Below are 57,671 nucleotides of genomic sequence, written 5' to 3'. Positions count from 1 at the left end.
ACGTAGAATATACAAGAAACATGGTTACAGGAGCTTCGACTTCTCAGGTTTCGATTATTTTAATTGATGCTAGAAAAGGCGTTATCGAGCAGACATACCGTCACTTTTTCATCAACAATTTATTGAGAGTAAAAGAGGTAATTGTTGCTATTAATAAAATGGATTTAGTGGATTACTCAGAAGAAATTTTCAATAAAATCAAAGCTGATTTTCAGGCATTAAATGCAAAAAGTACTTTTAAGGAACAAAACGTAAGTTATATACCGTTAAGTGCAATTAATGGCGGAAACGTAGTTGACAAATCAGAAAATATGCCTTGGTACGATGGACAAACCGTTTTAGAACATTTAGAAGGATTGCATGCTTCAGATGTTTTTGAAGCTGGAAAAGCACGTTTCCCGGTTCAAACTGTTATTCGTCCAAAAACAGAAGAATACCATGATTTTAGAGGTTACGCAGGAAAATTATACGGAAACTCAATTAAAGTTGGAGATGCCGTAACGGTTCTTCCTTCATTAACAGAATCAAAAGTATCTAAAATTCACTTTTTCGATAAAACATTTGATGAAGCCGTTGCAGGATCTTCGATTACAATCGAATTAGAAAATGATATCAATGTAACGAGAGGAGATATGATTGTAAAATCAGATGAACTTCCAAAAATTGAAAAAGATATTATTACGACAGTTTGCTGGATGGATAGTAAAAAACTGGTTCCAGGAACAAAGTATTTAATACAGCATAATACGAATAGAGTGTTGGCAAAAGTAGAAAGTATTAAAAATACAATTGCAACTGATTATTCAGGAACGACTGAAGCTTCGCAATTAGCCATTAATGAAATTGGAGAAGTAAGCATTAAATTAAGCAAACCGTTATATTTTGATTCTTATAATGAAAACAAATCAAACGGAGCTTTTATCTTAATTGATACTGCAACGAACACAACAGCAGGAGTAGGATTCATTCGATAGTGATAGTTGATGGTTTTTGGTTGATAGTTATTCTTCCAGCAAACCAACAACCAACAACTGACAACCAACAACTAAAGAGAAATGGAAAGTTTTAGAACAGAAATAGAAAATCCGATAGTTCAAAGAGAGATTATCGAATTAGAAAAAAAGATTCATTTATTCCGTGGAGGAAAAATTGATGATGAGCGTTTTCGCAGTCTTCGTTTAGCGCGCGGAATCTACGGACAGCGTCAGGAAGGCGTTCAGATGATTCGTATCAAATTGCCTTATGGTAAAGTTACCAGTGAGCAATTAGTGCGTATTACACAAGTTTCTGATGAATATTCTACTGGACGTTTACACATTACAACGCGTCAGGATATTCAGATTCACTACGTAAGTCTAGACAGAACACCAGAGCTTTGGGCAGATTTGGCTAAAGACGATATCACACTTCGTGAAGCTTGTGGAAACACGGTTAGAAATATTACAGGAAGTGAGTTAGCAGGTGTAGATGTAAACGAACCATTTGATGTTTCGCCTTATGCACACGGACTTTTTCAATATCTGTTAAGAAACCCAATCTGTCAGGAAATGGGACGTAAATTCAAAATTTCGTTCTCTTCTTCAGACGAAGATACCGCTTTGAGTTATTTACACGATTTAGGATTTATTCCGAAAATTAAAGATGGGCAAAAAGGTTTTAAAATCATGTTTGGAGGAGGTTTAGGATCTCAGCCAGCACATGCAGAATTGCTTTCGGAATTTGTTCCGGTAAACGAAATCATTCCAACAGCAGAAGGAATCATTCGTATTTTCGACAGATACGGAGAACGTGCTAAAAGAATGAAAGCACGTATGAAATTCTTAATCAAAGAAATAGGAAAAGATGTTTTTCTTGATTTGGTTGAAAAAGAGAAAAAAGCCATCGCTTTTGAAACTTATGAAATTGATACAACCGCTTTTGAAGGTCCAATTCCAGAACCATTATTAGAAGCTCCACAGATTACGATTGAAGATACTGCAGCTTATGAAGCCTGGAAAAAATCGAACGTAATTAAGCAGAAACAAGAAGGTTATTACGCGATTGGTATCAAAGTTTTATTAGGAGATTTTTATACGGATAAAGCCAGATTATTAGCGGCATTAATTAAAAATTACGCAGCAAATGAATTACGTTTTTCATTGCGTCAAAATATTGTAATACGTCACGTAAAAGAAGAGAATCTTCCTTTCTTTTATCAGGAATTAGCCAAATTGAACTTTGTTCATTTAGGGTATAATTCTACAGCAGATATTACAGCATGTCCGGGAACTGATACTTGCAATTTGGGGATTGCAAGCAGTACCGGAATTGCAGAAGAATTAGAAAAAGTTTTAAATGCCGAATATCCTCAGTATTTAAACAACCGCGAAATCGAAATCAAAATTTCTGGCTGTATGAATGCCTGCGGACAGCACAATATGTCTGCAATTGGGTTCCAAGGAATGTCAATCAATTCAGGAAAATTAGTTGCTCCGGCTTTACAGGTTTTATTAGGCGGAGGAAGATTAGGAAACGGATCAGGACGTTTTGCTGATAAAGTAATTAAAATTCCAAGCCGTAGAGGACCAGATGCATTACGTACCATCTTAAATGATTATGATGCCAATGCAAACGGAGAAAAATTCTTGAATTATTATGATGCAAAAGGAGAGAAATATTTCTATGAAATTCTAAAGCCTTTCGCAGATGTTACCAATTTAACAGAAGCTGATTTTGTAGACTGGGGTAACGCAGACAATTACGTAAAAGCAGTTGGAGTTGGAGAATGTGCCGGAGTAGTGATCGATTTAGTAGCAACTTTATTGTTTGAAGCTAAAGAGAAATTGATTTTGGCTCAAGAATCTTTCGACGAGAAAAAATGGCCAGATGCTATTTATCATGCTTATGCAGGATTTGTAAATGGAGCAAAAGCTTTGTTATTGTCTGAAAACGAAAAAACAAATAATCACGCAGGAATTGTAGACTTGTTTGATACCATTTTTATTGAAAAAAATAAAATAGAATTAAACTCAACTTTTAAAGATTTGGTTTACCAAATCAATAAAAATGAACCATCTGAAGCTTTCGCTAAAGATTACATTGCTCAGGCAGTAGTTTTCTTTGATAAAATTGAAACTTTCAGAGCTCAAGAATTAGCAAATGCTTAATATAAAACCCAAAATAACTTTAGTCGGTGCAGGTCCGGGCGATCCTGATCTACTTACGCTCAAATCTGTAAAAGCATTGGCTGAAGCCAACGTGGTTTTATATGACGCTTTGGCCAATGAAGAAATTCTGGATTACGCACCTAAAAATGCAATTAGAATTTTTGTTGGAAAAAGAATCGGAAATCATGCCTATACGCAAGATCAAATTAATCAACTAATTGTTGATAATGCTTTGACATACGGAAATGTAGTCCGACTAAAAGGCGGAGATCCATTTATTTTTGGAAGAGGAAGCGAAGAAGTTGATTTTGCGGAAAGTTTCGGAATCGAAACAATTGTTGTACCCGGAATTTCATCTGTAGTTGCAGTTCCTGCAAGTCAGGGAATTTCGATTACAAAACGCGGCGTTTCAGAAAGCTTTTGGGCCATTACCGGAACAACTTCCGACAGGAAATTATCTGCAGATGTGGCTTTGGCAGCTCAATCTTCTGCAACTGTTGTGATCTTGATGGGAATGCACAAATTACCTCAAATTATCGATTTGTTTCAAAAAGAAAATAAAGGAAATTTACCCGTTGCAATCATCCAAAAAGGAACAACAGCAGATGAAAAAGTTGGCGTTGGAACAGTAGATTCGATTTTAGAAGTTGTAAAACAAAAAGAATTAGGTTCACCAGCAATTATTGTTTTAGGAGAAGTTGTTCGCGAAAGCAACAAATTAAAAGGGTTTTACGAGGAATTTCTATCGAAAGAAATCGGAAGATAAGAAAAGCGTAGCCTGAGGCTTCAACTTCAGGAGCGTATGAATATTTAATTCAATATTCATCGAAAAATCATCTAATTTTGATTGGATGAAAATAAATTAAAATGGAACAAAACGAATTATATCCAATATTTCTAAAACTTCACAATCTAAACGTATTAATTGTGGGGGGAGGAAATGTAGGTCTGGAAAAGCTTTCTTTTTTGTTAAAATCAAGTCCAAATGCAAATGTTGAGGTTGTAGCACCCGATTTTCATTTAGAAATTAAAATTTTAGCAGAAAAGCATCCATCAATTAAATTGACGGAAGCGAAGTTCAAAAAGAAGATGCTCAAAAAACGTCACATGGTAATAGCCTGTACAGACGATTTAAAAGTAAATAAAAGAGTTTACGATTTATCGAGAAAGCGTTATTTGATTTGCAATATTGCCGATACGCCAGATTTATGTGATTATTATTTAGGCGGAATCGTAACGAAAGGAAACGTAAAAATCGCCATTTCGACAAACGGAAAATCACCAACAACCGCCAAAAGATTGCGGGAGTTTTTTGAAGAAGTAATTCCGGAGGACATCAATAAAATGGTTGAAAACCTCAATGAATACAGAAGAACCTTGAAAGGCGATTTTGAAGAAAAAGTAAAAAGAATGAACGAGATAACCGATTCATTAAAACATAAAGAGTAAAAAGTTAAGCAGAGAAATCAATGATAAAAATCATTGAAAATAGAATAAATTATTCGTTTCTTTGTATTATTAAGAATGATTATAAACAACAACCATAATGATTAAAACAGATATACTTATAATTGGAGCAGGCCCAACAGGTTTATTTGCCGTTTTCGAGGCAGGATTATTAAAATTAAAATGCCATATTTTAGATGCATTGCCACAAGCAGGAGGACAGCTTTCAGAATTGTATCCAAAAAAACCAATTTATGATATTCCTGGTTTCCCAGAAGTTTTAGCAGGAGATTTAATTGATAACTTACAAGAACAAATTAAGCAGTTTGAGCCAGGTTATACATTAGGAGAGCGCGCTGAAACCATCGAAAAACAAGAAGACGGAAGTTTCATTGTAACATCAAATAAAGGAACTAAATTTCACGCGCCTGTTATCGCAATCGCAGGAGGTTTAGGAAGTTTTGAGCCACGCAAGCCACTGATTGAAGATATCGAGTTTTATGAAGATAAAGGAGTTAAATACTTCATTAAAAATCCGGAGAAATTCAGAGATAAAAGAGTTGTAATTGCCGGAGGAGGAGATTCAGCTTTAGACTGGAGTATTTTCTTGGCAAATGTAGCGTCAGAAGTTACTTTAATTCACCGTAGAAATGAATTTAGAGGAGCGCTAGATTCTGTAGAAAAAGTACAGGAATTAAAAACAGCCGGAAAAATCAAATTGATTACTCCAGCAGAAGTTATCGGAATCAATGGTGCAGAGCACGTTGAATCTTTAGATATAGAAGAAAACGGCGCACACCGTAAAATCGAAACTGATTTCTTTATTCCGCTTTTCGGATTAACACCAAAATTAGGACCAATCGCAGACTGGGGATTAGAAATCGAAAAAAATGCCATTAAAGTAAACAATGCATTAGATTACCAGACAAACATTCCGGGAATCTTTGCCATTGGAGACGTAAACACATACCCAGGAAAATTAAAGTTAATCCTTTGTGGATTCCACGAAGCAACTTTAATGTGTCAGGCGGCATACCAAATCATCAATCCAGGTAAAAAATACGTATTGAAATATACAACAGTTTCTGGTGTAGACGGTTTTGACGGAACTCGTAAAGAAGCTCCAAAAGCAGTTGTCAAGGCGATAGTTTAATCTGAGATGCTGAGAAACTAAGGTTCTAAGTGACTAAGATTTTTTATATAGAAAGCTCAAACTTTTTAAAGTTTGGGCTTTATTTTTTAGAAACAAATTAAACATAGCCAGTGGTTTCAACCACTGGAACACAACGCATGAACACAACGCATGAATATAATATATTAACAAGGAACAATGAATTATCACAATATGTTCCCCGCGGTTGAAACCGCGGGCTATATTTGAAAATCAAAGTCAAGCTTTAACAGAACCTTAGCGACTTAGAACCTCAGAACCTTAGAAAAAAAACATTTGCAAATCGAAAGCCTATTTCATACCTTTGCACTGTTCTTAAAATTATTGTCAGTTATCACGAAAGGCGGAGGGATAGACCCAATGAAACCTTAGCAACCCTTTATCATAAAGAAGGTGCTAAATTCTACTTTATACAACATTTTCCAGTATTAAAGATAGATAACACAAATACATTACTTGTATTTCTCAAACTTTTCCAGACAACTTACAATATTTACTGAAGCAATTCAGTATCATGAGCGAATCATTGGCGCATTTTTGCTGTCAATAGTTCCCGCTTTCGCCTATATCTCTCCGTTTCACTGCGAGGATACCGGCTCAATCGGGGCTAATGAGCAGGCAATTGTGCACTTTTGGAATTAATTTGAAAAAAAATATCGAAGGTTAAATCCGACAGGCTTTTCAATCCCGAGGCTTCGGGACTGTTGGGTTTAAATAGAGCCTTCAAAATCATAATTAAAAAAGCTTGGCGCCTTAGCGTCTTTGCGGCAAATATAAGATGGCAATAACAATTCAGGAAGCAATAAAAAAAAATATCCTAATCCTTGACGGAGCAATGGGAACCATGTTGCAGCGCTATAACTTTTCGGAAGAAGATTTTCGTGGAGAGCGTTTCAAAGATTTTCCGCATCCATTAAAAGGAAACAACGATTTACTATCCATAACACAACCACAAGCAATTCGCGATGTTCACGCTGCTTATTACGAAGCCGGTGCAGATATCGTAGAAACCAATACTTTTTCAGGAACTACAATCGGTATGGCCGATTATTTCTTGGAAGATTTGGTTTACGAATTAAACTACGAATCGGCAAAACTCGCCAGAGAAGTAGCCGATGAGTTTACTGCAAAAAATCCAGACAAACCACGTTTTGTAGCCGGCTCAATCGGCCCAACAAACCGTACGGCAAGTATGTCGCCAGACGTAAACGACCCGGGTTATAGAGCCGTAACGTTTGACGATTTAAGAATCGCTTACAAACAACAAGTTGAAGCTTTAATGGATGGTGGCTGTGATTTATTATTGGTAGAAACTATTTTCGATACTTTAAATGCCAAAGCAGCACTTTTTGCAATTGAAGAAGTAAAAGACGAACGCAATATCGATATTCCAATCATGGTTTCAGGAACCATTACAGATGCTTCTGGAAGAACACTTTCTGGACAAACAGTTGAAGCATTTTTGATTTCAGTTTCTCATATTCCATTATTAAGCGTAGGATTCAATTGCGCTTTAGGAGCCGATTTGTTGAAACCGTATTTAAAAACATTGGCACAACACACGCAGTTTAATGTTTCGGCACATCCAAATGCAGGACTGCCAAATGCATTCGGGCAATATGATGAAACACCAGAACAGACTCAGGCTTTTATCAGAGAATATTTAGACGATAATTTAATCAACATAATCGGGGGTTGTTGCGGAACAACTCCGGATCATATTAGGTTGATTGCTGAGGTTGCGAAAGGTTATAAGCCGAGAGTAGCGCCGGTTATTGCCTAAAGTTTCGCTCCTGCAAGGTTTTCAAAACCTTGTAGGTATGAATATACTTGATAAATATAAATATTATTAAATGGATGGAGATCATATTGTTTATTCAGAAGATGGGGAAGTATTTAAAACTTTTTTAAATTCAAATTGGTATGATACGATGAATCCATATTTATATTGTGTATCTGAATTAAAAAGTATTAAAAGTAAGATTGATAATAACGAAAAATTCAAAATAGAAAGTAATGGTAAAATATATCATATTACGACAAATTTAGAATTTAGGGTATGGATCGAAAAGGTGTTTAATGGAGGATTTGAGAAACATATTTTTAGTGATTAAAAGTCAATAACAAACCTACAAGGTTTTAAAAACCTTGCAGGTTGAATGAGAATAAAATGTTCCGTAGGAAATCATCGGTAGAAAAAAAGGACAATTGAAATCGTGGAAAATAGATTATTTGTTTCAACCGAGTTTGCGTGAGGGATAGAAGTGAAAAGCCCACAGTCTGACGAAGGAAGAGCGAGGACTTGTAACGGATAGCCCGGCCGAAGGACACGCCCAAATTAAAATATTGAAAACGAATATACCTACAAGGTTTTAAAAACCTCGCAGGAAAGAAAATAGAATAAAAAACTTAGAACCTTAGTCCCGAGGCTTCGGGATCAGGATCTTAGTAACTTTAAAAAAAATGACAGAAAAAAGAAGAGACCTTGTATTAGCTGGATTAGAACCGTTAATCATTACGCCTGAAAGTGTTTTTGTAAACATTGGCGAGCGTACGAATGTAACAGGTTCGAGAAAATTCCTTCGCTTAATCAAGGAAGAGAAATATGACGAGGCGCTTGATATTGCAAGACAGCAGGTAGAAGGTGGAGCACAGATCATCGATATTAATATGGATGAAGGAATGCTTGATGGTGTTCAGGCAATGACTAAATTTTTGAATTTAATTGCATCTGAACCGGATATTTCGAGAGTGCCGATTATGATCGACAGTTCGAAATGGGAAATCATCGAAGCAGGTCTAAAAGTAGTACAAGGAAAAAGCGTTGTAAACTCAATTTCTTTAAAAGAAGGTGAAGAAGCTTTTATTCACCATGCCAAATTAATCAAACGTTACGGAGCGGCAGCGATTATCATGGCTTTTGACGAAGTAGGTCAGGCCGATAATTTTGACCGAAGAGTTGAAATTTGTCAGCGTTCGTATGATATTTTGGTTAATAAAGTTGGTTTTCCTCCACAGGATATTATTTTCGATTTGAACATTTTCCCCGTTGCAACCGGAATGGAAGAACATCGCTTAAATGCTTTGGACTTTTTTAGAGGTACAAAATGGGTTCGTGATAACTTGCCACATGCGCACATTAGCGGCGGGGTGAGTAACGTTTCGTTCTCTTTTAGAGGAAATGATACGGTTCGTGAAGCGATGCACTCGGTGTTTTTATACCACGCGATCAAGAACGGAATGACGATGGGAATTGTAAATCCGGAAATGCTTTCGATTTATGATGATATTCCGAAAGACTTATTAGAACATGTTGAAGACGTAATTTTAGATAGACGTGATGACGCAACTGAACGACTTTTAGATTTTGCGGAGAATGTAAAAGGCGAAGTAAAATCAGATGAAAAAGCGATTCAGGAATGGCGTTTAGGAACGGTTCAGGAACGTATAACGCATTCATTAGTAAAAGGAGTTGATGCTTTTATTGAAGAAGATGTTGAAGAAGCGCGTTTAGCAGCAACAAAACCAATTGAAGTTATCGAAATCAATTTGATGACGGGAATGAACGTGGTTGGAGATTTATTCGGAAGCGGAAAAATGTTCTTGCCACAAGTAGTAAAATCGGCACGTGTAATGAAAAAAGCCGTTGCCTATTTATTGCCTTATATTGAAGCAAGCAAACAAGCCGGAGACAAGCAAGGAAACGGAAAAATCCTAATGGCAACGGTAAAAGGCGACGTTCACGATATTGGTAAAAACATCGTTTCTGTAGTTTTGGCTTGTAACAACTACGAGATTGTAGATCTTGGTGTTATGGTGCCTCCGGAAAAAATTATTGCAGCTGCAATTGAGCATAATGTTGATATTATTGGCTTAAGCGGACTGATTACGCCTTCGCTTGACGAAATGGTGTATTTAGCCAAAGAATTAGACAAACAAGGAATTAAAATCCCGATTATGATTGGCGGAGCAACGACTTCGCGCGCGCATACCGCCGTGAAAATTGCGCCTCAATACAGAGAAACTGTAATTCACGTAAATGATGCTTCTAGAGCTGTTACGGTAGCAGGAAATCTTTTAGATCATAACCGTAAAATATATGCAAGCGATATTCGTGCAGAATACGATGCGTTTAGAGAAACGTTTTTAAATCGTTCAAGAGATAAAAATTTCCTGACGATTGAGCAAGCGCGTAAAAATAAATTACAATTGGATTGGGATGAATACGTTCCGACGAAGCCAAAATTTATTGGTAATCAAATCATCGAAGTTGAATTGGATGTTTTAGTCCCGTATATCGACTGGACGCCGTTTTTTAGAACTTGGGAATTGTTCGGCAAATATCCCGCAATTTTAACGGATGAGGTTGTAGGAACTGAAGCAACTTCTGTTTTTGCAGATGCTCAGGAAATGCTGAAAGTAATTTTAGCCGAGAAAAAATTGACTGCGAAGGGAATCTACGGAATCTTCCCTGCAAACCAAATTGATGATGATGATATCGAATTGCGTGATGAAAACGGAAAAGTGTTGGAGAAATTCTTAACGCTTCGTCAGCAATCGCAAAAAACGAAAGGTGCTCCAAACATCGCTTTGTCTGATTTTATCTTGCCAAAAGACTCAGGAATTACAGATTATATGGGTGCATTTTGTGTTACAACAGGTTTTGGTGTTGACGAATGGGCTGCCGAATTCGAAAAAGATTTAGACGACTATAATTCGATTATGGTTAAAGCTTTAGCCGATCGTTTTGCTGAGGCTTTCGCCGAATATCTGCACGAAAAAGTACGTCAGGATTTCTGGGGTTACGATCCTCAAGAATCACTGTCGACTGAGGATTTGATCGAAGAAAATTATAAGGGAATTCGTCCGGCACCTGGATATCCAGCTTGTCCGGATCACTTGGAAAAACCAACAATCTGGAAGCTTTTAAATGTAGCCGAAGAAATTGGAGTAACTCTAACAGAAAGTATGGCAATGTGGCCGGCTTCATCTGTTTCCGGATATTACTTCGGGAATCCGAAAAGTAAATACTTCGGACTTGGAAAAATAAAAGAAGACCAAGTTGTAGATTATGCCAAACGACGCAACGTTCCAACAGATTATGCAATGAAATGGTTGAATCCTAATATAGCAGATTAACGAAAAGTTATTTTTGTTTCAGGTTTCAGGTTTCAAGTTGCTTAGGATAACTTGAAACCTGAAACCTGAAACTTGAAACAAATAAAAAGATTGATTTAAGTTTTTGATTTCAGATTTTTTACACGAACACACTCAAAACACTTAACTCATAACCCATAACTTAAGAAATGAAAGTAACAGAACATATAGAAAACGCAAAAGGAAAAACATTATTCTCATTTGAACTTATTCCGCCTCAAAAAGGGAAAAGCATTCAGGAATTATACGATAATATTGATCCGTTAATGGAGTTTAAACCGCCGTTTATTGATGTGACAACTTCTCGCGAAGAATATATTTATATTGATAAAGGAAACGGGCTTTTAGATAAAAAGTTAACTCGTATGCGTCCGGGAACACTTGGAATTTGCGCTTCTATAAAACATAAATATAATGTTGATACTGTACCGCATTTGCTTTGTGGCGGGTTTACGCAGGAAGAAACAGAATATATGCTGGTTGATTGTCAGTATCTGGGAATCAATAACGTAATGGCACTTCGTGGCGATGCTATGAAAGACGAGCAATCTTTTGTTCCTAAAGCTGGAGGAAACAGATTTGCTATTGATTTGGTTCGACAAATCAATGATTTAAACTGCGGGAAATACCTCCATGAAGTTATGGATGCCGACAACAAAGCCGATTTTTGTATTGGTGTTGCAGGTTATCCGGAGAAACATTTAGAATCTCCTTCGTTGCAGTCAGATTTAAAAAGACTAAAAGAAAAAGTAGATGCTGGCGCTGATTATGTGGTAACACAAATGTTTTTCGACAATGCTAAATATTTTACTTTTGTTGAAAAAGCAAGAGAAATGGGTATCACTATTCCGATTATTCCTGGAATTAAACCAATTGCTGTCCAAAGACATTTACAAATCCTGCCGCAAATTTTCAGAATTGATTTGCCGGAAGATTTAATTGATGCAGTTGACAAATGCAAAAATAACGCTGAAATCAAACAAGTCGGAATCGAATGGGCAATTCAGCAATCTCTTGAATTAAAAGCAGCTGGAGTTCCTGTTTTGCATTATTATTCAATGGGAAAATCGGAGAATATTCGCCAGATTGCGAGTGAGGTTTTTTAAGAGTTTAAATTTAAAGTTTGTCATTTCGACTGAATGGAGAAATCACACTCGTAATTCGACAAAGATTGGTGACATTCTATACGGAGTTTCTCGTGTGATTTCTCCCTTCGGTCGAAATGACAAAATCATAAGATAATTGGAATTTCAATCCGAGCGATAAAGAATTGACTAAGTAATTTAAATTTGGAATTTAAACCTTACCCTTATGAAAAATGAAGAATTACAAGCAATTGCCTCACAGCTAAAACATCCAACGGGAGAAAAAGGAATTGAAATGGCGAACATGATGCATGAAACCAACATCAACATGACGCGCAATTCCATCCAAAATTTAAATATAAAAGAGGGAGATTCTATTTTAGAATTAGGTCATGGAAATGCAGGACATTTAGAATTTCTATTCGAACAAGCACAAAAACTGAAATATTATGGACTCGAAATGTCTGAATTAATGTTTCATGAAGCACGCCAAATTAATAGAAATTTTGTCTCTCAAAAACAGGCTTTCTTTTCACTTTATGACGGAAATATAATTCCGTTTGAAGAAGCCTTTTTCAATAAAATATTTACGGTAAATACTATTTATTTCTGGGAAGAGCCTGAAAAACTGCTTTTAGAAATATATAGTGTTTTAAAACCTAGCGGTATTTTCTGTATCACTTTTGCAGAAGAAAGTTTTATGAAACAGCTTCCTTTTACTAAATTCGAATTTGAACTTTACAACACGGAAAAAGTGGAGAAACTGGTTCAAAAAACACCTTTCAAAATTATTAAAATAGCCACTTTAACAGAAAAAGTAAAAACCAAAACGGGCGAATTAGTGGATAGAGATTTTACAACTTTAGTTTTAGAAAAATAACAAAAATCTCAAATGTTAATTTTTGGATTCTTTTTTTGACTACTTTAATTGCTTTTTATTCAAGTTCTATTTCTGAATCGTAACACTTTAAATTTATGGAGGTTAAAAAAATCAATTTTCTCAAAAGTTACAGCAGTATTCTTTTGCTTCTAGGCGGAATTATTTTGGGAAGTATTCTAGGATTAGTGTTTGGAAAAGATGTTGAGGTTATAAAACCGCTCGGAGATATATTTTTGAATTTGCTTTTTACCGCTATTATTCCGCTTATTTTCTTTACTATTGCTTCTTCTGTTGCCAATTTAGAACAAACAGAAAAATTAGGAAGATTGTTCATTATTATGATTGCTGTTTTTTTAGGAACTATTCTGATATCAGCATTAGTAATGATTACCGCAGTATATCTTTTTCCGATTCACCAAAGTATTGTAATTTCTAAAGTACCGCTTGAAACTATTGAATCTGGCAGTATTGGCGATCAAATAGCGAAATTGGTTACGGCAAATGATTTCTTCGAATTATTATCGCGAAAAAGCATGCTGGCGCTTATTATTTTCTCTTTTTTAGTTGGCTTTTCTAGTTTACAGTCTGGAGAAAAAGGAAGTGCTTTTAGAAGTTTTCTGGATTCAGGTAATGAAGTGATGAAACAGCTTTTGGGAATCATTATGAAATTAGCGCCAGTTGGTTTAGGAGCTTATTTTGCTTATCAGGTTGGCGTTTTCGGACCACAATTATTTGGTGCTTATGCAAAGCCATTAGGCGTTTATTATGGAGCCTGTATTTTTTACTTCTTTGTGTTTTTTAGTATATATGCTTTTATTGCAGGAGGAAAACGGGCATTTGTAGTGTTTTGGAGTAACAATATAACGCCGTCTTTAACCGCAGTAGGAACGTGCAGCAGTATTGCCACTATTCCAGCAAATCTAGATGCAGCAGAAAAAATGGGAATCCCAAAACATGTTAGAAATTTGGCAATTCCACTCGGCGGCCCATTGCATAAAGATGGTTCGAGTATGTCTTCTATTCTAAAAATTACGGTGCTGTTTGCAATGTTTGGGAAAGATTTTACGGATCCTTTAACGATACTTTTGGCGCTGGGAATTACCGTTATAGTTTCGATTGTTGAAGGCGGAATTCCGAATGGAGGTTATATTGGAGAAATTTTGGCGATTACCGTTTATGGTTTGCCAATGGAACAAGCGTTGCCAGTAGCGATGATTTTAGGAACTTTGGTTGATCCAATTGCTACGTTATTAAATGCAAATGGAGATGTAATTTGTTCGATGATGATTTCCCGGTTTTCTGAAAAAACAAAATGGTAATTAATTAAATCTAGAATAAATCACTGGTAGATAATGCTTTACGATATATCAACACTTTACTCGGATTAGTTTAAAAGTGTAATGATTCATCATAGTATAGATATTAGGCGGACTTGTATTATTTGATCGTAAAAGTTTTATAACCCAAGCCTCAAATATTACCAGATTTTTCTGTAAATCGAATGTCAATTATTGATTAAATTTGAAGGAAAAATTAATCTACGAAAGATGAATTCTGTACTACAGCACGATTTAAACAATATTGAAAATATTCTTAATCAAACCAAACAACAAGGAATTGATTTTCTAAACAATCTCGAAAACATTCCAACTTCTAACAAAGCAACAATTGATACAAACCGCGATTTAAACGAATTTGGTTTAGGAGCATTAGGTGCTTTAGCTGAATTTAATGAAAGAATGGCTCCAATAATGGTAGCTTCCTCTGGTCCGAGATATTTAGGTTTTGTAACAGGCGGTTCTACACCAGCATCTATTATAGGCGACTGGCTAACTTCAGTTTACGATCAAAATACGCAGGCTGTAAAAGCTCAGGGAGGCGCTTCGGCATTAATTGAATTTGAAACCATCAATTTATTATTACAATTGTTAGATCTTCCAAAATCATTTTTAGGCGGATTTGTAACGGGTGCAACTATGTCTAATTTTACCTGTTTAGGAGTTGCAAGACAATGGTTTGGAACTCAGTTTGGAAAAGATTTTGCCAAAAACGGAATATCTGAAACTATAAATATCTTAACAGCAACACCGCATTCATCTTCTATAAAAACATTGGCAATGTTAGGTGTTGGAAGTCAAAATTATACTTCAGTAAAAACAATAGAAGGAAATCGAGAAGCAATTGATATTGTTGATTTAGAAAAAAATATTCAGCATTTAAACGGACGGCCTTTTATCTTGATTTCAAGTGCTGGAACTGTAAATACAGCTGATTTTGATGATTTTCAGGCAATATCAAAGTTAAAAGAAAAGTATAATTTCTGGTGGCATATTGATGCGGCGTTTGGAGGTTTTGCGGCAGTTTCTGAGAAGTTTAAACATCTTGTAGAAGGATGGGAAGGAGCAGACAGTATCACGATTGATTGTCACAAATGGCTAAATGTGCCATATGAAAGTGCTTTCTACCTGATAAAAAAAGAACATGTGAATTTGCAGATCGAAACTTTTCAAAATTCAAATGCGCCTTATCTAGGTAATCCGCTGGAGAATTTTAATTACTTAAATGTACTGCCTGAAAATTCACGCCGATTAAGAGCTTTGCCGGCCTGGTTTTCTTTGTTGGCTTACGGAAAAGAGGGTTTTAAAGATATTGTAGAAAATAGTATTCATCTGGCTTTGCATTTTGGAAATGAACTTATCGAAGATGACAGTTTTGAATTGCTGGCTCCAATTCGCCTGAATAATGTTTGTTTTACCTTAAAAGGCGATCATAATCAAGAAAAAGTAAATCAGTTCTTGACTATTCTGAATGACAAAGGAAAAGTATTTATGACGCCAACAGTTTACCAAAACCGAAAAGGAATTAGAGCTTCATTTGTAAATTGGCGTACCACCGAAGACGATATTAAAATTATCATTGAAGAAATGAAAACTTCTATTTTAGATCTGGAAATTTAATCTAAGAATAAAAAAAAGCTCGTTTATTTTTTTAAACGAGCTTTTTCTATAAAAGTAAGGCTGAGATTAAACTTATTTAGTAATTTCTCTAAAAACAGCTTCCAGGTTTTTATTTTTTTGATTCAATTGCAGTGTTTTCAAACCATTTTCGTTGGCAAAGTCAAAAATAGCCGGGCGCATATCTTTTTCTGCAACAAAAGTCAGCTCCCAGGTCATATCGTGAATATTTCGGTATGCAGTAATGTTTTCAAGCTTAGCTAAAAGCTGTTCTTCAATTTGATAATCAAATTCAACTTCTATAACCTGTTCTTTGTTTTCAGAAACTAGATGATCTAATTTTTTATCAGCAACGATTTGTCCTTTGTCAATAATAATGACACGATCGCAAATAGCTTCTACTTCCTGCATAATGTGCGTTGAAAGAAAAACCGTTTTATCCTTGCCAACATTCTTGATTACATTTCTGATTTCCATTAACTGATTCGGATCCAGACCAGTAGTTGGTTCATCTAAAATCAAAACATCCGGATTGTGTAGTAACGCATTTGCAAGTCCAACACGCTGGCGGTAACCTTTAGATAATTGTCCTATTTTTTTATGACTTTCAGCTGACAGTCCTGTCAGTTGTATTACTTCTTCAATTCTTGATTTTTCAACCTTGTAAACATCGGCATTAAAAGCCAAATACTCACGAACATACAAATCCAAATACAGCGGATTATGCTCTGGCAAATAACCAATAGATCGCTGTACCGCTTTTGCATCCGTCATGACATCATGACCATTTACTAGGGCTGCACCGCCATCCGCCAATAAATACGTAGTCAATATTTTCATCAAGGTCGATTTTCCTGCTCCATTTGGACCAAGAAATCCAACAATTTCTCCTTTTTGAATAGAGAATGAAATTTCGTTCAGCGCTTTTTGAGTTCCGTAACTTTTTGATATGTTGTTTACTTCTATCGACATGACTTTTTATTTACTGCAAAAGTAAACAGAAATAGTTTTGATTTGTACATTTTGCCTTTTAAAGAATTTGTTAAAAAGATTTATTACATAAAAATTATGGCATCTTTATTGTTAAAGCTGTATTAAATTTTAACAAATATCACTTATGAAAAAAATGTTACTTGTTCTTGCATTAGCCATGGTTAGCTTTGCAAATGCTCAAAAAAAAGGTTCAATTTTAGTTATGGGAAGTATTAATTACCAATCTCAAAACACCTCAAATTCTGGTTCAGAATACAAAACTTCTTATTTTGGTTTTACACCTAAAGTTGGATATCAATTTCACCAAGATTGGACTGCAGGTATCGAAGCAGGAGTAGGGACTTCAAAACAAGATAATGGCAATAACAGCGAATACAAATCAAATAACTTTTCTTTAGGAGGTTTTTTGCGTTATGCTAAACCATTAAATCAAACTTTTTCTGCATATGCTGATTTAGGAGTTGGTTACCAAAGTAATAAAATTACAAATACTACAGGACCAATCGACACAATAAACGAAGGAGATGGGTTTTATATTGGAATTACACCAGCAATCTTAGTTAATGTTGGTAAAGGTTTTGGTTTAAACTTTAACGTTGGAGGTTTAGGATACAACACTTTAAATTATGATGGAAACAACGGAAACGGAGATAATGTAAAAACATTCAATTTCTCTTTCGGACAACAGTTTTCTGTTGGAATTTCAAAGAATTTCTAATCTAGAATATATTTCAATTTCTTAAAAAGCACTCCAATTGGAGTGCTTTTTTTGTTTAAGAGTATCTTTACGAATAAATGCCAGCATAAGTAAAGTCGAAACAAATCATAACTACAAGATTTTCGACTTCACCCGCTGACATAAAAAACAAAAATATATCTAAACAAAAAATATTAACTAACTGGGTTTTCAACTGTTGCTCTCATTTCCTGAGCCGCCGCAACCATTTCGATTAAAGCTTTTTTGGTTTCGCCCCAATGGCGTGTTTTTAAACCACAATCAGGATTTACCCAAAGCTGATCTATTGGAATTACAGCAGAAGCTTTCTCTAGTAATTTCACCATTTCTGTACTCGAAGGCACACGCGGAGAGTGAATATCGTAAACTCCAGGTCCAATTTCGTTTGGATATTTAAAGTTAGCAAAAGCATCTAGAAGTTCCATTTGCGAACGTGAACATTCGATTGTAATAACATCGGCATCCATATCGGCGATGTTTTGAATAATGTCATTGAACTCACTATAGCACATGTGAGTGTGAATTTGCGTATCGTCGTTAACTCCAGATGCAGAAATTCTAAATGCTTTTACAGCCCAGTCTAAGTAGTTTGCCCATTCTTCTTTTCTCAACGGCAAACCTTCGCGAATGGCTGGCTCATCAATTTGAATGATTTTAATTCCGGCTTTTTCTAAGTCTACAACTTCATCACGAATGGCCAAAGCAATTTGCGTACAAGTTTCAGAACGTGGCTGATCGTTACGAACAAACGACCATTGTAAAATTGTTACAGGTCCTGTAAGCATTCCTTTTACCCATTTTGGAGTTAAAGATTGCGCATATTTTGACCATTTTACCGTCATTGGGTTTGGTCTGGAAACGTCGCCGTAAATAACCGGAGGTTTCACGCAACGACTTCCGTAGCTTTGAACCCAGCCATTTTTGGTAAACGTAAATCCGTCCAATTGTTCTCCGAAATATTCCACCATATCGTTACGCTCGAATTCTCCGTGAACCAAAACATCGATTCCGGTTTCTTCCTGAAAACGAATGGTAGCTTCGGTTTCTTTTTCGATTAAATCGTTGTATTGTTCCGTTGTTAATTCTCCTTTTTTAAATTTCGCTCTCCAGCTTCTCACTTCAGCTGTTTGAGGAAAAGATCCAATTGTGGTTGTTGGGAATAACGGTAAATTTAAAGCTTCGATTTGGCTTTTTCTTCTTGTTGCAAAACTGCTTTTACGTTTGTCGTCTGAAGTTGTAATTCCTGCAACACGTGCTTTAACTTCATTATTGTGAATTAATTTTGAAGTTTTACGATTGTCATTTGCAATTACATTTCGCTCATAATCAACAGAATTTTTAACGTCAACTTCGTTTGAAGCGAATTGTTTTAAAAGTACAATTTCGTTGATTTTTTGCTTCGCGAAAGCTAACCATTGTTTGATTTCAGGAGTTAAAGTCTGATCGTTTGTTTCTAAATCCAAATCGCACGGACTGTGAATTAAAGAACAAGACGGAGCAACAAGAATTCTGTTTTCGCCCAAAGCATCAGTCGCTTTTTTAATTAATTCTAATGATTTTTTGAAATCGTTTTTCCAGATATTTCTTCCGTCGACAACTCCCAAAGAAAGATTTACGTTTGAAGCCAATTTCCCAGATTCTAAAATATCATCCAATTGAAGCGGACAACGAACTAAATCTAAATGAAAAGTATCAACCGGAAGCGCTAAAGCTGTTTCCAGATTTTCGCCGAAGCAGTCAAAATAATTCGCTAAAATGATTTTAATATTCGGGAAACGTTTGTGGATTTCGTTGTACACTTTTGTGAAAGTATTTCTTTCTTTATCTGTTAAATTCAAAGCTAAGAAAGGTTCGTCAAACTGAATATACTCTACATTTTCTGCTTGTAATTTTTCAAATATTTCGAAATAAACCGGAAGTAAAGCATCGATAAGATCAATTCGGTGAAAACCGTCTTCTTTTTCTTTTCCTAAAAGCAAATACGAAATTGGTCCAATTAAAACGGGTTTTGTCGCAATTCCTAAGTCTTTTGCTTCTTTAAATTCATTGATTATTTTTTCTGAAAACAATTCAAATTTTTGGTTTTTTGTGAATTCAGGAACAATGTAATGATAGTTGGTATCGAACCATTTTGTCATTTCCATTGCTACAACATCTTGTCCGTCTTTTTGCGCGCCTCTTGCCATGGCAAAATACAAGTCAAGTGACGAATTTGTTTTAGCCAGTTCGTGATAACGCTGTGGAATTGCGCCAACTGTCAAAGTCAAATCCAAAACCTGATCGTAAAAAGAAAAATCGTTAGACGGAATTAAATCTACTCCGGCTTCTGATTGTAAATACCAGTTTCTAATTTGAATTTCTTTTCCCGCATCAATAAGTTCCTCTGCAGAAATTTTTCCAGCCCAGTATAATTCACTGGCTTTTTTTAACTCTCTGTTGCTCCCGATTCTTGGATAACCTAAATTATTTGTTTTCATTTTTTTGATTCAGTATTTTTTACTGTACAAATGTATTTCATTGGGTTTTAATACTTAAATTTGAGCTTATTTTAAGTAAAATGTATTTTTTAATTTATATTTTGAAGATTATTTTACTGTGAAATTGTCTTTAATGAATCTTTAGCCGTAAAAAAAACTATGGAAAACCTTGATAAAACCGATTTACTGATACTCAAACACCTTCAGGAAAACTCAAATATCAACACAAAAGATCTTGCGAGTAAACTATTCTTGACGGTTACTCCAGTTTACGAACGAATAAAAAGACTGGAAAGAGACGGATATATTACTAAATATGTAGCGCTTTTAGACAAGAAAAAAATGAATCGCGGTATGACCGTTTTTTGTAATGTACGCTTAAAAGAACATGCCAAAAATGTGGGAAGTAATTTTGTAAAAGATATTGTGGCACTTCCAGAAATTATAGAATGCTATAACATTGCTGGCGATTACGATTTTATGCTTAAAATTTTGGTACAAGATATGGCTAGTTATCAGGATTTTGTGATGAATAAATTATCGACTATTGAAAACATCGGGAACACGAATAGTATTTTTGTAATGGGAGAAATTAAACATAGTACGGCTTTAGAGTTCTAAAGACTTTAAAATCTTAAAATAAAACGTATTTTTGAACTTTTAGATCATCAATCTAAAATCAATCCCGAGGCTTTGGGACTAAATTCTAAAATTAAAAAATGAACTGGGAACAACTTTTATCTCTAAAAAAGCAAGGCGACACAGGCAAAAGATTACGTATTGAACAAGATGATACACGATTGGGTTTTGAGGTCGATTATGACCGAATTATCTTCTCGGCTGCATTTAGATCTTTGCAGGATAAAACACAGGTAATCCCCCTTTCTAAAACAGATTTCGTTCATACGCGTTTGACACACAGTTTAGAAGTTTCGGTTGTGGGAAGATCGTTAGGACGTTTGGTTGGGAAAAAAATCATCGAAAAATATCCTTATTTAAAAGAAGTTCACGGCTATCATATGAATGATTTCGGAGCAATTGTAGCAGCAGCGTCATTGGCACACGATATCGGAAATCCACCTTTTGGACATTCGGGTGAAAAAGCTATTGGGGAATATTTTTCTATCGGAAACGGGTTAAAATACAAAGATAAACTTACCGCAAAACAATGGCAGGATTTAATTGATTTTGAAGGAAATGCTAATGGTTTTTCGGTTCTAACGGCGAGTCGTCCGGGAATTGAAGGTGGGCTTAGAATTTCATACGCCACTTTGGGTGCTTTTATGAAATATCCTAAAGAAAGTCTTCCGAAAAAACCAACGAGCAATATTGCCGATAAAAAATACGGTTTCTTCCAGACTGATAAATTGTTTTTTGAAGAAGTAGCCCAGGATATGGGAATGATTGCCAACAAAGAAGATGGCGATATTGGTTTTGAAAGACATCCGTTGGCGTATTTAGTAGAAGCGGCAGATGACATTTGCTACACCATTATAGATTTTGAAGACGGAATAAATCTTGGTTTGGTATCTGAAGATTATGCTTTAGAATATTTAATCAAATTGGTAAAAGATAACATTGGAGTTGCCAAATATAAATTGCTGGAAACCAAAGAAGACCGAATCAGTTATTTGCGTGCTTTGGCAATTGGCGCTTTAATTAGCGATGCTGTTGATGTTTTTATTGAAAATGAAGAAGCAATCTTGGCGGGTAATTTTCCGTATGCTTTAACCGATAAAAGCAAATACAAAGCGCAGATGAATGATATTATTCAACTAAGTGTCGAAAAAATCTACCAAAGCCGTGAAGTCATCGAGAAAGAAATTGTAGGTTATCAAATCATTCAGACTTTGCTGGATAAATTTATTACAGCATTCAATAATAAATACGAAGGAACTGCATCAAACTACGATAAACTAATCTTGAAAATGCTGCCAGAAAAGCATCATCTCGACAAAGGCAATTTATACGAGCGTCTGCTTCATATCTGCCATTATGTTTCGCTTTTGACAGATGGGAATGCATTAGAATTATATGAAATGATTCAAGGGCATAAAAAGAACTAAAATTAATTTATCATAAAAAAGAACCCCATAAAGCGTAAGTTTTATGGGGTTCTTTGTATAAATATAAGATTTATTATTTAAAAGCGTAAACTAAGCCAACACCTAAAACCTGACGGAGTTGTGCTCTTGGTCCGTCGTTAACCTGACTTGTTGTTCCCGTTGTAGGATCAACGACATCTTTTTTGGTTTTAATGTCGTCATCATAAACTAAATGCACGCCAATATTTGCTTTAACGTAAGCATTAACAACAAGATCTAAACGCGTATCATAATCCACATCGACATTTCCAAATTTGTTCAAATAATCGGTATATAAACTTAGGCGGTTTTCATAGAAAATGTTTTTGTAAATCTCGCTTTTCATATATCCTGTAAACAAAATACCAAACTCAGCTTTTACTTTTTGTCCTTCTTCCACTAAAATTTGTGCAGTAGGATCAAGAGGATCTGTTATATAAACTGCTTTTTTAACACCAAAAGAACCTTGATTAGCAAGATATTGATCTAATACCAAAGTTGTCTTTAAAGTAATCGGAGAGAAGTAAAAAGTTCTGTTTTTCTTTTTGTCTGAGTTCTCAGCTCCAGCTCCTAAAAAGATGTAAGCTGGTGCAAAAGGTTTAGAGATCGCAATGTCTCGGTTAGGATAGTTGTAACCGTTTGTAAATTGCGTATTGAAATTAAACTTAGCAGAATAATACCAGTTTGATAAAGAATCTTTTCTGAAACCATAAGTAGAGTTCATCAAAATTGCGTCATCTGTTTTTCTAAGTTCTGTTCCGTCTTGTTTATTTAAACCATATTTTACTATAAGTTCGTTCACCCATTTATGATTTCCTTTAACGAAAGTTCTTCCAAATTCACCTTTAAACAACCCAGAAATAGAACTTGTTCCCCCGGCGCTCCAATTCACAAAAGCAATTTCCGAAATGTCAAAACCTAATTGATTTTTTTTAGTCCAATTGGAAGGTAGTTTTGGTAGTTGATTTGGATCTAAAGTCGTTTGTATAAGTTGGGCAAAGTTTTTTGAAGTACTTAAAAGCAACAGAAGTAAAAGGGTAGAACGCAATAATTTCATTAGGTTGATTTTATTTTTTTTTGGTGCTGCAAAATAATTATTTTAGACCGTTTGAAAAAGATTTATTAAACTTTTAACGTCAATTTTACACAATTGTTGCAGTTGCGCTACCGTTCCGTGCTCAATAAATTCGTCTGGAACACCCAAATTTTGAATATTATTTTTGAAATTATTTGTTGCTGCAAACTCTAAAACAGCACTTCCAAAACCTCCAATTTTAGCCCCGTCTTCTATTGTAATTATGTTTTCAAAATCTAAAAAAATATGCTGTAATAATTTGATATCTAATGGTTTAATGAATGGGAAGTCGTAATGTGCAATGCGTTCAGAATTTGAACATTGGCTTAGTGCTTCGATAACATTATTTCCAATAGTTCCAGTAGATAAAACTGCCATTTTTGTTCCCTTTTTTAAGCAGTTTGCTTGGCCAAATTTAATTTTCTCATAATGTCCGAAATTTTCTACTTCCCAATTCGGAAGAACCCCTCGGCCGCGTGGATATCGGATTGCAATAGGATTATTCAGACCTAATTGAGCTGTATATAAAATGTTTTGAAGCGCAATTTCATTAATAGGCGCATAAATTATCATATTAGGAATCGTGCGCAAATAAGCAATATCAAAAACGCCATGATGTGTTGCTCCGTCTTCGCCAACCAAACCGGCTCGATCTAAACAAAAAATCACAGGTAAATTTTGTAAAGCTACATCATGAATGACTTGATCGTAAGCACGTTGTAAAAAAGTTGAATAAATATTACAATATACAATCATGCCTTGTGTGGCCATTCCGGCAGCAAGAGTTACAGCGTGCTGTTCTGCAATTCCAACATCAAAAGCACGTTCTGGAATTTCATCCATCATAAACTTTAAAGAGCTTCCTGATGGCATTGCAGGCGTAATTCCGATGATTTTTTGGTTCTTTTTAGCTAAATCTAAAATGGTCAAACCAAAAACATCTTGATATTTTGGAGGCAAATTGTCTTCATGTTTTAAGTGAATTTCTCCAGTCGAAGCGTCAAATTTTCCGGGTGCATGATATTTTACCTGATTTTCTTCAGCTTGCTGCAGGCCTTTTCCTTTTGTGGTTACAATATGAAGAAATTTTGGACCTTTTATCTTTTTTAACCGATTTAGTTCTTGTATTAAAGTTGGAAGATCATGCCCGTCAATTGGACCCGAATAATCAAAATTCAAAGATTTGATCATGTTATTTTTCTTCGGATTTTTTCCTTCTTTTACCGCAGTAAGATACTTTTTGAGTGCACCAACGCTAGGATCAATTCCGATAGCATTGTCATTCAAAATAACCAATAAGTTAGCATCGGTCACTCCGGCGTGATTTAAGCCTTCAAATGCCATTCCGCTTGCAATAGAAGCATCACCAATTACGGCAATGTGCTGTTTCTCAAAATCGCCTTTTAAGTTTGACGCAATCGCCATTCCCAACGCAGCAGAAATAGAAGTAGAAGAATGGCCTACGCCAAAAGTATCATAAACACTTTCGCTTCTTTTTGGGAAACCCGAAATACCATGAAGTTGTCTGTTGGTGTCGAAATTTTCTCTTCTTTCGGTTAAAATTTTGTGTCCGTAAGCCTGATGGCCAACATCCCAAACTAATAAATCGTCGGGCGTATTAAATACATAATGCAAAGCAATTGTCAATTCAATGACGCCTAAACTTGCTCCCAAATGGCCTTCTTTTACAGAAACAACATCAATTATAAATTGGCGTAATTCCTGAGCAACTTCTGGCAGCTGCGCTTCAGAAAGTAAGCGTAAATCGGCGGGATTGTATATGTTTGAAAGTAAATTGCTTTTCATTGTTAGGTAAAAAGCAAATTTACGGTTTTAAATTTAATTCTGTTTGTTCATTGCTTTCTCCTGTTTTGAAAATTTGCATTGAGGTAATTTTTGAAGATTTTCTTTTTCTTCTTTTCGGATTCAAAGTATCCAGTTCAAGTGTAATTGGTAAAGTGTAATAGGTTTTAACTTTTCTTCCACTAGTTTCTCCCGGAGTCCATTTTTCGAATTTCTTTAAAACCCGAATGGCTTCTTCTCCAGTTCCAAAACCAAGGTCTTCTATTATTTTAATTTCATCTATACGTCCGTCTTTTTCAATTACAAAAGACATTTTAATTATTCCGGTTGATTTCTTTAGATCTTTTGGAATTTTAAATTCATTTCTAAAAATTTCATAAAATAATTCTATTCCTCCGGGATAATCAGGTCTGACATCTATGCCTGCAAATCCATATACTACATTGTCCTCATAAGGATCTGCGTAAGACATTGCGTCTCCAGATTCTGTTTTTGCTAAAGACAAGAATTTTTCTTTTTTATGGAGATGATGGCTTTTGTGGTTTTTAAATTTTGTCTCTTTTATTTTTGGAGCTGTATCGTTATTTGATGTAATTATTTCTTTATGAATGGTTTTTGTAGAGGAAGAATCTTCGATTATTTCAATTTTGTCGATTTTTTGTTTGTTCCCATCTTTATCTTGACAGCTAAACAAAGTAGTTCCCATAGCAATAAACAAAGCAAGCAAAAACATTTTGTGATAATGAGTCTGAGTATGTAAAACCTGACTTGGAATCTGAATTATTATAGAATCCAATTGCGATTTTTTAAATCTGCCGCAAATTTTATTATTTTGATTTTGAATGAAAAAATGCTGTACTTCTTGCGGTAACATTTCGGTAAAATCGATAACGGTTTTGGCGCAGCTCAAACAAAAACGGCCGTTTTCGTTTGGCGTCATTTTGTCCCAGTTTTCATGGCAAGGCTCAGGAATCGTTATTTTGAATTTTCTTTCCATGCATTATTGAATAAAGGGAATTGGCAAAATATAAGATGATCTAACAATATGACTGTTATGTTTTCCCGGAATCCACTTTGGAGCCGTTTTTAAAACTTTAATAGCTTCTTCTCCGTTTCCTGTGCCTGTATTTTCAACTATATTGAAATTACTCAAACTGCCATCTTTTTCTACAACAAACACTATTTTTCCTTGAAATTTATCTGTTTTAGTTGAAACAGGATAATTTTTATAAAAATAAGCATAGAATTTTTTCATTCCATTTTCTGGAACAGGTAAAACATCTAAATCTTTTGAGTTATATATAATATCATACTTAAAAGTTCCTTGCTCAATAGAATTAGGAATAAGTAATGCTCCAACTATAGTCTCTTCGTGAGTTTTTTTTGACTCTACTTTTTTAGATTCGATCTGATGTCCATAACATGATGAATTATTGGTCTCGTTTTGATCTTGATTTGTATTATCAACAATCTCGATTTTATCAATTCTATTTTTGTTCCCATCTTTATCTTGACAGCTAAACAAAGTAGTTCCCATAGCAATAAACAAAGCAAGCAAAAACATTTTGTGATAATGCGTCTGAGTATGTAAAACCTGACTTGGAATCTGAATTATTATAGAATCCAATTGCGATTTTTTAAATCTGCCGCAAATTTTATTATTTTGATTTTGAATGAAAAAATGCTGTACTTCTTGCGGTAACATTTCGGTAAAATCGATAACTGTTTTGGCGCAGCTCAAACAAAAACGGCCATTTTCGTTTGGCGTCATTTTGTCCCAGTTTTCATGGCAAGGCTCAGGAATCGTTATTTTGAATTTTCTTTCCATTTTGAATATCAAGATTTAAATGTAATAAAAAATAATAGTAAAACCTTATTTTTGCAATTATGATAAATCCTTTCACCGACGAATACTTCATGAAAAAAGCTTTGCAGGAAGCTGAAATGGCTTTTGAAAAAGGCGAAATTCCTGTTGGAGCCATAATTGTTGTGGCTGATAAAGTCATTGCAAGAAGTCATAATTTGACTGAATTGCTAAATGATGTTACTGCACATGCTGAAATGCAGTCGATAACTGCAGCCGCTAATTTTCTTGGTGGAAAATATTTAAAGGATTGCACTTTATATGTTACACTCGAACCTTGCCAAATGTGCGCCGGTGCTTTGTATTGGAGTCAGATTTCTAAAATTGTTTTTGGCGCCCGTGATGAACAGCGCGGCTTTATCGTTATGGGAACAAAGCTTCATCCCAAAACTACTGTTGTTTCTGGCGTTATGGCCAATGAAGCTGCTGATTTAATGAAACGATTTTTTATAGAAAGACGTAAATAATCATCATTTTTAAGTACGAAAAAAATAATTCATTACACTGAATTTTCCTCTTAAAATGTTTTAAAAAATATTCTACATTTACTACAATATATTTAGCCTTTGGATAGTTATGCTCTTTAACTATCAAATGTTAAAACGTTCTGTCATTTTCTATAATTTGTAACCATTAACTCTAAATAAAAGTGAAAGCAAAAGGATTAGTTCTCGTATTTTGTGTGTTTTTTATTTTTCAATCTTGCGGCAGAAAATCAGCAGCCGATTTCAATTCCGATTTTTCATTATTTAAAGAGTATATAGTCAGTTTTACCGGGGGAATAGTTTCTTCCGAATCTGATATTCGAGTGGTTCTGGCTTTCGATAAAAAAGAATGGAAAGCCAATCAAGTTTTAGACAGCGATTTATTTGATATTTCTCCAAGCGTCGACGGAAAAGTGGTCGCACTTTCTACTAATACAATTGCCTTTATTCCAGAAAAAAAGTTGGATCCCGGAACTGAATATCAGGTAACCTTAAATTTAGACAAGCTTATTACGCTCCCAAAAGACAAAGAGGCAACGCTTTCTAAATTTAATTTTACGGTAAAAACAATCAAACAGGATTTTACTATAAATACGGCTGATATTCAATCGTACAGCAAAGAATATCAATATTTAAACTGTGTTTTAAAAACGGCTGACTTTATTGATCTTGAGACAGCTAAAAAGTTAATAGAAGCAAAACAAAAGGGAAATAATCTTAAAATTAAATTTGATGCAAAATCGGGTTCCGCAAAAGAATTCAATTTTATAATTGACAGTATTCAGCGTTATTCTGAAGCCACAAATCTTGAAATTTTATATGATGGAAGTGATTTTGATATTGATCAGAAAGGTCAAATCGATGTTCCGATCACCAATATAAACGAATTTAAAATCGTAAAAGTTGAGGTCCCAGACGGAAGCAATCAATCACTGACAATTAATTTTTCTGAACCTTTAGAAAAAGGCCAGGATTTTAAAGGTTTGGTTTCGATTCAAAACGCAAATAATTTGAAATTCTCAACACAGGGAAATTTACTTAAAGTATATTTTAGTAATGAAAAAACGCCTGCTCAAACAGCAGTTTCTGCTCCTGTTGTAGTTGAAGAAAGTGCGGTTTCATTGGCAGATTCTGCATCGGTTGTTGTAGATAGTGCATCTGCTGTGGTTGATGAGGCTGTAGAAGTAGTTCAAGATGAAGAGCCAGAAGCAGCATCTGAACAAATTTTAGCGGGAGATTTATTAGTTGAAGTTTTTCAGGGAATTGAAAGCCAATACGGTAAAAAAATGGAAGCGAATTTCACTCAGAAGATTTCGTTTGACCAAATAAAACCAAGTGTGCGCTTTATTAAAAACGGAACTATTTTGCCAAGTTCCAATAATTTAAAATTGAATTTTGAAGCTGTAAATTTAAGTGCAGTCGATGTAAAAGTATACAAAATCTACAAGAATAATATTCTTCAATTCCTTCAGTATAATGAGCTGAACGGCAGTCAAAATCTCAAGAAAGTAGCACAGCCAGTAGCGAAAACTACATTGAATTTAAGCGAAAACAAACTTATAAATCCGAATAAATGGAACACATTTGCTTTAGATTTATCTAAAATAATTACGCCAGAACCAGGAGCGATTTATAGAGTAGAATTTGTGTATAAAAAGAAATACTCTCTATATAAATGCGAAACTTCTGAAGAAGACCAAAGTGATGAAGAGGAAGAAGAAGTCGATGAAAATGATGTAAACTACAGCGGAAACTCCTATGACGACTATTATTATGATGATTACGAATGGCGAGAAAGTCAAGATCCTTGCTCAAGTTCGTATTATTATAATGCCAGAATTGCAACTAATATTCTAGCGACAGATTTGGGTGTTATTGCCAAAAGAGGAGAAAACAAATCATATTTATTTGCTGTAAATAATATTGTAACAACTGAGCCGGTTTCCAATGCAAGGGTTGATTTGTACAATTATCAACAGCAAAAATTAGCGACAAGCGCAACCAGCAGCGAAGGAATTGCTTCTTTCCAGCTCGATAAATTCGCTTATTTTGCTATTGTATCTTTAGGAAATCAATCGACTTACGTAAAATTAGACGACGGACTTTCATTGTCTGTGAGTAATTTTGATGTGGCCGGCGAAACGTTGCAAAAGGGCTTAAAAGGCTTTATCTATGGAGAACGTGGTGTTTGGCGTCCGGGAGATAACTTGTATTTGTCTTTCATTTTAAATGATGCTTCGAATAAATTGCCAAAATCACATCCAATTAAGTTTAGATTGAATGATCCGAATGGGAAAACCGTTTATCAAACCATTCAAAAAACCAATGAATTAAATCATTACGCATTTACAGTTCCAACAAGTGCAGATGCACCCACAGGAAATTGGGAAGCCATGGTCAGTGTTGGAGGTGCGAAATTTTATAAAAGCATTAAAATTGAAACCATTAAGCCAAATCGTTTAAAAATAAAGAATAATTTCTCCAGAAAAACACTTTCATCTGCGTATCCAAACAAAAGTAATTTGGAAGTGACTTGGCTTCACGGCGCTATTGCTAAAAATTTGAATGTAGAAATGCAAGCTAAGTTTTCGCAGCAGGCGACCACTTTTAAAGGTTATGAGAAGTTTACTTTTGATGATTTAGTACGTCAATTCAGCACAGAAGAAATTAATGTTTTCTCTGGAAAATTAAATGAAAATGGAAAAGCTTCAGTAAATATCGAACCAAAATTACAAGGTCAGGCACCAGGAATGCTTCGCGCTTCATTCATTACAAAAGTATATGAAGAAGGTGGAGATTTTAGTACAGATGTTATTTCGACTACGTATTCTCCATATAAAACCTATGTTGGAATAAAATCACCTGAACCAAATAAATACGGAATGCTGGAAACCAGAACCAACAATCGTTTTGATATTGTGACGCTTGATGAAAACGGAAGACCAAAAGCGGTTAGAAATCTGGAAGTAAAAGTTTATAAAGTAGAATGGCGCTGGTGGTGGGATGCTTCTAGCGATAATTTATCAAATTATAATTCTTCGAATGCGACAACTTCCTATAAAACATTTGTTATCAATACAGATTCTAGCGGAAGAGGAAGTGTTCAGTTTTCATTGACCGATGAAGAATGGGGACGTTATTTGATTCGTGCTTCAGACAATGCTGATGGGCATGCAACTGCTTTGACCGTAAACATTGACTGGCCAATTTGGTCTGGAAAAACGCGAAACAGAGATTCATCTACAGCAAATATGTTAGTGTTTTCTACTGATAAGAAAAACTACGCTGTAGGCGAGAAAGCACAAATATCTTTTCCGTCAAGCGAAGGCGGTCGCGCTTTAATTTCAATTGAGAACGGATCAAAAGTAGTACAGACTATTTGGGCTAAAACTGAAAAAGGAGAAACAAAAGTTGAAGTTCCGATCACTGCTGCAATGGCACCAAATGTGTATTTTAATATTACGCTTTTACAGCCACATGCGTCGACTAAAAATGATTCGCCTATTCGTATGTACGGAATTGTTCCGATAGAAGTTGTTGATAAAAATACCATTTTAGCACCCACACTTTCAATGCCTGATGTTTTAAAACCAGAGCAGACATTTACTGTAAAAGTAGGTGAGAAAACAGGTAAAGAAATGACGTATACAATTGCAGTTGTAGACGAAGGTCTGCTTGATTTAACTCGTTTTAAAACACCAAATGCCTGGGATAGTTTCTATGTTCGTGAAGCTTTAGGAGTAAAAACTTGGGATATTTATGATGATGTAATTGGCGCCTATGGCGGAAAAATAAATCAGATTTTCAGTATTGGTGGAGATCAAGATTTAGGCGGAGGAAAAGCTAAAAAAGCAAACCGTTTTAAACCTGTTGTATTGTATTATGGTCCGTTTAAGTTAGAAAAAGGACAAACTAAATCACATCAATTAAAATTGCCGAAATATATTGGTTCAGTTCGAACTATGGTAGTTGCCGGTGATGCTAATACTAGTGCTTACGGAAGTGTCGAAAAAGCAACTCAAGTAAAAAGTCCTTTGATGGTTTTGGCTTCGTTGCCAAGAAAAATTTCGCCTTCTGAGAAAGTAACAATTCCGGTTACCATTTTTGCAACAGAGAAAAATATTAAAAATGTTTCGATTCAGATAAAAACAAGCAATGGATTGAAAGTAATGGGAAGCGCAACTCAAAGTTTGACTTTTACAGAACCGGATGAAAAAATGGCTTATTTTAATTTAGTTGTTGGTTCTCAAACCGGAATTGCGAAGGTGCAGGTAATTGCCACTTCTGGAAAAGAGAAATCGGTTTATGATGTTGAGATCGACATGACGAACCCGAATCCGGTAACAAATACTTTTACCGATGTGATTTTGTCTCCAAACAGTACCAAGACCATTTCATGGAAAACCTTTGGAGTTGTGGGAAGCAATAAAGCAAGATTAGAAGTTTCTTCAATGCCAACAATCAATTTAAATGGAAGATTGCAATATCTTATTCAATATCCACATGGCTGTGTAGAGCAAACGACTTCTTCAGTTTTTCCACAGTTGTATTTGAATGATGTTGTTGATTTGGATGCAACTCGAAAAGCACTTATTCAAAAAAATATTACGGCAGGAATTACCAGATTAGGAAGTTTTCAGCTGTCAAACGGAGGAGTGGCTTATTGGCAAGGAAATACGACTGCTGATGATTGGGGAACTTCATATGCGGGACATTTCTTGATTGAAGCAGAGAAGAAAGGATATGTTTTGCCAATTAACTTCAAATCAAAATGGATTTCGTATCAGCAAAAAGAAGCAAAACAATGGCGTTTCGAACCAAAATATGGAAATGATTTGGCTCAGGCTTATCGATTATATACTTTGGCCTTAGCCGGAAATGCCGATTTGTCTTCTATGAACAGATTACGTGAAACAAAAGGAATTTCGAATGAAAGTATGCTTCGTTTAGCTGCTTCGTACGTTTTGGCAGGACAAAAATCTGCTGGATTGAACCTGTTTTTACACAGTAAAATAGAAGATGAATCAAGTACTTATAATTATTACTATTATGGTTCGAGCGAAAGAAACAGGGCGATGGCTTTAGAGACGATGCTGCTTTTAGGACAAAAGCAAAAAGCTTTTGATATGGCTTCAAAATTAGCCAAACAAATGTCTAACAATCAATGGATGAGTACACAGACAACTGCTTATTGTTTGTACGCAATGTCAAAATTTGCAGTAAGCAATGGTCCAAAAGGAGTTAATATTCAGTTTAGCAAAAACGGAAAAGGTGAAACAATAAACACACAAAAAACAATTGCTGACAGAAATTTAGTGGTTCAGACAGGTACAAACAGTGTCATTCTAAAAAACATTAAAAACAATACTATTTATGTTCGAGTTTTAAATACTGGAATATTACCAATCGGACAAGAAAATGCAATTCAGAGCGATGTTGCTGCAAATATTGTTTTCAAAAACAGAAAAGGAAGCGTAATTAATGTTTCAAAAATCAGCCAAGGAACAGAGTTTATTGCAGAGGTTACCATTCGAAATCAAAGAAATGAACATGTAGAAAATGTTGCCTTATCACAAATTCTGCCTTCAGGATTCGAAATCGTAAATACTCGTTTTACTGATTATGGAGACGCAACAAATAATATAGCCGATTATATTGATATTCGAGACGATAGAACTAATTTCTATTTTGGAATGAAAGCTGGCGAAACAAAAGTCTTTAGGATTTTGCTGAATGCATCTTATCTTGGGAATTATTATTTGCCTGGATTGCAATGCGAGGCAATGTATGATAATACTTTCTTAGCGAGAACAAAAGGATTTTGGGTTGAGGTTGTAAAATAAAGTTTCACGCAGATTTAGCATATCAAGCAGATAAAATAAAAAATCTGCTAAATCTGCGTGAAAAAAACTTAGCGAACTTTGCGGTTAAATATAATAAATATTGAAAAATAAACTTATAGCGTTTCTACAACGCATTATAAATTGGATAAAAAGAAACAAAATAAAGTCAGCAGTTGCATTTTTGCTCTTGCTGATTTACTATTTTTCGATACCGCGAACTTTATTTAAAGAACCCTATTCTACAGTTATTGAAAGCAAAGAAGGCGAGTTGCTTGGTGCAAAAATCGCGAGTGACGGACAATGGCGTTTTCCTTCGCAGGACAGCGTGCCAGATAAATTCAAAAAATGTATTGTTTATTTTGAAGATGAATACTTTTATAAACATCCTGGATTTAATCCAGGAGCCATGGTAAATGCTTTTAAACAAAATCAAAAAGCAGGAAAAGTTGTTAGAGGAGGAAGTACATTAACACAGCAAGTTATTCGATTATCTCGAAAAGGAAAAAATAGAACTTATTTTGAAAAGTTAATAGAAATTATCCTGTCAACTAGATTAGAATTAGGTTATTCTAAAAATGAAATACTAGAATTATATGCGGCTCACGCACCGTTTGGCGGAAATGTAGTGGGACTTGAAATGGCTTCTTGGCGTTATTTTGGAGTTCAATCGAATCAATTGTCTTGGGCTGAGAATGCAGTTTTGGCTGTTTTGCCAAATGCACCGAGCTTAATTTATCCGGGAAAGAATCAGATAAAACTCTTGAATAAACGAAACCGACTTTTATTAAAATTACACCAAGAAGGCATAATTGACAAGCAGACTTACGAACTTTCTATTGAAGAGCCGTTGCCTCAAAAACCGTATGATTTGCCTCAAATTGCGCCTCATTTATTGCAGAGAGTGGCAAAAAATGAAGAAGGAACTCGAGTAAAAACTACAATTGATTACGGTTTGCAAAATAGAGTCAATCAAATTGCAAAATATTATTACAATCAGTACAAGCAAAATGAAGTACATAATTTGGCGATTTTAGTAATTGATGTTTCTAATCGAAATGTTATCAGCTATGTCGGTAATTCGCCAACAGACAAAAACCATCAAAAAGATGTTGATATTATTGATGCGCCTCGAAGCACAGGAAGTATCTTAAAACCGCTTTTATATGCAGGAATGCTAGATGATGGTGAATTGTTGCCAAACACTTTAGTCGCTGATGTGCCAACGCAAATTGCGGGTTATACACCTCAAAATTTTAATCTGACATTTGACGGAGCTGTTCCGGCACATCGCGCATTGTCACGATCATTAAATATTCCGGCAGTTTTGATGTTGCAGGATTTTGGAGTGAATAAATTTTATGAAGAATTGCAAAAATTCAAGTTGAGAGATATCAATAAAACACCAGATCATTATGGTTTGTCGCTTATTTTAGGCGGTGCCGAAAGTAATCTGTGGGATTTATGCCGAACTTATGCCGGTTTATCATCAACCGTAAATTATTACACTAAAAATCAATCCAAGTATCGAACAAATGAGTTTACAGAATTAAATTATAAAAATGATTTTGAACCTGATTTCGGATCTGAAACAGATCAGAAAAATATAATTGGTGCGGGATCAATCTGGTTGACGTATAATGCAATGGAAGAGGTAAACAGACCAGAAGGAGATGAAGCTTGGAAGTTTTATGACAGTTCCTTAAAAATTGCCTGGAAAACCGGAACAAGTTTTGGGAATAGAGATGCCTGGGCAATTGGCACAAATTCAAAATATGTAGTCGGGATTTGGGTGGGAAATGCAACAGGGGAAGGAAGGCCAACGCTTACTGGTGTTACAAGTGCAGCTCCAATTTTATTTGATGTTTTCAATTTATTGCCGAGACAGCGATGGTTTGATACACCTTATAATGATTTAGAAAAAGTTGAGGTTTGTCGATTAAGCGGTTATTTAGCAAAAGAAGATTGCCCAAAAATTGCACAATGGGTTCCTAAAAAAGGAAAATCAACAGCAGTTTGTCCGTATCATAAAACAGTTCATTTAGATAAATTAGAAAAATTTCAGGTAAACAGCAGCTGTGAAAATGTGGAGAACATAGTAACTAAGAGCTGGTTTGTTTTGCCTCCGGTTATGGCTTGGTATTACAAAAGCCAGCATATCGAATATTTGCCTCTGCCACCCTTTAAAGAAGATTGCCAGGGAACGCAAACGAAAACAATGGATTTTATTTATCCTAAAACGAATAGCAAAATTTATTTAACAAAGAATTTCAACAGCGAAGTACAGCCTGTTATTTTGAAAGTGGCTTATTCTGAAAGAGATAAAGAACTTTTTTGGTATGTTGATGATGTTTATAAAGCAACAACAAAAACGTTTCATGAATTGCCAATAACTCCAAGTACTGGAGTTCATTATATTACTGTTGTAGATGCTTTTGGAAATGAAATTAGGAGAAGAATTGAAATTGTGAGAGAATAAAAAAGTGAAAGTAATTTATATTTTTTTAAATTCTTAATTCCAAAATGAATAATTACTCCTAAAAAAAGCCACAAAAAAACCGCCAATCTCACGAAAGGCGGTTTTTGTTTTATTCTGAAATAACATTTCCTTTTTTATCATAGAAATGGTATTCTAAGTACGTGTAAGCGTCACGAGGTATGATTTTCACCCATTTCTTATGTTCAAAAAACCATTTTGAACGTAATGATGGAAAACCTTTACTGAGGTATGCAGCCACAAACGGATGTACATTAAGGACAACACTTTTGTGGATTTTTAAAATTCTGTCTAAATCAGATGCGATTTTATCAATGATTAAAATTGGCGCTTCAATTTCGCCATGTTCATTGTTTGGATCTTCTTCTCTAGTTTTAATATTTACTTCTGGTCTTACGCGTTGTCTTGTAATTTGAACTAAACCAAATTTACTTGGCGGTAAGATTTTATGCTTTGCTTTATCGTCGCTCATTTCTTCTCGCAAGAAGTCGAACAAGACTTTCCTGTTTTCAGGATTAGACATATCAATAAAATCAACTACGATTATTCCGCCCATATCACGCAAACGAAGTTGTCTGGCAATTTCAGCGGCTGCAATCATATTTACTTCCATGGCAGTGTCTTCTTGATTAGTCGCCTTATTAGAACGGTTTCCACTGTTTACGTCTATAACGTGAAGAGCTTCAGTATGTTCAATAATAAGATAAGCGCCTTTGCTCATAGAAACCGTTCTTCCAAAAGAAGTTTTGATTTGTCTCTCTATATTGTATTTCTCGAAAATTGGAGTGTCATTTGATTGATAAAACTTAACAATCGATTGTTTTGAAGGTGCAATTTCTTGCAGATATTCCTTCGTTTGGTGGTACAACTCTTCGTCATCTATTTGAATACCGCTGAAGGTATCATTAAATACATCTCTTAATATTGAAGAAGCTCTGTTAAGCTCTCCTAATACTTTTGATGGATGATGAGCAGTTGGTAATTTTTTACACATTGCAGTCCATCTGCTAAGCAGGTTCTGCAAATCTTTTTCTAATTCGGCTACGTTTTTGCCTTCGGCTACTGTGCGAACAATAACACCAAATCCTTTAGGTTTGATCGATAGAACAAGTTTTTTTAGACGATCCTTTTCCTTTTTGTCTTCTATTTTTTGAGAAATAGAAACGCGGTCAGAAAACGGAACGAGAACAATAAATCTTCCTGCCAATGAAAGCTCAGCGCTTATCCTTGGACCTTTGGTCGATATAGGTTCTTTTACAACTTGAACTAAAACAGATTGATTGGCACTTAAAATATCAGTAATGATGCCATCTTTGTCAATCTCTTTTTCAAACTGAAAGGTTTTTAGGGAGAAATCTTTTATTTTACCTGCGCTTACAAGTTTTATGAATTTCAGCTGAGAAGCTAAGTTAGGTCCTAAATCGTGATAATGTAAAAAGGCATCTTTTTCGAAGCCAACATTTACAAAAGCAGCGTTAAGTCCAGCAACTGGTTTTCTTATTTTGGCAATAAAAATATCACCAACTTGAAAATTGCTTTTCTCTTCTTCTTTGTGTAATTCAATTAGTTTTCCATCTTTTAATAAGGCAAAATCTACGGCTTCAGAACTAGATCTAATGATTAATTCTTTATTCACACTGTAAATTTTTATCCAGACTTTTAGTTTCAGGTTTCAGGTATCAGGTTTCAAGTTTTTCAACTCATAACTCATAGCCTATAACTCATAACTGATTGTAAGGATGGATTAAACAATATTTTTAACAGGTATTGAACCCGGGGGAATTTTAGTTAGCAGTTTTCCAGTTTCAGTTGCCAGTTTTAAGCTGCGGACTGTGACTTGTTACTAAGACTAAATTCCAATTTCAATGAACGTTAAAAAGAAAAAAGTAGTTTAAAACTACTTTTTCTTTTTGTGACGGTTAGCTCTCGCTCTTTTCTTTCTTTTGTGAGTAGCTACCTTATGTCTCTTTCTTTTTTTACCACTTGGCATATCGTGTCGATTTTATAATTAATTAATAGTATTATTTTGCTTCGTTATTCGTTTTAACTCCTTCTACAAATACTTTTGCAGGTTTAAAAGCAGGAATGTTGTGTGCAGGAATTTTGATTGTGGTGTTTTTAGAAATGTTTCTTCCTGTTTTTTCAGCTCTAGTTTTTACGATGAAACTACCAAAACCTCTTAGGTAAACATTGTCTCCAGTTTCCAATGAAGTTTTAACTTCTTCCATAAAAGTTTCTACTGTTGCTTGAACATCTCCTTTTTCAAGACCTAATTTCTCTGAAATTTTCGCTACGATATCTGCTTTCGTCATTTTCTTTCCTATTTTATTTTATAAATGATGTACTATTTTTTTGAGTTTGCAAATATAGGAATTAAAAAAATAATTAATCAAGCTAATTCGTTAAATTTTAATTACATAAACATTTACTTTTGTATTCTAAGTATTTTACGATGAATTTTCATAACATATTGATAAATTGGTATTTACGAAACAAGCGTGATTTACCTTGGCGAAAAACGACCGATCCTTACCTAATTTGGCTCTCAGAAATTATGCTGCAGCAGACTCGAGTTGCGCAAGGAATGCCATATTTTTTTGCTTTTACAAAGGAATTTCCTACAGTGTTTGATTTAGCAAATGCCTCAGAAGAGCAAGTTTTGAAACTTTGGCAGGGATTAGGGTATTATTCTCGCGCCAGAAATCTGCATAAAACAGCTCAATATGTAGCAAATGAGCTGAATGGAGTTTTTCCAGAGAATTATGCAGCGTTGTTGAAATTAAAAGGTGTTGGCGAATATACTGCGGCGGCGATTGCTTCATTTTCTTATAATGAAGCGGTTCCTGTAGTTGATGGAAATGTTTTTCGAGTGCTTTCTCGCTATTTTGATATCGAATCAGATATTGGCTTGCCTGCAACTAAAAAAGAATTTACAGAGCTGGCTAAAGAATTAATGCCAAAAGATAATCCAGCGATCTTTAATCAGGCGATTATGGAGTTTGGTGCTTTGCAGTGTGTTCCTAAAAGTCCAAATTGTTTGGTTTGTGACTTTAATGAAAGCTGCGCAGCACTTCAAAAAAAGAAAGTGGCTGCTTTGCCCGTAAAATCAAAAAAAACAAAAGTTACAAATCGATTCTTTAATTATTTGATTTTAGAAGATGCTTTAGGAAATACGTTAATTCAAAAAAGAACCGCAAAAGGAATTTGGCACAACTTATATGAGTTTCCGTTATTAGAAAAAGACGAGATTGTTGGCTTTGATGTTGTCGCAAAAGCAGTTCAAAACAATATTTTTCCATCTTATACTATTATAGGTATAGAGGAATGTAGTGAAACTACTCTCATTCATAAACTTTCGCATCAGCATCTGCATATTCAGTTCTGGAAAGTTAAAATTGCTGAAAAAATAGAGAATGGCGTGATAACCAGTGATTTAAAAAATTTTCCTTTTCCTATTGTGATTTATAATTTTATCGAAAAGCAGGAAATAAATTGCTAAAAAAATGTATCTTTGGGAGAAATACCACAAATTAACCATGAACGGAACATTAAATAAAGTGATGCTTATTGGCCATTTAGGCGATGATGTAAAGATGCATTATTTTGATGGAGGAAATTGCATCGGTCGTTTTCAGTTGGCTACAAATGAAGTTTATATTAATAAGACCACCAACGAAAAAATAACTTCGACAGAGTGGCATAATTTAGTCGTGCGTAATAAAGCCGCGGAAATCTGCGAGAAATATCTATCCAAAGGAGATAAAATATATGTTGAAGGTCGTATAAAATCACGTCAGTGGCAAGCAGAAGATGGCACTACAAAATACACGACTGAAATTCAAGTTACCGAGTTTACTTTCTTGACTACCAAAAAAGAAACTGGAAATCATAAACCACATCACGATTCAGAATCCGCAAAAAGTACTAACTTTGATGCGACAAATGAAGGCTTGCCTGTAAACGACCTGCCTTTTTGATTGTTTAACTAATCTTTTTTAATTTGGACCCAGAGCCCAGTTTACTTTTTACTACGACATTAGACATCAATTTAATAATTGGTTTTGTCGGAATATTTGTTTTGCTTTTTTTATCGGCCATTGTTTCAGGTGCCGAAGTAGCTCTTTTTTCTCTCTCTCAAAAGGATATTGATGAAACCTTACAAGACAATCTTTCTAAAGGTAAAATAATCTCTAAACTTTTAGATAAACCCAAAAAACTTTTAGCAACCTTATTAGTAGCAAACAATTTTTTAAATATTGGAGTCGTTATTCTGTTCTCTTTTATTGGCCGAAATATTTTTGCACACGTAAGTTCGCCTGTTCTTAAATTTATTTTAGAAGTAATTTTGGTCACTTTCTTAATTTTATTATTTGCGGAAGTTTTGCCAAAAGTTTATGCCAGCCGAAACAATATAAAATTTGCTAAACGTGTTGCTTATCCGATTGCTGTTTTAGACAAATTACTTTCTCCGATAAGTTTGCCTATGCGCAGTGTTACGCTATATTTGCAGAATAAATTAGGAAAACAAAAAAATAGTTTTTCAATAAATCAGCTCTCGCAGGCGTTAGAACTGACAGATTCTGAAGGCACATCGAGCGAGGAGCAAAAAATATTAGAAGGAATTGTTTCTTTTGGAAATACAGATACCAAACAGGTTATGAGTCCGAGAATTGATATTTTTGCATTAGAAATATCAGAATCATTTCCAGTAATTTATCCAAAAATAATCGAAAAAGGATTTTCAAGAATTCCGGTTTACCGCGATAATATTGATCAGATCGAAGGCGTTTTATTCGTTAAAGATTTATTGCCGCATATTGATAAAGAAGAGTTTGACTGGACGACTTTAATTAGAGAAGCATTCTTCGTTCCGGAGAATAAAAAGCTTGATAATTTGTTGAAGGATTTTCAAGGTCTTAAAAGTCATTTGGCTATTGTGGTTGATGAATATGGCGGGACTTCTGGCTTAGTTTCTTTAGAAGATGTTATTGAGGAAATAGTAGGGGATATCAGCGATGAGTTTGATGATGAAAATTTGAATTTTTCTCAAATTGATGAAAAGAATTTTCTTTTTGAAGGAAAGATTAACATGAAAGACTTTTACCGAATCGTAAATGTTAATGAAGATATTTTTGAATCGCACAAAGGCGAAGCGGAAACATTAGCTGGTTTTATTCTTGAAATTCTGGGTAATTTCCCTAAAAAAGATCAAAAAGTAGCTTTCGAAAACTGTGTTTTTACAATCGAAACAGTAGATAAAAAGCGTGTAAAACAAATAAAAGTAACAATAGAATAAAATGCTTAAAAGAATAATTTCGGCAGCTGCCATTTTACTTGTATTAACAGTTGTAAGCTGTAAAGATGATGTAGTGCCAAAGCCGTCAAGTTACTTGCGTCTAGATTATCCTGAGGCGAAATATGTCAATTTTGAAAATAATTGCCCGTTTGCTTTTGAAATGAATGAAGCAGCGATAATTAAAGGTGAAAAAGACTGCGGATTTGCAATTACATATCCGAAAATGAAAGCGACAATTTATTTGACCTATAAACCAGTAAATGGAGATATTCAGAAATTATTAAAAGATGCTCAAAAACTAACTTACGAACATGTTATAAAAGCTGATGATATTTTAGAACAGCCGTATTTAAATCCGCAAAAGAAAGTTTACGGAATGTTTTATCAAGTTGATGGAAATGCTGCTACAAACTCACAATTCTACGTTACAGACAGTACAAAACACTTTATAACGGGATCAGTTTACTTTTATGCTAAACCCAATTTTGATTCGGTTATGCCTGCAGCAAGCTATATTAAAAATGATATGCAGCGCTTAATGGAAACACTAAAGTGGAAATAATAAACATAAAAAAGGCGTTCAATTGAACGCCTTTTTTTATGTTTAAAATATAATTACGATTTCATATTCGAAACTTTATATGTTTTACCGTCTCCAGTTTCCTGGACTGTTTTAGTTAAGTTTTCAGGATTTTGAATTGTTTTGTCAAAAGTTACGGTTGCAGTTTTTTTGTCAAAATCAACTGTTGCTTTTTCTACGCCATCTAAATTAGATAATTCTTGTTCAATAGTTTTCGCGCATCCAACAGCGCAGGTCATTCCGTCAATAGTAAAGCTTGCTGTCTGTACATTTTCTGCAGCAATTGCTTTATGTTCTTTCGGAGCTGTTTTTTCAGATTTAATATTTGCTAAATTTTTATCTTCTTCTTTTTTACAGCTTACGAATACTAAACCTGCTATTGCTAATGATGCTATTATTTTTGTGAATTTCATTATCTATGATTTAAGATTGTCAATATGTTATTGGCAAAATTAATAAAAATCAAGAGGTCAGTTCGTAAAATTATTACAAATTTGCAGTAAAATAGTATATATGGATGCAAAACAATTGAAGTGGGCTTATTTGTTTGTTCTTTCACTTATCTGGGGAAGTTCTTTTATATTAATTAAAAGAGGTTTGGTTGGCTTAACGGCGGTTCAGGTAGGTTCATTCCGAATTATTTTTGCAGCCTTATTTTTGTTGATTGTAGGTTTTAAAAGCTTGAAGAAAATCTCTCGTCGCCAATGGAAATTTGTTGCCATAACTTCAGTTTTTGGAACATTTACACCGGCTTATCTTTTTGCAATTGCAGAGACAGAAGTAGACAGCTCAATTGTGGCAATTCTAAATTCGCTTACACCTTTGAATACTTTGGTTTTAGGAATTCTTATTTTCGGAATTCAGTTTCAGAAACGACAAGTTCTAGGTGTTTTTGTTGGACTAGTGGGATGCTTGTTGTTGGTTTTAAGCGGTGCTTCTGCACATCCAGGACAAAATTATTATTATGTAGTTTTAGTTGTAATTGCAACGCTTTGTTATGCAATTAATGTCAATTTGATCAAGAAATATTTATCAGATTTAAATTCGCTGAGCATCACAACAGGAAATTTTGCAGTTTTGCTTTTGCCGGCATTAATCATTTTAAGTACAACAGATATTTCGCAAAGCATACATTTTGAAGCTACACAGCATTCCATATTTTTTGTGCTGATTTTAGGCGTTTTAGGAACTGGAATAGCGAATGTGCTGTTCTTTAAATTAATACAAATGTCTTCGCCTGTATTTGCAACATCGGTAACTTATTTAATTCCAATCGTCGCCTTTTTCTGGGGCTTATTAGATAACGAAATGCTCACACCAATTCAGTTTTTTGGCGCTTTTATTATTTTAATTGGAGTTTATTTGTCTGCTAAAAAGTGATTTTGAGTTATAGAGTTATGGGTTATGGTTTAAGAACTTCGACTTCGTTCAGCCTGATAAAAAAAATAGGCTCTGTCAAAGTTTTAAACTTTAACAGAGCCTATGAGAAAAAACTTAGCGGCTTAGTGTCTTAGAATCTCAGTATCTTTTATAAAAAATCTGCCTCAGAAACTCCTTCATTAATCTTAATATCAGACATTTTAATATCTAATTCAAAACCAACATTCTGAATTATGTTAAAAGGAACTTTCACGCCTTTAACTTCTCTGTAATCGCCAAAGTTTGTTATTTGTGCCGCGGATTTTCCGCCTTGTTCACGAATTTTAGACTCTGCTACTTTTAAGCCAGATTTCACATCGTAGTAATAAGTTGTTTTGCCATCTTTTATAGCATAAGCATCACTTCCGTTAATGGGTTCAATAGAATCTACTTTTAAATCTGTTCTTTTTTGCAATTGCAATTCTTCAAACGGCGCAGCATTTCCTTTCATTTCTTTAAGGTCATCACCTTCAAGGTTTTTGCGTTGCCCTTGCTGTTCTATATAAGCGCCTTTATCATTTACAACCTGTTTCATTAAATTCATCGGTCCCATTGCAAGAGAAACCATCATTTTTCCTTTCGAATCTAATTTTGAAGTAAAAGTTAAAGGTCCAGGAGCTTGAGGAATAGTTGTTGAGCCAGTCATTGCCAACGTTTTTACAGCTGAAACCGCTTTTTCTCCACCAATTGCTTTAATGTAATTTTCGAAAACTGTTTTTGCGGTAATTTCGGTTGGCGCTTCTTTTTTAGTTATAGGTTTTTCTATTGGGTTTCCAAATCTGTCGAAATAGTAAATCGGAATCTGAAGTTTTTCCAAACCTGAAATTACATCAGAACCTTTTCCGGCAATTACGATACGCATGTTATCCAAAAGGAAATATTTGTTTGCCACACGATAAATATCGTCAGCGGTAACATTATTTATAGTTTGAATGTATTTTTCGTAAAAATCAGCAGGAAGTTTTTCTGTTTCGATATTAAGTGCGTAACGTGCAACAGATTGTGGTTTTTCAACCTGCATTACAAAACGCCCAATATATCCAGCTTTTACATTTTTCAAAACATCTTCAGAAACTTTTTCAGTTCTGATTCTTTTTATTTCTTTTACAAACTGAGCAACAGCGCTGTCTGTAACTGTGTTTCTCACAGCAGATGAAGCTTTGAATTTAGTTACATATTTTCCGCTTCCAATACTTGAATTCGCGCCATATGTCCAAGCGTGCTGTTCACGTAAATTCATATTTAAATAACTGTTGAAATCACCTCCTAAAATTTGATTTGCAATTACAGCAGGGAAAAAATCTGGATCGCTCATTCTTAAATTTACGGTATTGACCAATGAAATTTCAGATTGAACTGCATTTGGAACATCAACAAAATCAATTTGAAGTTTAGAAACATTTTCTGGATTTGGATACGTATTTTTTGGCGCAGCTTGTTTTTTCCATCCACTAAAAAGTTTTTCAACTTCGGCTTTTGTTTCTTTAAACTTAACATCTCCAATGATCACTAAATAAGCATTTTCGGGAACAAAATAAGTAGCGTAATTCGCTTGAACATCGGCTAGAGTGACATTTTTTACGGTTTCTTCAGATAAATATTCTCCAGAAGGATGGTTTTTTCCGAAAGCTAAAACATCAACTACACGGTTGGCAATTGCAGGAACGCTTTTTTCATCGGCTTTAAGTCCTTCAATTAATTTTGCTTTTTCCTTGTCAAATTCTGCTTGAGTGAAATTGGGCTGTAAAGCTCCTTCAGCTAAAAGTTCTAAAACGCGTCCTGAATATTTTGAAAGCGAACTTGCGTAAGCACCTTGAGACGAGAAATTGATGCTTGCTCCGTAAAAGTCAATTTCTTCATTGAAAGCTTCTTTGGCGGTTTTTTTGGTTCCGTTTCCAATTAGACTGCTGGTTAATTCGTCAACACCTTTTTTATTTCCTTCCGTAAAAGGGGCATTGTCTAGGGTAAGATTAAAGCTTACTCTTGGTAATTTATGATTTTCAACCACCAAAACTTTCATGCCGTTTGCCAAAACAAAAGTTTGAGGTTTTTTGATGTTGACTACGGGCGAATTGCCTGGTTTTGGTTGTGGACGATCTTGTGCTTGCATAATTCCAGTCAGGAATAAAAGGATTAAAATTGTATGTATTTTTTTCATGATTCGCTGCTCTTAATTTTGAACTTTAGTTGAAGGGATGTAATCTAAAATTAAACGCTGGTTCGGGTTTAGATACTTTTTGGCAACTTCTCTAATTTCTTCTCTTGTAATCGAATGATAAAGATCAATTTCGGTATTAATTAAATTTACATCTCCATAAAGTAAATAATAAGAAGCCAAGTTTTCAGCAATTCCTTCAACTGTTGCATTTGCGTTCACAAAATTATTGTCGAATTTGTTTTGTAATTTTTCGTAATCTTTTTCAGAAATCAAATCGGTTTGAATTTTTACAATTTCTTCATCCATTTCTTTTAAGATGTCAGCAGTTGTGTTGGGCGCCATCGGAAGTCCGTATAAAATGTACATTCCGTAATCTTCTTGGCTAAAACCGACAGCTCCAATTTGAAGTGCCATTTTTTTGTCGTCAACTATTTTTTTATAAAGTTTAGAACTTTTTCCGTCACTTAAATAAGAAGAAATCAAATCTAAAACTCTCGCGTCTCTGGTTTTCATTGATGGAGTTCTATAAGAGGCAACAACCATCGGAATTTGAATATTAGGATCTTCGTAAGTTGCTTTTATAGTTTGATTGATTGGCTCTTCAACAAAAGTTTGTTTTTTTACCACTTCGCCTTTCGGAATTGGTCCAAAATATTTCTGAATCCATTCTTTTGTTTTGGTTTTGTCAAAATCACCTGCTACAACTAAAACAGCATTATTTGGCGTGTAGAATTTTTTATTAAAAGCCTGAAATTCTTCAAGAGTTGCAGCATCTAAATCTTTCATCGAGCCAATAGTTGTCCAGCGATAAGGATGATTTTTGAACATGTTTTTTTTAACCTCAGGAAGGATATTTCCGTATGGCTGATTATCGTAACGCATTCTTTTTTCTTCTTTTACCACTTCATTTTGCGTGTCAACACCAATTTTATTTATGATTGGATGCATTAAACGCTCAGATTCCATCCACAAACCAAGTTCCAAGCTGTTTGATGGAAAAACTTCATAGTAATATGTTCTGTCGTCAGAAGTATTGGCATTGTTAACGCCGCCGTTTGCAGTAACGATTTTCATCCACTCACCGCGTTTTATATTTTGAGTTCCTTCAAATAATAAATGTTCAAAGAAATGGGCAAAACCTGTACGGTCTGGACGTTCGTCTTTAGAGCCCACGTGATACATTACAGATGTAATAACAACAGGCGCAGAAGGATCGTTATGCAAAATTACATGCATACCGTTGTCTAAATTGTATTCTTCAAAAGCTACTTTTTGAGCATGAGCAACTCCGCCGAGCATTAATGCAGCACTTAACATCATTATCGAATTTTTCATAAAGATTAATAATTTATATTTACCTATATAAATAGGTAGCCAAGATTTAATTATAGTTACATCAAAAATAAGTTTTTTTAGTTATCTTTTAATAGTGTGGCTTTATTTTGATGATACTTTAACAATCTTTTACTTCAAATTTTAGTCTATTAACAGACAAAATACCTTGAAAAACAGACTTTAAAGCGAAATAAATATTTTTAGAATAAGAGATTGCACAGTAAAATTTAAATTGTATATTTGCAACCTTAAAAATCAATAAATCAATTTGGTATGTATGCAATCGTAGAGATAGCAGGGCAACAATTTAAAGTAAGCAAAGACTTAAAGGTTTATGTTAACCGTTTGGCTAACGAAGAAGGTTCAAGTATTTCATTTGACAAAGTTCTTTTATTAGACGATAACGGAAGCATAACTTTAGGCGCCCCAGCTATAGAAGGTGCTTCAGTAGAAGCTAAAGTGTTACAACACTTAAAAGGAGATAAAGTAATCGTTTTCAAAAAGAAAAGAAGAAAAGGTTACAAAAAGAGAAATGGTCACAGACAATATCTTACTCAAATTGTAATTGAAGGTATTACTGCAGCAGGTGGAACTAAAAAAGCAGCAGCTAAAAAAGCGGTTGTAGCAGAAGATGCTCCGGCAACTGAAGTTGAAGCAGCTCCAAAAGCAAAAAAAGCAGCAGCTCCAAAAGCAAAAAAAGAAGCTACTAAAGAATAATAACAATATTTAAACTCATACGTCATGGCTCACAAGAAAGGTGTCGGTAGTTCGAAGAATGGTAGAGAATCAGAATCAAAACGTTTAGGCGTTAAGATTTTTGGTGGTCAAGCTGCTATTGCTGGGAACATCATCGTTAGACAAAGAGGTTCAAAACATAATCCAGGTGAGAACGTTTACATCAGTAAAGATCACACACTACACGCAAGAGTAGCTGGAGTTGTTAAGTTCCAAAAGAAAAAAGATAACAAATCTTATGTATCTATCCTTCCATTCGAAGCATAATATTAAGACTACTTATTAAAAAACCCGTTCTGAAAAGAACGGGTTTTTTGTTTTGTAATTATTTTAGTTTGTCCTTCCGAGGAACGAGGAATCTCAGAAAGAAGATATTACAAAAAAAGCAAAAACCCTTATCAAGTTTTAAACTTTGACAAAGGTTTTATGTTATAATAAAATTAAATTGAATTTACTGTTCAGTATCCTTTGTTTCTTCCAAACCCTCAGTTTTTCTTCCCACTTTTACTTTTGGAGCATCCTGAGTTCCTGTAACGGTTAATGGAATTCCAAATATACCAAGAGGAGGTAAGCCTAAACGCATTTTTAAGTTTAATTTTCCATCTAAGCTTGTTGTGCCTTCGATTCTAGGTCTGAAGCCGGCAAACTTAAATTTAAAGCGTTCCACCGTCATAATATTGTTCTTAATTTTAGTTTTAATATCAACTTTAGAAACATCAGGATTTTTTATGGCTTCAGAACTTGTTTGTTTGCTGACTGCATTAAACATTTTCAATCCTCTTACTTTTACATCTTTTACAGAAAGCGTTCCACCGCCATCTAGAGACGGATACACGGGTTCCATATTACCATTTAATCGACCTTTTAATTGATAATCTAAAGAAACAATTCCTTGTGCTTTTTCAGCAGCGCTGGCCATTTTTCTAAAAACTTCAATTTCATTATAAGCTCTTTTAATATCAAAGTCTGAAGCTTTAATGTTATAATCAAAATTAGCTTTTTGAGTTGTTACGGCTTGATAATTGGCATTCATTGCAACCTTGCATCCAATTAAGTCAAAGCCAGTGTTCTGCATGGTTAATTTGCCTTTGTTCATACTTAAATTTCCAACAGCATTTTGAAGATTCAATTTGTCAAAATATACTTTTTGTGCATTTGCTGTTAATTGCAAATTCAAATTAGTCGGAATTATAATGACTCCAGTTTGTTTTGTTGCAGTTGAAGCTGGTGTTTCAGTTTTAGTTTGTGTTGCAGAAGTATTTACCGGCGTACTCGACATGAATTCATCAACATTGATATATCGCGCTGCAACGGTAAAAGAACCTCTTAAAACGCCTGTTTTGGTAGTCGCATAATTGAAAACGTTCTGTAAATAACCATTCATTTTAAAATCAGATTGACCGTAAGCTGCCAAAAAGTTATTGAATGACATTTTATCCTGATTGATTTTGAAAATTCCTTCCTTGATAATGAATTTCTTTGGCAGATATTCTGATGCTATTCCAATATTTCTAAGTTCCAGCGTTCCCTTATTATAGAGTTTGCTGTAATTTCCTTTTTCTGCGTCGCTTTGTTTTCCTTTTAAAACTAAATCGGCTTTTACAAAACCGTCTAGATCAAGTCCTTTTTGGGAGAAGACCTTGTAAATTTTATTGACATCAAGTTCGCCTTTTGCTTTGATCTCATAAGCTAAATCATTAAAATCACTCAAATCTGCTTGAACAAAAACAGGTTTTCCTTCAAATGTAAATTGCGCTGGTTTAAGTTTTATTTTTAAATCTTCAAAAGTTCCTTTTTGATTATCAATCGTAGTTTTTATAATAATATTGGTGATCGGATTGGGATAATATTTAGTTTTTAAATAACCGTTTTCTAGATCAATTGTGCCTTTTGTAACTGGGAAAAGTTTGTTTTTTTGATCAAATTTTCCGTTTGTTTTAATATCTCCAACTAAATTTCCTTTTAATTCCAGATTCGGAATTCCGAGCGCTTTCGTTAATTTTTGCAAATCAATTTTAGCTTTAAAATCGCCATTAATATCAGGGGTATTAGCGCCTTTGATATAGAATTTCGATTTCAAATAATCTTTCTTAATATTGAGTGATAGATTTTTTGCATCAACTGTAACTAGATCTGGATTTAAAGATGGGACTTTTGTTTTTATGTCTAAGTTCAAATTAGAAACCGGAAAAGCGCTTTTATTATAATTAACAAATCCGCTGTCTATTTTTATATCTAAATTAAGATCTGGAGCTATATTTTTTGATGCAATATAATCTCCTTTTAGCGTTAACAGCAAGCTTGTATTTCCTTTAATCTCGGTTTTAGAAAGCCAAGTAACGTATTTAGGAGGAAAAGCTGTAAAGACGTCTTTCAAGTCGCTGTTGTCAGATTTAATAACAAAATCCATATTGTAGCCGTCTTTCAAGAAGTCAAATTTTCCTTTAAAATCGACCAAAAGATGGTTGATTTTTAGATTGTTCTGTTGAAAAAAGAATGACAACGAGTTTACATTTACTTTTGTAATCAAATCGGCATCAATTTTTTTGTTCATTAAATAAGGTTCGCCTTCATACACTATATTTAATTTTTCGATTTTCGCTTTCGAGTATAAATCGAAAACGGCTTTGTTTAAATCGCCTTTTCCTAAATAATCAAAACCAAAAGCATCAAAATGAACTTTTGTAGATAGATCATCATAGATAATTTTACTGTTCAAGATCTCAATTCTTTCCAGTTTTAAAGATGTTTCACTGCTGTCTTTGGGATTTGAAGGTTTTGTAGATTTGTAAATGTTATAATTTGCTTCTCCTTTTGCATTAACTTTTACATTAATAAAAGAATCCGATAAATAAATCTGATCAATTTTTACAGCTTTGCTAAATATTAAGCTCGCAACATTTATTCCAAAAGAAACTTCTTTTGCTGTTATGAATTTTTCATTTTTATAAGGCGTCGATCCATTAAGATTTAAATCGCTTAAAGTTAAAGTCAGCGACGGAAAATGTCGAAAAAACGAAACGGAAACATCAGAATAATTTAATTCTGCGCTTAGTTTTTCATTTGCTGTTTTTTTAATCTGTTCTTTAATTTTGTCAGCAAAAACAATTGGCGTTAAAAATAATAGTGCCAAAATAACGGCAAAAGTTATTCCAAGATATTTAGCAATTTTTAATAAAATGGATTTCTTTTTACTTGCTGTCATAACAAATTTTAATATTTATATAGAATGAATTCGGATAAAAAATAATTTATCCATGAACAGTTTCACTTTTTCCGTAATTGGTAATAATGGAACCTTCGTATTCAATCCATTCTTTCCATCGTTTGTCAACATCAACATTATCCGCATATTTTCTTGCAAAGCCTAAAAAAGTAGTATAATGCCCAGCTTCAGAGATCATTAAATCACGATAGAATTTTGCTAATTCTTCATCTTTAATGTTTTCTGAAAGAACTTTAAAACGCTCGCAGCTTCTAGCTTCGATCATAGCTGAAAATAATAAGCGATCGCACAGTGCATCTTTACGGCTTCCATCTTTTTTCATGAATTTAAAAAGTTCATTTACGTAATGATCTTTTCTTTCACGTCCTAAGGTTAAACCTTTTTTCTTTATTAAATTATGAACCATTTGCAAGTGCTCCAGTTCTTCTCTTGCAATCACAAGCATTTCTGTTACAAGTTCTTCTAATTCTGAATTATACGTAACTAAACTAATCGCATTTGATGCGGCTTTTTGTTCGCACCAAGCGTGATCTGTCAAAATTTCTTCAATATTTGACTCCACTATATTAACCCATCGAGGGTCTGTAGCTAATTTTAATCCTAACATAATTTCCTTGAATTTCGTTCTTGCAAAATTAGTGTTTTTTATGACCAAAAATCGGGAAATATCGTGCGATTACGAGGAAAAAAGCATTATTTTGTAAGTTGAAAAGAATTAAAATGACTCAGATAAAAAAACTTTTAATTATTGGTTTTGTTTGGCCTGAACCAAATTCGTCCGCGGCTGGCGGCAGAATGATGCAATTGATCTCTATTTTTAGGCAAAATGGATATGAAATTACATTTGGGACTCCGGCTTTAGACAGCGATTTTATGGTTGATTTGTCTGAATTTGGAGTGGAGAAAAAAACAATAGAATTGAATAATTCAAGTTTTGATGATTTTGTAGCCGAACTAAATCCAGATGTCGTTTTGTTTGATCGTTTTATGATTGAAGAACAGTTTGGCTGGCGCGTGGCTGAAAATTGTCCAAAAGCCATTCGGTTGTTGGATACAGAAGATTTGCATTGTTTAAGAACAGCGAGACAAAAAGCATTCAAAGAAAATAAAATTTTTCAACTTAAGGATTTATTGTCTGAAGAAGTTGCGAAAAGAGAAATTGCCAGTATTTTAAGATGCGATTTGTCGTTTATTATTTCTGAATTTGAAATGAAGATTTTGGAAGAAGTTTTTAAAATTGATTCAAGTTTATTGTATTATTTGCCTTTTTTAGTTGACGAAATGAAAGAGGATGATCTTTTAAAATTGCCTTCTTTTGAAGAAAGGAAAAGTTTTGTTTTCATCGGAAATTTTCTTCATGAACCCAATTGGAACACCGTTCAGTATTTAAAGGAAACCATTTGGCCTTTGATAAAGAAGGATTTTCCTGAAGCTGTTCTAGAAGTTTACGGAGCGTATCCTTCTCAAAAAGTATTACAATTGCATCAGCCTAAAAATGGTTTTTTTATAATGGGAAGAGCTGCAGACGCAAATGAGGTGGTTAAGAAATCTAGAATTGTTTTGGCGCCAATTCGTTTTGGAGCGGGTTTAAAAGGAAAACTGCTAGAAGCGATGCAATGCGGAACGCCAAGTGTAACTACGAAAATTGGTTCTGAGGCTATGCATGCAGATTTACCATGGAATGGATTTATTACAGATGATATTCAACTGTTTGCAAAACACGCGATTTCATTATATCAAGATGAAAATCTTTGGAAACAATCGCAGAAAAAAGGAATTGCAATTATAAATGAGTGTTATTTAAAAGAGAAATATGCTGAAGTATTAATACAGAAAGTTAATTCATTACTGAATGATTCTGAAAATCACCGCCTGCATAATTTTATGGGAAGCCTGCTCCAGCATCATACTTTAAAAAGTACCAAATACATGGCAAAATGGATAGAAGCTAAGAATAAAAATTAAATAAAAAAATCCCGATTACGAATGTAATCGGGATTTTTTAGTCTCAGTTTTCGGTCTCAGTGATCTGTTGATGTTGGCTTACAACTACCTGCGACTGAAAACTATTTTAAAATGCCTTCAACAGCTTGAATTGTAGTGGCATGATAACCTGGTTTTGCTTTATCAAAAACCTTTTTTGCCCAAACTTTTCCTTCAGGAGTTTTTACCATTTCTTTGTAAAGCATCATTACAGATCCTGTTCTGCTGATTCCGACTAAAAATTGTTCAATCGCGGGATATGCTGGTTTGTATTGGTGGCGTAATGCTTGAACAAACCATTGGCGTTTGATGATGAAATTTCCGCCTTTTGTAAAGTTGAATTCACTATCAATTGCTTCCATTTCTTTTACAGTAATATCAGTTGGAAGATGATCAATAAAATATTGTTTTTCACTGGTTGTAGTAATTTTTTGACTCAATCCTTTTACGCCGGTTTCTCTCCAGCTTTTTTGAATTTTATCAATTGCATCAAAGTCAGCAGAATTTACAGGAGTTATATTTGAAGGAATTCCTGGTTTGTAAATCCAATCTTCTAATTTAATTTTTTCTGCTAAGGCTTTATCTCCTTTAATAAGATTTTCATTCAAATATTTTACAAAATCTTCTGTTGTAATTGATTTGAAAGCATGAGAATCAAAATAGTTTTTAATGAACGGATCGAATTTTTCACGTCCAACAGCATTTTCAATAACTCTTAAAAAGGCATATCCTTTAACGTATGGAATTTGACTGATTCCGTCATCTGGATTTCTTCCCGTAAGGCTAACTTTTAATCTTGTGTCTGGATTTGTGTCTCCAAATTCTGCAACATTATCAGTTAATTCTTTGCGAGTGATAACGTTTTGCATTTCGAATTCTTTTTCACCGAAGATTGCTTCTCCAATACGATGCTCTACGTAAGTAGTAAAACCTTCATTTAACCAAATATCATCCCAAGTAGCATTGGTGACTAAATTTCCGCTCCAGCTGTGTCCTAATTCATGAGCTAACAAACTTGTTAAAGAGCGATCACCCGCAATTACTCCCGGGGTTAAGAAAGTTAGATTTGGATTTTCCATTCCGCCATATGGGAAACTTGGAGGTAAAACTAATACGTCATAACGTCCCCAGCGGTAAGGCCCGTAAAGTTTTTCTGCAGCTACAACCATTTTTCCTAGTTCAGCAAATTCCCAAGCCGATTTTTTTAGCATTGATGGCTCTGCGTAAACGCCAGTTCTGTTATCGATAGATTGAAATTCAATGTCTCCAACTGCAATGGCCATTAAATAAGACGGAATCGCTTTATCTTGTTTAAAAGTATAAACACCGGTATCATTTTTCTTTTGCGGATTTACGGCACTCATAACAGCTAATAAGTCTTTAGGAACTGTAACTTTTGCATTATAAGTAAAACGAATTCCTGGCGAATCCTGACATGGAATCCAAGTACGAGACCACACACTTTCTCCTTGAGAGAATAAAAAAGGTTTTTTTTTGTCTGCAGTTTGTTCAGGCTGTAACCATTGCAATGCAACAGCATCTTTAGTTGTGCTGTAGTAAATATTTACTTTGGTTGTATTTGGTTCAATTGTAATTTTAAGAGGTTTTCCGTGAAATTCAATGTCTTGACCAAGTTCAAATTTGGTTTCCTTCTCTTCATCACCAAGAGTTACTTTTGTAATATTTAAAGTATTTTCATCGAAGATAATTTCATTTCCTTTGCTCACATTATTAATTTCCCAAGAAGCCTTTCCTGAAATAGTTTGTGTGTCAAAATCAACTTTGATGTCGAGATCTAAGTGTTTTACTACAGCAAGTTCTGGTTTAGAATAGCTGTGTTCATCTATAACAGCTGTAGGTTTTTCTGTTTGATCTTTTTTCTGGCAGGCAATCGCCGTCAAGAATAAAGTTGCAAGAATTAGTTTTTTCATTTTATGAAGTATTGAATTTTGAGGATGAAAATTAAACAAAAAATCCCGTTTTGAGTAAACAAAACGGGATTTAAATATAAAATTACCTTCGATTAAGCTTCAGGCTGGCAAAAAATTATGCCAACATTGTAACTGGGCTTTCGATGTATTGTTTTAATGTTTGTAAAAATTGAGCGCCAGTTGCACCGTCAATTGTTCTGTGATCACAAGCTAATGATAACATCATTGTGTTTCCAACTACAATCTGACCATTTTTAACGACTGGTTTTTCAACAATTGCACCTACAGAAAGGATTGCAGAGTTTGGCTGGTTGATAATTGAATTGAATTCAGTAATACCAAACATTCCAAGGTTAGATACTGTAAAAGTACTTCCTTCCATTTCTTGAGGTCCAAGTTTTTTGTTTTTAGCTCTTCCTGCTAAATCTCTTACTGAAGCACCAATTTGAGATAAACTCATAGCGTCTGTAAATTTCAATACAGGAACTACTAATCCGTCTTCAACAGCGACAGCAACACCAATATTAACGTGGTGGTTAATGATGATAGCATCTTCTTTCCATTGAGAGTTAATTTTTGGATGTTTTTTCAATGCTAAAGCACAAGCTTTAATTACCATATCATTAAAAGATACTTTTGTATCAGGAACAGTATTAATTGTTGCTCTTGCACCCATTGCTTCGTCCATGCTTACCTCGATCACTAAGTTGTAGTGAGGTGCTGTAAACAATGATTCAGCAAGACGTTTTGCAATAATTTTACGCATTTGAGAATTTTTGATCTCTTCTGTGAAAACTTCTCCAGCAGGAACAAAAACTTTTGGCGCAGCAGGGGCGGCAGTTTCCGCTTTTGGTGCAGCAGCAGTTGCAGTTGCAGCAGGTTGTTGCGCTTGTGCAGACGGCGTAAAGTTTTCGATATCGCTTTTTACGATACGTCCGTTTTCTCCAGAACCTTTAACTTGAGTCAATTGAATTCCTTTGTCAGAAGCAATTTTCTTTGCTAATGGCGAAGCTAAAATTCTTCCTCCATTTGATGAAGTGTCAGCAGTTGTTTCTGTAGCTTTTTCAGTAGCAGGTGCAGCTTTTTCTTCAGTTGCAGGAGCACTTGCAGCGCCTCCAGCAGTATAATTGTTAGCAATTCCAGAAATATCAGTTCCAGCAGGTCCAATGATCGCTAATAAACTGTCAACAGGAGCAGTGTTGCCTTCTTGAATTCCGATGTATAATAATGTTCCAGCATTGAAAGACTCAAACTCCATAGTAGCTTTGTCAGTTTCAATTTCAGCTAAGATATCACCTTCAGCCACAGCATCGCCTTCTTTTTTCAACCAGCTTGCTACAGTACCTTCAGTCATAGTATCGCTCAAACGTGGCATCGTTACAACTACAACACCTTTTGGTAATTCAGTTGCAGCTTTTGCAGGAGCAGGAGCTTCAGTTTTAGTTTCTTCTGATTTTGCTTCAGCAGGAGCATTGTCAGCTTTTGGTTGCGAAGCTTCAGGACTAGCAGGAGCGTCACCGCCAGCTAATAAAGCTGAAATGTCTTCTCCTTCATTTCCAATAATTGCTAATAGTGAATCAACTGGAGCAGTTTCTCCAGCTTGAATTCCGATATGTAAAAGAGTTCCTTCGTTGAAAGACTCAAATTCCATTGTTGCTTTATCTGTTTCAATCTCAGCAAGAATATCTCCTTCGCTAATTTTGTCGCCTACTTTTTTTAACCAAGTCGCTACCGTTCCTTCCGTCATAGTATCGCTCAAACGAGGCATTGTTACTTTTATCGCCATAATATATTATAGTTTATGAGGTGTGAATGGATAGTCTTCTTGTGCGTATACTACATCGTATAATTGCTGCAATTCAGGATATGGAGATTCTTCAGCGAATTTCACACATTCTTCAACCAAGTCTTTAACTCTTTGATCGATTGCTTCAATTTCTTCTTCAGTAGCATATTTTTGATCCATAATTACATCTAAAACTTGAGTAATAGGGTCAATTTTTTTGTATTCTTCAACCTCTTCTTTAGAACGGTATAATTGTGCATCAGACATAGAGTGTCCTCTGTAACGGTACGTTTTCATTTCAAGGAAAGTTGGTCCGTCACCGCGACGAGCTCTATCAATAGCTTCTGTCATTGCTTCAGCAACTTTTACAGGATTCATTCCGTCAACTGGTCCGCAAGGCATTTCATATCCTAAACCAAGTTTCCAAATGTCAGTGTGATTTGCAGTTCTTTCAACAGAAGTTCCCATTGCATATCCGTTGTTTTCAACGATAAATACAACTGGAAGCTTCCATAACATTGCCATGTTAAAAGCTTCGTGTAATGAACCTTGTCTAGCAGCTCCATCACCAAAGTAAGTCATGGTAACACCGCCAGTTTCAAAATATTTATCAGCAAAAGCCAAACCAGCTCCTACCGGAATTTGTCCACCTACGATTCCGTGACCTCCGTAAAAACGGTGTTCTTTAGAAAAAATATGCATAGAACCTCCCATACCTTTAGACGTTCCTGTTGCTTTTCCTAAAAGCTCGGCCATTACACGTCTAGGATCAACTCCCATACCAATTGGCTGCACGTGGTTTCTGTAAGCAGTAATCATTTTGTCTTTGGTCAAATCCATAGCGTGCAAAGCACCCGCTAAAACGGCCTCTTGACCATTATATAAATGTAGAAAACCTCTAACTTTTTGTTGAATGTATAATGCTGCAAGTTTGTCTTCAAACTTTCTCCAAAGCAGCATGTCTTCGTACCACTTTAAATATACTTCTTTTGTAACTTCTTTCATCTGAATTCTTTCTTTTGCTAAAGTTGTTTGTGTTATCAATTGTTGCCTATAACGCAAAATAGTTTCCTCCCACAAATTTGCGCCCGAAAGGTCGGGATGCAAAAATAAGACATTCCATTTAAGAACTAAAATTTAAAAGGTACTTTTTGGCTTTTTTTTACAAGAACTTTTTATCAAACATAAAAGGGAGCAAATTTTTCAGTGATGCTGATTTGTAAACTTCGCCAATTTCGCCCATAAAATAGATTTCTATAGGGGTATCCTGCTTGATTTCATATTCTGCAATCGACTGGCGGCATGAACCGCATGGAGGAATCGGAGCTTTAGTCTGATTGTTGTCTGAAGCTGCAGTAATAGCCATTTTTAAGATTTTCGCTTCAGGATAAATACTCCCCGCATGAAAAATAGCTACCCGTTCTGCACATAGTCCTGACGGATAGGCTGCATTTTCCTGATTTGATCCTAATATTATTTTTCCGTTATCGAGAAGAAGAGCCGCTCCAACTCTAAATTGAGAATAAGGT

At 34.7% G+C, this 57,671-nt stretch carries 43 protein-coding genes and 1 riboswitch (2 of these 44 running past the window's edge); of the genes, 26 read left to right on the top strand and 17 right to left on the bottom strand.

Going from position 1 to position 57,671, the window contains the following annotated elements; all coding sequences use genetic code 11:
• The 12 genes from IR010_RS15700 to IR010_RS15645 all read left to right on the top strand — a co-directional run.
• Nucleotides 1–974 carry the 3' portion of a sulfate adenylyltransferase subunit 1 gene (locus IR010_RS15700; RefSeq protein ID WP_194605179.1) on the top strand. Its footprint begins 271 nt before the window's first position, so the window shows 974 of its 1,245 coding nt (coding positions 272–1,245); the start codon falls outside the window, past its left edge; its stop codon occupies nucleotides 972–974.
• Between the two features lie 81 nt (nucleotides 975–1,055).
• The gene (locus IR010_RS15695) at nucleotides 1,056–3,146 is read left to right on the top strand and encodes a HEPN domain-containing protein (protein ID WP_194605176.1); all 2,091 of its coding nucleotides are present in this window, start codon (nucleotides 1,056–1,058) and stop codon (nucleotides 3,144–3,146) included.
• Nucleotides 3,139–3,912 carry a uroporphyrinogen-III C-methyltransferase gene (cobA, locus tag IR010_RS15690; RefSeq protein ID WP_194605173.1) on the top strand — a complete coding sequence of 258 codons (774 nt, stop codon included), beginning with the start codon at nucleotides 3,139–3,141 and terminating at the stop codon, nucleotides 3,910–3,912. The genes IR010_RS15695 and cobA overlap by 8 nt, the downstream gene beginning before the upstream one ends.
• 101 nt (nucleotides 3,913–4,013) lie before the next feature.
• Nucleotides 4,014–4,595 carry a bifunctional precorrin-2 dehydrogenase/sirohydrochlorin ferrochelatase gene (locus tag IR010_RS15685; RefSeq protein ID WP_029271848.1) on the top strand — a complete coding sequence of 194 codons (582 nt, stop codon included), beginning with the start codon at nucleotides 4,014–4,016 and terminating at the stop codon, nucleotides 4,593–4,595.
• A 97-nt stretch (nucleotides 4,596–4,692) separates the two neighbouring features.
• The gene (locus IR010_RS15680) at nucleotides 4,693–5,745 is read left to right on the top strand and encodes an NAD(P)/FAD-dependent oxidoreductase (protein WP_029271849.1); all 1,053 of its coding nucleotides are present in this window, start codon (nucleotides 4,693–4,695) and stop codon (nucleotides 5,743–5,745) included.
• A gap of 346 nt (nucleotides 5,746–6,091) precedes the next feature.
• Nucleotides 6,092–6,208: riboswitch (SAM riboswitch) on the top strand.
• A gap of 333 nt (nucleotides 6,209–6,541) precedes the next feature.
• Nucleotides 6,542–7,546 carry a homocysteine S-methyltransferase family protein gene (locus IR010_RS15675; RefSeq protein ID WP_194605169.1) on the top strand — a complete coding sequence of 335 codons (1,005 nt, stop codon included), beginning with the start codon at nucleotides 6,542–6,544 and terminating at the stop codon, nucleotides 7,544–7,546.
• A gap of 70 nt (nucleotides 7,547–7,616) precedes the next feature.
• Nucleotides 7,617–7,877: a hypothetical protein gene (locus IR010_RS15670; RefSeq protein ID WP_194605167.1), complete on the top strand. Its 261-nt coding sequence runs from the start codon at nucleotides 7,617–7,619 to the stop codon at nucleotides 7,875–7,877.
• Between the two features lie 349 nt (nucleotides 7,878–8,226).
• Nucleotides 8,227–10,902, top strand: a complete 2,676-nt coding sequence (gene metH, locus IR010_RS15665) for a methionine synthase (protein WP_194605166.1) — start codon at nucleotides 8,227–8,229, stop codon at nucleotides 10,900–10,902.
• Between the two features lie 167 nt (nucleotides 10,903–11,069).
• Complete coding sequence (gene metF / locus IR010_RS15660; RefSeq protein WP_029271853.1) at nucleotides 11,070–12,026, top strand: methylenetetrahydrofolate reductase [NAD(P)H]; 957 nt, start codon at nucleotides 11,070–11,072, stop codon at nucleotides 12,024–12,026.
• Nucleotides 12,027–12,231: 205 nt separating this feature from the next.
• Nucleotides 12,232–12,885 carry a class I SAM-dependent methyltransferase gene (locus tag IR010_RS15655; protein WP_194605164.1) on the top strand — a complete coding sequence of 218 codons (654 nt, stop codon included), beginning with the start codon at nucleotides 12,232–12,234 and terminating at the stop codon, nucleotides 12,883–12,885.
• A 95-nt stretch (nucleotides 12,886–12,980) separates the two neighbouring features.
• Nucleotides 12,981–14,204, top strand: a complete 1,224-nt coding sequence (locus tag IR010_RS15650; protein WP_029271855.1) for a dicarboxylate/amino acid:cation symporter — start codon at nucleotides 12,981–12,983, stop codon at nucleotides 14,202–14,204.
• Nucleotides 14,205–14,432: 228 nt separating this feature from the next.
• The gene (locus IR010_RS15645; RefSeq protein ID WP_194605162.1) at nucleotides 14,433–15,842 is read left to right on the top strand and encodes a pyridoxal phosphate-dependent decarboxylase family protein; all 1,410 of its coding nucleotides are present in this window, start codon (nucleotides 14,433–14,435) and stop codon (nucleotides 15,840–15,842) included.
• Between the two features lie 72 nt (nucleotides 15,843–15,914).
• Here the strand turns inward: IR010_RS15645 and gldA are convergent, their stop codons facing one another.
• Complete coding sequence (gene gldA, locus IR010_RS15640) at nucleotides 15,915–16,811, bottom strand: gliding motility-associated ABC transporter ATP-binding subunit GldA (protein WP_194605160.1); 897 nt, start codon at nucleotides 16,809–16,811, stop codon at nucleotides 15,915–15,917.
• 145 nt (nucleotides 16,812–16,956) lie between these two features.
• Between gldA and IR010_RS15635 the strand changes: the two genes are divergently transcribed.
• Entirely contained in the window at nucleotides 16,957–17,550 is a 594-nt protein-coding gene (locus tag IR010_RS15635; protein WP_029271858.1) for an outer membrane beta-barrel protein, read from the top strand.
• Nucleotides 17,551–17,723: 173 nt separating this feature from the next.
• Here the strand turns inward: IR010_RS15635 and metE are convergent, their stop codons facing one another.
• Nucleotides 17,724–20,045 (bottom strand): 5-methyltetrahydropteroyltriglutamate--homocysteine S-methyltransferase, encoded by a 2,322-nt coding sequence (metE, locus tag IR010_RS15630; RefSeq protein WP_194605158.1) that lies wholly within the window; start codon nucleotides 20,043–20,045, stop codon nucleotides 17,724–17,726.
• A 159-nt stretch (nucleotides 20,046–20,204) separates the two neighbouring features.
• Between metE and IR010_RS15625 the strand changes: the two genes are divergently transcribed.
• Together IR010_RS15625 and IR010_RS15620 are read left to right on the top strand one after the other, a co-directional pair.
• Nucleotides 20,205–20,666 (top strand): Lrp/AsnC family transcriptional regulator, encoded by a 462-nt coding sequence (locus IR010_RS15625; RefSeq protein ID WP_042566180.1) that lies wholly within the window; start codon nucleotides 20,205–20,207, stop codon nucleotides 20,664–20,666.
• A 98-nt stretch (nucleotides 20,667–20,764) separates the two neighbouring features.
• Nucleotides 20,765–22,111 (top strand): deoxyguanosinetriphosphate triphosphohydrolase, encoded by a 1,347-nt coding sequence (locus IR010_RS15620; RefSeq protein WP_194605156.1) that lies wholly within the window; start codon nucleotides 20,765–20,767, stop codon nucleotides 22,109–22,111.
• A gap of 73 nt (nucleotides 22,112–22,184) precedes the next feature.
• Here the strand turns inward: IR010_RS15620 and IR010_RS15615 are convergent, their stop codons facing one another.
• The 4 genes from IR010_RS15615 to IR010_RS15600 are packed head-to-tail and all read right to left on the bottom strand — an operon-like array spanning nucleotide 22,185 to nucleotide 26,835.
• Nucleotides 22,185–23,186, bottom strand: a complete 1,002-nt coding sequence (locus tag IR010_RS15615) for a DUF3078 domain-containing protein (RefSeq protein WP_029271862.1) — start codon at nucleotides 23,184–23,186, stop codon at nucleotides 22,185–22,187.
• Between the two features lie 42 nt (nucleotides 23,187–23,228).
• On the bottom strand, nucleotides 23,229–25,010 hold the full coding sequence (locus tag IR010_RS15610; RefSeq protein ID WP_194605154.1) for a 1-deoxy-D-xylulose-5-phosphate synthase: 1,782 nt from the start codon (nucleotides 25,008–25,010) through the stop codon (nucleotides 23,229–23,231).
• Nucleotides 25,011–25,029: 19 nt separating this feature from the next.
• On the bottom strand, nucleotides 25,030–26,004 hold the full coding sequence (locus IR010_RS15605) for an energy transducer TonB (RefSeq protein ID WP_194605151.1): 975 nt from the start codon (nucleotides 26,002–26,004) through the stop codon (nucleotides 25,030–25,032).
• Between the two features lie 3 nt (nucleotides 26,005–26,007).
• Complete coding sequence (locus IR010_RS15600; RefSeq protein WP_194605148.1) at nucleotides 26,008–26,835, bottom strand: energy transducer TonB; 828 nt, start codon at nucleotides 26,833–26,835, stop codon at nucleotides 26,008–26,010.
• Nucleotides 26,836–26,894: 59 nt separating this feature from the next.
• Between IR010_RS15600 and IR010_RS15595 the strand changes: the two genes are divergently transcribed.
• The 3 genes from IR010_RS15595 (at nucleotide 26,895) to pbpC (ending at nucleotide 35,675) form a co-directional block, all read left to right on the top strand.
• Nucleotides 26,895–27,338 (top strand): nucleoside deaminase, encoded by a 444-nt coding sequence (locus tag IR010_RS15595; RefSeq protein ID WP_029271866.1) that lies wholly within the window; start codon nucleotides 26,895–26,897, stop codon nucleotides 27,336–27,338.
• A gap of 182 nt (nucleotides 27,339–27,520) precedes the next feature.
• Nucleotides 27,521–33,199 (top strand): alpha-2-macroglobulin family protein, encoded by a 5,679-nt coding sequence (locus IR010_RS15590; protein ID WP_194605145.1) that lies wholly within the window; start codon nucleotides 27,521–27,523, stop codon nucleotides 33,197–33,199.
• A gap of 100 nt (nucleotides 33,200–33,299) precedes the next feature.
• Nucleotides 33,300–35,675: a penicillin-binding protein 1C gene (gene pbpC, locus IR010_RS15585; protein ID WP_194605142.1), complete on the top strand. Its 2,376-nt coding sequence runs from the start codon at nucleotides 33,300–33,302 to the stop codon at nucleotides 35,673–35,675.
• Between the two features lie 109 nt (nucleotides 35,676–35,784).
• Here pbpC and IR010_RS15580 read toward each other — a convergent pair whose 3' ends face one another.
• Together IR010_RS15580 and IR010_RS15575 are read right to left on the bottom strand one after the other, a co-directional pair.
• The gene (locus IR010_RS15580) at nucleotides 35,785–37,329 is read right to left on the bottom strand and encodes a ribonuclease E/G (RefSeq protein ID WP_029271871.1); all 1,545 of its coding nucleotides are present in this window, start codon (nucleotides 37,327–37,329) and stop codon (nucleotides 35,785–35,787) included.
• 385 nt (nucleotides 37,330–37,714) lie between these two features.
• Nucleotides 37,715–38,005 carry an HU family DNA-binding protein gene (locus IR010_RS15575; RefSeq protein ID WP_007805026.1) on the bottom strand — a complete coding sequence of 97 codons (291 nt, stop codon included), beginning with the start codon at nucleotides 38,003–38,005 and terminating at the stop codon, nucleotides 37,715–37,717.
• A 140-nt stretch (nucleotides 38,006–38,145) separates the two neighbouring features.
• On the opposite strand from IR010_RS15575, the gene mutY reads away from it, so the two are divergent.
• Genes mutY through gldD form a run of 4 tightly spaced genes read left to right on the top strand, consistent with a single transcriptional unit; the run spans nucleotide 38,146 to nucleotide 41,551 of the window.
• On the top strand, nucleotides 38,146–39,192 hold the full coding sequence (mutY, locus tag IR010_RS15570) for an A/G-specific adenine glycosylase (protein WP_194605139.1): 1,047 nt from the start codon (nucleotides 38,146–38,148) through the stop codon (nucleotides 39,190–39,192).
• 37 nt (nucleotides 39,193–39,229) lie between these two features.
• Complete coding sequence (locus tag IR010_RS15565) at nucleotides 39,230–39,670, top strand: single-stranded DNA-binding protein (RefSeq protein ID WP_029271873.1); 441 nt, start codon at nucleotides 39,230–39,232, stop codon at nucleotides 39,668–39,670.
• 23 nt (nucleotides 39,671–39,693) lie between these two features.
• Nucleotides 39,694–40,989, top strand: a complete 1,296-nt coding sequence (locus IR010_RS15560) for a gliding motility-associated protein GldE (RefSeq protein WP_194568155.1) — start codon at nucleotides 39,694–39,696, stop codon at nucleotides 40,987–40,989.
• A gap of 1 nt (nucleotide 40,990) precedes the next feature.
• Nucleotides 40,991–41,551 (top strand): gliding motility lipoprotein GldD, encoded by a 561-nt coding sequence (gene gldD, locus IR010_RS15555; protein ID WP_029271875.1) that lies wholly within the window; start codon nucleotides 40,991–40,993, stop codon nucleotides 41,549–41,551.
• A 53-nt stretch (nucleotides 41,552–41,604) separates the two neighbouring features.
• Here the strand turns inward: gldD and IR010_RS15550 are convergent, their stop codons facing one another.
• A complete protein-coding gene (locus IR010_RS15550; RefSeq protein WP_194605136.1) occupies nucleotides 41,605–41,982 on the bottom strand; it encodes a heavy-metal-associated domain-containing protein in 378 nt (125 codons plus the stop codon).
• 100 nt (nucleotides 41,983–42,082) lie between these two features.
• Here IR010_RS15550 and IR010_RS15545 point away from each other — a divergent pair, with 100 nt between their 5' ends.
• Nucleotides 42,083–42,949, top strand: a complete 867-nt coding sequence (locus tag IR010_RS15545) for a DMT family transporter (RefSeq protein ID WP_194605133.1) — start codon at nucleotides 42,083–42,085, stop codon at nucleotides 42,947–42,949.
• Between the two features lie 148 nt (nucleotides 42,950–43,097).
• On the opposite strand, the gene IR010_RS15540 is transcribed toward IR010_RS15545, so the two are convergent.
• Together IR010_RS15540 and IR010_RS15535 are read right to left on the bottom strand one after the other, a co-directional pair.
• Nucleotides 43,098–45,146 carry an insulinase family protein gene (locus IR010_RS15540; protein ID WP_194568161.1) on the bottom strand — a complete coding sequence of 683 codons (2,049 nt, stop codon included), beginning with the start codon at nucleotides 45,144–45,146 and terminating at the stop codon, nucleotides 43,098–43,100.
• A gap of 12 nt (nucleotides 45,147–45,158) precedes the next feature.
• On the bottom strand, nucleotides 45,159–46,481 hold the full coding sequence (locus tag IR010_RS15535) for a M16 family metallopeptidase (RefSeq protein ID WP_194568164.1): 1,323 nt from the start codon (nucleotides 46,479–46,481) through the stop codon (nucleotides 45,159–45,161).
• A 273-nt stretch (nucleotides 46,482–46,754) separates the two neighbouring features.
• Between IR010_RS15535 and rplU the strand changes: the two genes are divergently transcribed.
• Together rplU and rpmA are read left to right on the top strand one after the other, a co-directional pair.
• The gene (gene rplU / locus IR010_RS15530) at nucleotides 46,755–47,198 is read left to right on the top strand and encodes a 50S ribosomal protein L21 (protein WP_029271880.1); all 444 of its coding nucleotides are present in this window, start codon (nucleotides 46,755–46,757) and stop codon (nucleotides 47,196–47,198) included.
• Between the two features lie 24 nt (nucleotides 47,199–47,222).
• On the top strand, nucleotides 47,223–47,483 hold the full coding sequence (rpmA, locus tag IR010_RS15525; RefSeq protein ID WP_017497241.1) for a 50S ribosomal protein L27: 261 nt from the start codon (nucleotides 47,223–47,225) through the stop codon (nucleotides 47,481–47,483).
• A gap of 184 nt (nucleotides 47,484–47,667) precedes the next feature.
• Here rpmA and IR010_RS15520 read toward each other — a convergent pair whose 3' ends face one another.
• Together IR010_RS15520 and IR010_RS15515 are read right to left on the bottom strand one after the other, a co-directional pair.
• Nucleotides 47,668–50,421: an AsmA family protein gene (locus IR010_RS15520; protein WP_194605131.1), complete on the bottom strand. Its 2,754-nt coding sequence runs from the start codon at nucleotides 50,419–50,421 to the stop codon at nucleotides 47,668–47,670.
• A 46-nt stretch (nucleotides 50,422–50,467) separates the two neighbouring features.
• Nucleotides 50,468–51,049 carry a tRNA-(ms[2]io[6]A)-hydroxylase gene (locus tag IR010_RS15515; protein ID WP_029271882.1) on the bottom strand — a complete coding sequence of 194 codons (582 nt, stop codon included), beginning with the start codon at nucleotides 51,047–51,049 and terminating at the stop codon, nucleotides 50,468–50,470.
• Between the two features lie 113 nt (nucleotides 51,050–51,162).
• Here IR010_RS15515 and IR010_RS15510 point away from each other — a divergent pair, with 113 nt between their 5' ends.
• Nucleotides 51,163–52,407, top strand: coding sequence for a glycosyltransferase (locus IR010_RS15510; RefSeq protein ID WP_194605130.1), 1,245 nt, complete (start codon nucleotides 51,163–51,165; stop codon nucleotides 52,405–52,407).
• Between the two features lie 101 nt (nucleotides 52,408–52,508).
• Here IR010_RS15510 and IR010_RS15505 read toward each other — a convergent pair whose 3' ends face one another.
• The 4 genes from IR010_RS15505 to cdd all read right to left on the bottom strand — a co-directional run.
• Entirely contained in the window at nucleotides 52,509–54,356 is a 1,848-nt protein-coding gene (locus tag IR010_RS15505) for a hydrolase/aminopeptidase (protein ID WP_194605128.1), read from the bottom strand.
• 115 nt (nucleotides 54,357–54,471) lie between these two features.
• Nucleotides 54,472–56,142 carry a pyruvate dehydrogenase complex dihydrolipoamide acetyltransferase gene (locus tag IR010_RS15500; protein ID WP_194605126.1) on the bottom strand — a complete coding sequence of 557 codons (1,671 nt, stop codon included), beginning with the start codon at nucleotides 56,140–56,142 and terminating at the stop codon, nucleotides 54,472–54,474.
• Between the two features lie 6 nt (nucleotides 56,143–56,148).
• Entirely contained in the window at nucleotides 56,149–57,147 is a 999-nt protein-coding gene (pdhA, locus tag IR010_RS15495; protein ID WP_026983801.1) for a pyruvate dehydrogenase (acetyl-transferring) E1 component subunit alpha, read from the bottom strand.
• A 157-nt stretch (nucleotides 57,148–57,304) separates the two neighbouring features.
• Nucleotides 57,305–57,671, bottom strand: the 3' portion of a protein-coding gene (gene cdd, locus IR010_RS15490; RefSeq protein WP_194605124.1) for a cytidine deaminase. It continues 116 nt past the right edge of the window; the window shows 367 of its 483 coding nt (coding positions 117–483); its start codon lies off the right edge, out of view; it ends in the stop codon at nucleotides 57,305–57,307.

This window comes from Flavobacterium sp. MR2016-29, assembly GCF_015350695.1.
Classification (GTDB): Bacteria; Bacteroidota; Bacteroidia; order Flavobacteriales; family Flavobacteriaceae; genus Flavobacterium.
The sequence above is the reverse complement of the archived record's forward strand: the minus strand, read 5'-3'. Positions and strand labels throughout refer to the sequence as shown.

Coding starts and splice junctions, on each gene's coding strand:
- IR010_RS15600 (WP_194605148.1), bottom strand. CDS start 26,835: ATGGAAAGAAAATTCAAAATAACGATTCCTGAGCCTTGCCATGAAAAC.
- IR010_RS15505 (WP_194605128.1), bottom strand. CDS start 54,356: ATGAAAAAACTAATTCTTGCAACTTTATTCTTGACGGCGATTGCCTGC.
- IR010_RS15610 (WP_194605154.1), bottom strand. CDS start 25,010: ATGAAAAGCAATTTACTTTCAAACATATACAATCCCGCCGATTTACGC.
- IR010_RS15655 (WP_194605164.1), top strand. CDS start 12,232: ATGAAAAATGAAGAATTACAAGCAATTGCCTCACAGCTAAAACATCCA.
- IR010_RS15550 (WP_194605136.1), bottom strand. CDS start 41,982: ATGAAATTCACAAAAATAATAGCATCATTAGCAATAGCAGGTTTAGTA.
- IR010_RS15520 (WP_194605131.1), bottom strand. CDS start 50,421: ATGACAGCAAGTAAAAAGAAATCCATTTTATTAAAAATTGCTAAATAT.
- IR010_RS15545 (WP_194605133.1), top strand. CDS start 42,083: ATGGATGCAAAACAATTGAAGTGGGCTTATTTGTTTGTTCTTTCACTT.
- pdhA (WP_026983801.1), bottom strand. CDS start 57,147: ATGAAAGAAGTTACAAAAGAAGTATATTTAAAGTGGTACGAAGACATG.
- IR010_RS15675 (WP_194605169.1), top strand. CDS start 6,542: ATGGCAATAACAATTCAGGAAGCAATAAAAAAAAATATCCTAATCCTT.
- IR010_RS15605 (WP_194605151.1), bottom strand. CDS start 26,004: ATGGAAAGAAAATTCAAAATAACGATTCCTGAGCCTTGCCATGAAAAC.
- IR010_RS15595 (WP_029271866.1), top strand. CDS start 26,895: ATGATAAATCCTTTCACCGACGAATACTTCATGAAAAAAGCTTTGCAG.
- IR010_RS15510 (WP_194605130.1), top strand. CDS start 51,163: ATGACTCAGATAAAAAAACTTTTAATTATTGGTTTTGTTTGGCCTGAA.
- IR010_RS15670 (WP_194605167.1), top strand. CDS start 7,617: ATGGATGGAGATCATATTGTTTATTCAGAAGATGGGGAAGTATTTAAA.
- IR010_RS15500 (WP_194605126.1), bottom strand. CDS start 56,142: ATGGCGATAAAAGTAACAATGCCTCGTTTGAGCGATACTATGACGGAA.
- cobA (WP_194605173.1), top strand. CDS start 3,139: ATGCTTAATATAAAACCCAAAATAACTTTAGTCGGTGCAGGTCCGGGC.
- IR010_RS15650 (WP_029271855.1), top strand. CDS start 12,981: ATGGAGGTTAAAAAAATCAATTTTCTCAAAAGTTACAGCAGTATTCTT.
- metH (WP_194605166.1), top strand. CDS start 8,227: ATGACAGAAAAAAGAAGAGACCTTGTATTAGCTGGATTAGAACCGTTA.
- IR010_RS15575 (WP_007805026.1), bottom strand. CDS start 38,005: ATGACGAAAGCAGATATCGTAGCGAAAATTTCAGAGAAATTAGGTCTT.
- IR010_RS15535 (WP_194568164.1), bottom strand. CDS start 46,481: ATGAAAAATTCGATAATGATGTTAAGTGCTGCATTAATGCTCGGCGGA.
- IR010_RS15685 (WP_029271848.1), top strand. CDS start 4,014: ATGGAACAAAACGAATTATATCCAATATTTCTAAAACTTCACAATCTA.
- gldA (WP_194605160.1), bottom strand. CDS start 16,811: ATGTCGATAGAAGTAAACAACATATCAAAAAGTTACGGAACTCAAAAA.
- IR010_RS15540 (WP_194568161.1), bottom strand. CDS start 45,146: ATGAAAAAAATACATACAATTTTAATCCTTTTATTCCTGACTGGAATT.
- IR010_RS15515 (WP_029271882.1), bottom strand. CDS start 51,049: ATGTTAGGATTAAAATTAGCTACAGACCCTCGATGGGTTAATATAGTG.
- gldD (WP_029271875.1), top strand. CDS start 40,991: ATGCTTAAAAGAATAATTTCGGCAGCTGCCATTTTACTTGTATTAACA.
- IR010_RS15680 (WP_029271849.1), top strand. CDS start 4,693: ATGATTAAAACAGATATACTTATAATTGGAGCAGGCCCAACAGGTTTA.
- rplU (WP_029271880.1), top strand. CDS start 46,755: ATGTATGCAATCGTAGAGATAGCAGGGCAACAATTTAAAGTAAGCAAA.
- metE (WP_194605158.1), bottom strand. CDS start 20,045: ATGAAAACAAATAATTTAGGTTATCCAAGAATCGGGAGCAACAGAGAG.
- IR010_RS15565 (WP_029271873.1), top strand. CDS start 39,230: ATGAACGGAACATTAAATAAAGTGATGCTTATTGGCCATTTAGGCGAT.
- IR010_RS15635 (WP_029271858.1), top strand. CDS start 16,957: ATGAAAAAAATGTTACTTGTTCTTGCATTAGCCATGGTTAGCTTTGCA.
- IR010_RS15645 (WP_194605162.1), top strand. CDS start 14,433: ATGAATTCTGTACTACAGCACGATTTAAACAATATTGAAAATATTCTT.
- IR010_RS15695 (WP_194605176.1), top strand. CDS start 1,056: ATGGAAAGTTTTAGAACAGAAATAGAAAATCCGATAGTTCAAAGAGAG.
- metF (WP_029271853.1), top strand. CDS start 11,070: ATGAAAGTAACAGAACATATAGAAAACGCAAAAGGAAAAACATTATTC.
- mutY (WP_194605139.1), top strand. CDS start 38,146: ATGAATTTTCATAACATATTGATAAATTGGTATTTACGAAACAAGCGT.
- IR010_RS15625 (WP_042566180.1), top strand. CDS start 20,205: ATGGAAAACCTTGATAAAACCGATTTACTGATACTCAAACACCTTCAG.
- IR010_RS15620 (WP_194605156.1), top strand. CDS start 20,765: ATGAACTGGGAACAACTTTTATCTCTAAAAAAGCAAGGCGACACAGGC.
- IR010_RS15615 (WP_029271862.1), bottom strand. CDS start 23,186: ATGAAATTATTGCGTTCTACCCTTTTACTTCTGTTGCTTTTAAGTACT.
- rpmA (WP_017497241.1), top strand. CDS start 47,223: ATGGCTCACAAGAAAGGTGTCGGTAGTTCGAAGAATGGTAGAGAATCA.